At 40.8% G+C, this 57,671-nt stretch carries 37 protein-coding genes and 1 pseudogene (1 of these 38 running past the window's edge); 13 read left to right on the top strand and 25 right to left on the bottom strand.

Going from position 1 to position 57,671, the window contains the following annotated elements; genetic code table 11:
- The 5 genes from FET73_RS12875 to FET73_RS12855 form a co-directional block, all read left to right on the top strand.
- Positions 1 to 300, top strand: partial view of an SDR family oxidoreductase gene (locus FET73_RS12875; RefSeq protein WP_154224382.1) — the 3' portion only. It extends 507 nt beyond the left edge of the window; the window shows 300 of its 807 coding nt (coding positions 508-807); its start codon lies beyond the left edge, outside the window; it ends in the stop codon at positions 298 to 300.
- Positions 297 to 941, top strand: a complete 645-nt coding sequence (locus tag FET73_RS12870) for a tetratricopeptide repeat protein (RefSeq protein WP_154224381.1) — start codon at positions 297 to 299, stop codon at positions 939 to 941. The genes FET73_RS12875 and FET73_RS12870 overlap by 4 nt, the downstream gene beginning before the upstream one ends.
- A 318-nt stretch (positions 942 to 1,259) precedes the next feature.
- Positions 1,260 to 3,080 carry an LTA synthase family protein gene (locus FET73_RS12865; protein ID WP_246172753.1) on the top strand — a complete coding sequence of 607 codons (1,821 nt, stop codon included), beginning with the start codon at positions 1,260 to 1,262 and terminating at the stop codon, positions 3,078 to 3,080.
- Positions 3,081 to 3,316: 236 nt separating this feature from the next.
- A complete protein-coding gene (locus FET73_RS12860; RefSeq protein WP_179952284.1) occupies positions 3,317 to 3,850 on the top strand; it encodes a DUF4410 domain-containing protein in 534 nt (177 codons plus the stop codon).
- Between the two features lie 160 nt (positions 3,851 to 4,010).
- Complete coding sequence (locus FET73_RS12855) at positions 4,011 to 4,325, top strand: hypothetical protein (protein WP_154224378.1); 315 nt, start codon at positions 4,011 to 4,013, stop codon at positions 4,323 to 4,325.
- Positions 4,326 to 4,375: 50 nt separating this feature from the next.
- Here the strand turns inward: FET73_RS12855 and FET73_RS12850 are convergent, their stop codons facing one another.
- From FET73_RS12850 to carA, 12 genes and pseudogenes are all read right to left on the bottom strand, one after another.
- The gene (locus FET73_RS12850; RefSeq protein ID WP_154224377.1) at positions 4,376 to 5,614 is read right to left on the bottom strand and encodes a tyrosine-type recombinase/integrase; all 1,239 of its coding nucleotides are present in this window, start codon (positions 5,612 to 5,614) and stop codon (positions 4,376 to 4,378) included.
- 721 nt (positions 5,615 to 6,335) lie between these two features.
- Positions 6,336 to 6,928 (bottom strand): annotated as a pseudogene (locus FET73_RS12845) (IS3 family transposase); the annotation flags it as partial.
- Positions 6,918 to 7,430, bottom strand: a complete 513-nt coding sequence (locus FET73_RS12840) for an AlbA family DNA-binding domain-containing protein (RefSeq protein ID WP_154224375.1) — start codon at positions 7,428 to 7,430, stop codon at positions 6,918 to 6,920. The gene FET73_RS12840 and the pseudogene FET73_RS12845, both read right to left, overlap by 11 nt.
- On the bottom strand, positions 7,417 to 8,076 hold the full coding sequence (locus FET73_RS12835) for a hypothetical protein (RefSeq protein ID WP_154224374.1): 660 nt from the start codon (positions 8,074 to 8,076) through the stop codon (positions 7,417 to 7,419). Before FET73_RS12835 ends, FET73_RS12840 begins: the two co-directional genes overlap by 14 nt.
- An 11-nt stretch (positions 8,077 to 8,087) precedes the next feature.
- A complete protein-coding gene (locus tag FET73_RS12830) occupies positions 8,088 to 8,660 on the bottom strand; it encodes a recombinase family protein (protein ID WP_154224373.1) in 573 nt (190 codons plus the stop codon).
- Positions 8,661 to 8,827: 167 nt separating this feature from the next.
- Positions 8,828 to 9,655, bottom strand: a complete 828-nt coding sequence (locus tag FET73_RS12825; RefSeq protein WP_154224372.1) for a MipA/OmpV family protein — start codon at positions 9,653 to 9,655, stop codon at positions 8,828 to 8,830.
- A 268-nt stretch (positions 9,656 to 9,923) separates the two neighbouring features.
- Positions 9,924 to 11,885, bottom strand: a complete 1,962-nt coding sequence (locus tag FET73_RS12820) for a caspase family protein (RefSeq protein ID WP_179952283.1) — start codon at positions 11,883 to 11,885, stop codon at positions 9,924 to 9,926.
- A gap of 17 nt (positions 11,886 to 11,902) precedes the next feature.
- Positions 11,903 to 17,572 carry an autotransporter domain-containing protein gene (locus tag FET73_RS12815; RefSeq protein ID WP_154224370.1) on the bottom strand — a complete coding sequence of 1,890 codons (5,670 nt, stop codon included), beginning with the start codon at positions 17,570 to 17,572 and terminating at the stop codon, positions 11,903 to 11,905.
- 138 nt (positions 17,573 to 17,710) lie between these two features.
- Positions 17,711 to 19,441 carry a single-stranded-DNA-specific exonuclease RecJ gene (gene recJ / locus FET73_RS12810; protein WP_343032290.1) on the bottom strand — a complete coding sequence of 577 codons (1,731 nt, stop codon included), beginning with the start codon at positions 19,439 to 19,441 and terminating at the stop codon, positions 17,711 to 17,713.
- 5 nt (positions 19,442 to 19,446) lie between these two features.
- Positions 19,447 to 19,923, bottom strand: coding sequence for a transcription elongation factor GreA (greA, locus tag FET73_RS12805; protein ID WP_154224368.1), 477 nt, complete (start codon positions 19,921 to 19,923; stop codon positions 19,447 to 19,449).
- Between the two features lie 14 nt (positions 19,924 to 19,937).
- Entirely contained in the window at positions 19,938 to 23,144 is a 3,207-nt protein-coding gene (carB, locus tag FET73_RS12800) for a carbamoyl-phosphate synthase large subunit (protein ID WP_154224367.1), read from the bottom strand.
- 3 nt (positions 23,145 to 23,147) lie between these two features.
- Positions 23,148 to 24,329, bottom strand: coding sequence for a glutamine-hydrolyzing carbamoyl-phosphate synthase small subunit (carA, locus tag FET73_RS12795; RefSeq protein WP_179952282.1), 1,182 nt, complete (start codon positions 24,327 to 24,329; stop codon positions 23,148 to 23,150).
- 136 nt (positions 24,330 to 24,465) lie between these two features.
- Between carA and FET73_RS12790 the strand changes: the two genes are divergently transcribed.
- Positions 24,466 to 25,587: a Card1-like endonuclease domain-containing protein gene (locus FET73_RS12790; RefSeq protein ID WP_154224365.1), complete on the top strand. Its 1,122-nt coding sequence runs from the start codon at positions 24,466 to 24,468 to the stop codon at positions 25,585 to 25,587.
- A 93-nt stretch (positions 25,588 to 25,680) separates the two neighbouring features.
- Here FET73_RS12790 and FET73_RS12785 read toward each other — a convergent pair whose 3' ends face one another.
- Positions 25,681 to 31,392, bottom strand: coding sequence for an alpha-2-macroglobulin family protein (locus FET73_RS12785; RefSeq protein WP_154224364.1), 5,712 nt, complete (start codon positions 31,390 to 31,392; stop codon positions 25,681 to 25,683).
- Between the two features lie 313 nt (positions 31,393 to 31,705).
- Here FET73_RS12785 and FET73_RS12780 point away from each other — a divergent pair, with 313 nt between their 5' ends.
- From FET73_RS12780 to FET73_RS12760, 5 genes are all read left to right on the top strand, one after another.
- Positions 31,706 to 31,996, top strand: coding sequence for a hypothetical protein (locus FET73_RS12780; RefSeq protein ID WP_154224363.1), 291 nt, complete (start codon positions 31,706 to 31,708; stop codon positions 31,994 to 31,996).
- A gap of 68 nt (positions 31,997 to 32,064) precedes the next feature.
- Positions 32,065 to 33,327 carry a TolC family protein gene (locus tag FET73_RS12775; protein ID WP_154224362.1) on the top strand — a complete coding sequence of 421 codons (1,263 nt, stop codon included), beginning with the start codon at positions 32,065 to 32,067 and terminating at the stop codon, positions 33,325 to 33,327.
- A complete protein-coding gene (locus tag FET73_RS12770) occupies positions 33,320 to 34,804 on the top strand; it encodes an efflux RND transporter periplasmic adaptor subunit (RefSeq protein WP_154224361.1) in 1,485 nt (494 codons plus the stop codon). Before FET73_RS12775 ends, FET73_RS12770 begins: the two co-directional genes overlap by 8 nt.
- Complete coding sequence (locus FET73_RS12765; RefSeq protein ID WP_154224360.1) at positions 34,797 to 37,928, top strand: efflux RND transporter permease subunit; 3,132 nt, start codon at positions 34,797 to 34,799, stop codon at positions 37,926 to 37,928. The genes FET73_RS12770 and FET73_RS12765 overlap by 8 nt, the downstream gene beginning before the upstream one ends.
- Before the next feature lie 4 nt (positions 37,929 to 37,932).
- Positions 37,933 to 38,952 (top strand): threonine aldolase family protein, encoded by a 1,020-nt coding sequence (locus tag FET73_RS12760; protein ID WP_154224359.1) that lies wholly within the window; start codon positions 37,933 to 37,935, stop codon positions 38,950 to 38,952.
- On the opposite strand, the gene FET73_RS12755 is transcribed toward FET73_RS12760, so the two are convergent.
- From FET73_RS12755 to FET73_RS12700, 12 genes are all read right to left on the bottom strand, one after another.
- Complete coding sequence (locus tag FET73_RS12755; RefSeq protein ID WP_154224358.1) at positions 38,949 to 40,922, bottom strand: putative bifunctional diguanylate cyclase/phosphodiesterase; 1,974 nt, start codon at positions 40,920 to 40,922, stop codon at positions 38,949 to 38,951. The genes FET73_RS12760 and FET73_RS12755 overlap by 4 nt on opposite strands.
- A 278-nt stretch (positions 40,923 to 41,200) precedes the next feature.
- Positions 41,201 to 43,429, bottom strand: a complete 2,229-nt coding sequence (locus tag FET73_RS12750) for an EAL domain-containing protein (protein WP_154224357.1) — start codon at positions 43,427 to 43,429, stop codon at positions 41,201 to 41,203.
- Between the two features lie 65 nt (positions 43,430 to 43,494).
- Entirely contained in the window at positions 43,495 to 45,378 is a 1,884-nt protein-coding gene (gene parE, locus FET73_RS12745) for a DNA topoisomerase IV subunit B (RefSeq protein ID WP_154224356.1), read from the bottom strand.
- A 157-nt stretch (positions 45,379 to 45,535) separates the two neighbouring features.
- Positions 45,536 to 46,375, bottom strand: coding sequence for a BPSS1780 family membrane protein (locus FET73_RS12740; protein WP_154224355.1), 840 nt, complete (start codon positions 46,373 to 46,375; stop codon positions 45,536 to 45,538).
- 10 nt (positions 46,376 to 46,385) lie between these two features.
- Positions 46,386 to 46,832 carry a Fe-S cluster assembly sulfur transfer protein SufU gene (sufU, locus tag FET73_RS12735; RefSeq protein WP_154224354.1) on the bottom strand — a complete coding sequence of 149 codons (447 nt, stop codon included), beginning with the start codon at positions 46,830 to 46,832 and terminating at the stop codon, positions 46,386 to 46,388.
- Positions 46,833 to 46,880: 48 nt separating this feature from the next.
- Entirely contained in the window at positions 46,881 to 48,098 is a 1,218-nt protein-coding gene (locus FET73_RS12730; RefSeq protein ID WP_154224353.1) for an aminotransferase class V-fold PLP-dependent enzyme, read from the bottom strand.
- A complete protein-coding gene (locus FET73_RS12725; RefSeq protein WP_154224352.1) occupies positions 48,092 to 49,264 on the bottom strand; it encodes a SufD family Fe-S cluster assembly protein in 1,173 nt (390 codons plus the stop codon). The genes FET73_RS12730 and FET73_RS12725 overlap by 7 nt, the downstream gene beginning before the upstream one ends.
- On the bottom strand, positions 49,245 to 49,985 hold the full coding sequence (sufC, locus tag FET73_RS12720; RefSeq protein WP_154224351.1) for a Fe-S cluster assembly ATPase SufC: 741 nt from the start codon (positions 49,983 to 49,985) through the stop codon (positions 49,245 to 49,247). Before sufC ends, FET73_RS12725 begins: the two co-directional genes overlap by 20 nt.
- A complete protein-coding gene (gene sufB / locus FET73_RS12715; RefSeq protein WP_484502575.1) occupies positions 49,985 to 51,448 on the bottom strand; it encodes a Fe-S cluster assembly protein SufB in 1,464 nt (487 codons plus the stop codon). Before sufB ends, sufC begins: the two co-directional genes overlap by 1 nt.
- A gap of 29 nt (positions 51,449 to 51,477) precedes the next feature.
- Positions 51,478 to 51,912 (bottom strand): SUF system Fe-S cluster assembly regulator, encoded by a 435-nt coding sequence (locus FET73_RS12710; protein ID WP_154224349.1) that lies wholly within the window; start codon positions 51,910 to 51,912, stop codon positions 51,478 to 51,480.
- Positions 51,913 to 51,986: 74 nt separating this feature from the next.
- Positions 51,987 to 52,640 carry an SdpI family protein gene (locus tag FET73_RS12705; RefSeq protein WP_154224348.1) on the bottom strand — a complete coding sequence of 218 codons (654 nt, stop codon included), beginning with the start codon at positions 52,638 to 52,640 and terminating at the stop codon, positions 51,987 to 51,989.
- Between the two features lie 11 nt (positions 52,641 to 52,651).
- Complete coding sequence (locus tag FET73_RS12700) at positions 52,652 to 52,915, bottom strand: metalloregulator ArsR/SmtB family transcription factor (protein WP_154224347.1); 264 nt, start codon at positions 52,913 to 52,915, stop codon at positions 52,652 to 52,654.
- A 149-nt stretch (positions 52,916 to 53,064) separates the two neighbouring features.
- Between FET73_RS12700 and FET73_RS12695 the strand changes: the two genes are divergently transcribed.
- Positions 53,065 to 56,358, top strand: coding sequence for a beta strand repeat-containing protein (locus tag FET73_RS12695; protein ID WP_154224346.1), 3,294 nt, complete (start codon positions 53,065 to 53,067; stop codon positions 56,356 to 56,358).
- Positions 56,355 to 57,671, top strand: a 1,317-nt coding sequence (locus FET73_RS12690) for an Ig-like domain-containing protein (RefSeq protein WP_218944338.1), incomplete at its 3' end; no start/stop codon positions are given. The genes FET73_RS12695 and FET73_RS12690, both read left to right, overlap by 4 nt.

Below are 57,671 nucleotides of genomic sequence, written 5' to 3'. Positions count from 1 at the left end.
GAATTAATAAATACCACAGTCAATGCCCAGTATTTGGCTCCAAGGGCAATGGCAACTGGCATCAACACATCAGCAGTGAATGCCTTGAATGAGAAATTAGGTAATGCAGTGGACAAGCCTCAAAAAATTGCCCGGTGGATTATCAGTTCCATAGAAAAAAACCACAGTGAAAAGTTTTACGGCTGGCCTGAAAAACTGTTTGTCAAAATCAATGCACTGTTACCCAACATGGTATCCAAGGCCATAAGCAAAGACCAAAAAACCATCCAATCTTATTTAAACAAAAAGGTGAACTCATGAAAACCATTACACAACTGTTTTTATTCGGCATTTTGATTACAAATACCGCCACAGCATCATTAACTGAAGAAGTAAAGCAAATCCAATCACAATGGGCTGAAGTTAACTATTTGCCTGAAGGAGATGCCAAAGAAAAGGCATTTGAGCAGCTGGCACAAGCAGCCACCAAAGTGGCATTAAAAAAGGAAAACCAACCTGAAGCACTGATATGGGAAGGCATTGTTTATTCCAGTTATGCCGGTGCCAAAGGTGGACTGGGAGCTTTGAGCTTGGCCAAACATGCCAAAAAATCATACGAAGCGGCCATCAACATGAATGGTGATGTATTGAACGGTTCGGCTTACACCAGTTTGGGTGTGCTTTACAGCAAAGTGCCTGGTTGGCCGATTGGGTTTGGTAGCGATAAAAAAGCATTAAAAAATTTAGAAAAAGGTTTAAAAATGAATCCAAATGGCATTGATTCTAATTATTTTTATGCTGAATTCATGTTTGAAGAAGAGGACGACTATGTGAGAGCAAAAAAGCATTTGAAGAAAGCCCAAATGGCCGAACCACGGGCCGACAGACCGAAAGCTGATCAAGGCCGTCATAACGAAATTGAACAGCTAATGGCCAAAGTTGACGAAGAATTGAGTGACTAAAAATCAACCAATTTGTATTTGTTTCACTCAATCATGCGATTGAATTCTGGTTTTCTTTTTTTCCAAACTCAAATTGGTTAGAGCAATGTTAAGCAAACAAATGTCAATAATTTAAAAATAGTTCGATTGATTATTCACTTACATACGCTCTAAAGATTTGAGTCATATTAGATGGATAGTCAATTGAATTTATCACGAAAGAACAACTTGCAAAACAGGCTTGGAAATCGTATTGGAATTATAAAATTACAGCTGCCATTTAAATTTTTAATTTCTGCATTTTTTTTGCTCAGTTTTACAAGGCTAATTTTCACCACCATGTACGTTGATAGGTTGTCAGGTTTTAATGACTTAAGCCAAATCCTGTGGGGCGGTTTTCGCATAGATGTCGCTACTTTGTTTCAAATTTTAACGGTGCCTTACCTGCTGATACTTTTGTCACTGATTCTACCCAGGTTGACAAGTTTTGTTGATCGATTTACAAGGTGGTGGTGCTGGTCGTTTTTAATTATTTTGGTGTTAATGGAATGTGCCACACCTTCTTTTTTGTTTGAATACAACGCCCGGCCCAACCGTTTGTTTTTTGAATATTTGTCCAGTCCCAATGAAGTGGCTGGTATGTTGTTAAAAGGTTATTTTTTACAAATGCTTGTAGCTGTTGTGTTAGTAATCTCGAGTGCATGGCTGACCCGTTCTTGGCTTAAATCACATGACCCAATACATTCACAAAGAAGCATCAAAAACACACTTTTATTGCTGCTTTTGATCCCGGTGTTTTTTGTTGCCATACGATCAGGTTTTCAGCACAGGCCCATCAACCCAGCCATGGTCGCTTTCAGCCAAGATCGTTTGTTAAACACCTTACCGTTGAACTCAACATACAGTGTGTTATATGCCATCTACCAAATGAAAAATGAAGCTTCTGCATCTGAACTTTATGGCAACATTGATAGCGACAGAATGATAGAAATCATCAGGGCTAACATGACTAAACATGCTGTTTTTACAGATAAAAATCGACCCACTTTACACACCCAAAAAGCAAGCTTCCCTTTTAAAAAGAAGAACCTCATCATTGTTGTTGAAGAGAGCTTGGGGGCGCAGTTTGTTGGTTCATTGGGTGGCTTACCTTTGACGCCAAATATTGATAAATGGAAAGAGAAAAGTTGGTTTTTTAATAACTTATACGCCACAGGAACTCGTTCAGCCAGGGGACTTGAGGCCATCACCACAGGCTTTTTACCCTCACCAGCACGTGCAGTATTGAAACTGCCCAAAGCACAAAGTAATTTTTATACGATTGCTCAAAGTATGAGGGAAGCTGGCTATGAAAATAGTTTCATTTATGGTGGAGAAAGTCATTTTGATAACATGAAGGGATTTTTCTTAGCCAATGGCTTTGATTTTACTATTGATCAAAATGATTATAAAAACCCAGAGTTCAAAGGCAACTGGGGTGTTTCAGATGGGGACCTGTTCAACAATGCGATTGAATATCTGAATAAACCGTCAGATAAACCCAAATTCAGTTTGATTTTTTCTTCCAGTAACCACACACCATTTGAATACCCAGACAACAAGATTGAACAGTATGATAAAGAGAAGCATACCGTTAATAACGCTGTTAAGTACGCTGACTTTGCTTTGGGCAAGTTTCTGGACGAGCTAGAATCCAATGACATGCTGAAAGATTCAATTGTTTTGGTTGTTGCCGATCATGATGCCCGCGTGATGGGCGATGAGATGGTGCCCATCAACCGTTTTCATATACCTGGGTTCATCATCAGTGAAGAAGTAGGCCAGAAAGTAGATGATACCTTGGTCAGCCAAATAGACTTGGCACCGACATTATTAAGTTTATTGGGCATAGAAACCGCCACACCCATGATTGGACAAGATTTAACCCAAATTGAGGCTGATTATCAGGGCAGGGCAGTAATGCAATATGCTAACAACCAAGCTTATATGACTGAAGATCACATCGTATATTTACAACCCGAGAAAAAGCCCATCCAATATGCAATCAAAAGCGGAAACATTGACTTCTCTCAGGCCTTTATACCTGACGACACCGCATTGGCACATGCCCAATTTTCAAGCTGGGCATACAACAATGAAAAATATAGGTTGGTTGAGTAATTAAGGCTTTTATAATTATTTCAATGTAGTCACATCGCCTTTCAAAGCTACGCCAGATATGACCTTTGCCATAACAACAATAGAGGGGTGGATTTATTGGATTTAATTTTTTTGAACTCAGTATTTGTAATTTATTATTATGGTGCTAAGATTTAGAAAATTTACAAATTGTTATTCAAATACAAAAGTTTTATTTTGATTTGATGGCCTATATTAATCACACAACAAGAGAATCCATGAATACAAAAGTTTTTATATCTTCTATAGCACTGTTTGCTTCTTTTTCTTCATTTTCAAAAACTTATGACTGTATCGAAGTTAATGTATTTGAAGTTGATAGAGAAAATATTTCGTCACGTGCCTTTGCTAGAGCTGCTGAAATACCAGAAGAAACTTTAAACATAATTCAAACATACGTCCGTACTGAATTAAATATTGACAAAAATGGATTAGAAGCAAAAAAGGGAGCAGAAGATTTATGTCCTTCACAAAGTAGTGCTCTGGAATTGAAAGGCACTGTTTCTGATTACAAAAAAGGCAGCCGAGTTATGAGGTATATGGTTGGTTTTGGTGCTGGTAAACAAAAAATTCAAATTGAAGCTGAATTATATGACAAAGAAACAGGGGAATTATTAAAAAAAGACAGAGTTGTTGATAGGAAGATTGGTGGTTTAATTGGCGGAAGTGAAAACAAGGGAAAAAGAGACTTTGCTGAAAAAATGAATAACTTTGTACGTACTGCTTTAGGAATGAAAAGATCTAAACTATAACAAAAACATAGTTTAATTTAAGGTTTTGTAAATAAACGGCAAGGATGCTGTTTAAGCCCAATATTTGGATTACACCTTTTTATTAACTATATACAATCAGTTTAAGTTATAAAACAAAGTTAAACATCAAAACTCTAAAACCTATTGAGCAACAACACATATGAAATACATCATATCAACACTTGCTGTTAGCGTCCTCATTTTGTCATCAAATGCATTTGCTGGCACAGTTAAGCTAGAATCATCAGTTTTCGACAATATTTGTAAAGTCCAGGTCACTACAGGCTTAGAAAACAACCCCAAAAGTAAGCTGCTAGATACTTATGAAAATGTGGCCAAAGGATTTACTGTCTCTGGTTCTGATAGACTGTGTTACAGAAGGTCTAAAGAGCCTAATAATTGCCAATCACAATATACTGTTTGGACCTGTAAAAAGGTCAAAGGATCAGGAACTGGCACATTAAAACTGTCTTAACTGTTGTCATATTACAACCAAGATGACGTTAGCTATGAGTAGCTAATGATTTAATCAACCTTTCTGCTTTTCCCGCTTTCAGCACGCTTTTTGTTTTCGGTCTGTACATACACAGTATCGGTTGTTGCCATACTTGCATGGCCTAAATCTTCGGATAAATCTTTAAGTGCCCTGCCTCTTTCAACTTCCATACTGGCACCAGTGTGTCTTAACCAATGTGTGGTTGCTTCTTTTAACTTTCTGGCGTGAGTAGGGGAGACAGACCTGCTCATTTTTTCATAGGCATGATCAAATGATTGTTGAACCAAACGCCTTAAATGACGAGAAGTCATACCGCCCTGCCCACGGATTTTTTCTACCATCACACTGCGCTCATCGCTGATTGGTAACGATGATAATTGACGTGATTCACGGTAACGCTTCAAATAATGTAAAAAGTCTAAAGGAACAGATACATCTCTGATTTTCCTGCCTTTTCCGTAAACCCTTAACCACCAGTTATCATCGTGATCTTGCCAAAAATGACCCATTTCAGGGCTCCAGGAAGGACGTTCAGACAACTCTGAAATCCTTAAAAACAATACTTTTAATGCAGCAATAATAAACAAATTACGTTCATACAAGGGATTCTCATCAGCCATTTCTGTGGCTGTATCCAGCACAAATTGCCATTGGTCTTCAGTCAGTCGCTTAGGTTCTTTGATTTGTGATTCTGTGATGAAGTGTTTGCAGTCCTTTTTAGCAATTTGTGCTGGATTACCCAATACAAAATCTTCACCCATCAAATAATTATAAAATGAAATAACAGCTGTAAATGTCGATGTCAGTGTCTGTTGTGACGGCTTGTATTGTTTTTTCTCTATGACTTTATTGGCTTGGCTTTTGGGAGCTTGTATTTTAAAAGGACGCCAATCTTTATTTGATTCAAAATAACCATCATTAAATATAAACCTGTCGTTGTTGTGTGTCGCTATCCACTGAACTGGCGGTTTCCAGCAAAAATCTGCATAATCTAAAACGTCAGACTTTTTGTACTCATCAATTGGTTTTTCCTTGATAAAGCATGCCCACAATAAAAATCGTTCAACTTCATTCCTAAAACGTATGTATGAGTGTTCCGATTTATTTCGACCAATGTATTCAAGATATTGTTTTCCCCATTCAAAATGTTCACGTTGCCATTTATTCATTTCATTTAAGAGTGAATGTAATTGAGGATAGTCATTCAAAGCTATTTGTTTTAGTTCTGTATAAACTGGATATAAAGGAACTGGTTTAAATAAAGACATTATGTAATTGATATATAAATATTAATACCAGCTTATTATATACTGACATTTACACTATGTCCAATACTAAACGGTATCGGACATAGTGAGATTGTTTAAGCTTAGGCATCGCGATTGGTTGGAGGTACAACTAAAACACTAAACATTTCACAACTAACCCACTAAACTTACAACTAACCTACTAAACTTACAACTAACCTACTAAAATAAAACACCGGCTGTAGACGTCAAACTAAACATTTGAATTTATGACTCTGATAAGCCTTAGTTTCCAATTGACCCTTGAATTTTTTGTTCAATATAAAATCAAGTAATCATCAATGATTAAATTATTACCGAATTCGTGGTTTCTTTCGTCAGAATATCCTCTGGGGTTTCATACAACTTGTGTTTCTTTAATTTTATAGTTTGAGCTGCTATGCAAGTGACCATATATCAACGCTCGTGGATTATGTTTTACTATTTCATTTTCTAAATTAGAAGCATACGCAGCAATAATAACATTATCTCTGTAATGATCAGGCAATGATCGCAAGCAAAATGAGTAACCACAATGTTCTTTTGACCTTCTAGTTCATTCAATTTATTTGAAAGCCAGCCTAACGATTTTGTGAATAGCAAAAATATCTATGGAATATATTTTCCAAAATTTTGGAGAAAGTCTAATTTTCTTTTAGTCTGTCATTACTTGCTGACATTGGTAACCATCATTATGTAGTGGTCAAGTAATTTTGGCCACGGTTTTAGATTCAAGCCAGTATTTCGTTCTGACTCATTAGGTGTCAAACCATCATTATTTACATAAGGCCTTACGTTGCAATAGTATCCAACAATGTAGTTGATTACTGATTGTTTTGCTGCCACCAAAGAAGCATAGCCTACTAATGACATCCATTCTGTTTTATAACTCCTGAAGAACAGCTCCATTAGACTATTATCCCAACAATTACCACGCCTGCTCATGCTCTGAGTTATTTGGAAACGCCACAACAATTGTCGGTATTTGATGCTGGTGTAATGGCAACCTTGATCAGAATGAAACATAACGCTTTGAGGGGCTCCTCGTTGCTCATAGGCCATCGTGAGTGCAGCTGCTGTCAAATCAGTGTTGGGCGAATAGCTCATAGCCCATCCAATTATCTTGCGTGAGAACAAATCCATCACCACAGCCAAGTAAGCCCAGCGGCTTCCCGCCCAAACATAGGTCACATCGCCACACCAAACTTGATTGGGTGCCGATACATTGAATTGGCGGTTCAGAAGATTTGGTATGCATATGTGTTCTTTGGTTGCTTTTTTATAGTTATGCTTTGGCAGATGTATTTGTCGATACACCATCAATGTGATTTTTAATTAACTGGTAAACTTCGTTTGGTTTTGCAGGCCTTGCTTCGGAATGGCTTCTTAGATATGGAACATATGAATTTGTATAATAAACAGGCTCTGGACCTTTCTTAATTTTAATTGCCAATAGAACATGGCTACCTATTACTGCAAACTCAAATTCTGGAGTAACGCTTGGGAGAACACAGCCTGTACAAATTTTCTCTATTCTCTCAACCAAATTTTTTCTGGTTGCTTGTTGATGTGCATTTTGAATGCCTACAATCTGATCATTGTCATCAACACCAATAATAATCATTCCGTCGTTTGATGTTGCAAAAGAAGCGATTTCCTTGGCCATCCTCTCATTCCGCTCAAGAATCTCTTTGAAATCAACGAATTGATTTTCTCCTTTCGAAATTATTTCGGGTAGTTGAAGAGATAACTCTTGGTTGGCCCAATCGGGGAATTTATTATCATTACTTTTCTTCATTTGGTATCCAGGGAATTTCAAATATTTTCTTCCAATGGTATTGAAATGTGGGATTTAGGCTATCCATTGACTGTGCATAAAATAAGACGTTATATTTACAATAAATCTTGTCTAGAATTTTTAAGCAATTGTCGATATCTTCGAAAGTAGGCAATTTTTTTGAGCCACGTTTATCAGAGTGGGCAATGAATCTATCAGCATAGCTCTCAACAAGTTCAGTTGATTCTTTAAAGTCTTGAATATCTGATAACACCATATTTTTTGAAACATGTTGATCATTTGGGTTTTCACAGAAAAGGTCGAAATGTTCATCTGCCAAAAATGCTATTGAGCTATCGGAATAAAGCTCAGTATAGTTTTCTCGATACATCAAATGTGGTGCTTCTGAGATTTCGGTTAACAGACGTACTATGGATATACTTTGTTTATCATTCTTGATTTGCCGTCTTAAGCCCATAACAATTAGTGCTATATGTGAATCATTCATATAACGATAAAAATGATTGTCCTCATGTAGCTCAGCATTCTCGTTTATGATTTCAATCACATCTTTAAACATGGATCGGTACATAACTAAATTTTGGGCTTCAACTTTGATTCGTTTAAGCCAACTTTTCCATTTTTCAATAGTTTTAGCTCCATCCATATTTCCTTCCTTTATTTTTCTAGCGATATGTATCTGTAAAAGGTGGCTCTCGATATTTCTAGTGATGAACAAATTTCATTGATTGACAATGATTTGTTTTTATTCATTTCTTGGGCCATTCTAACTTTTGGGTCATTTGCTGACTTCTTAGGCCTGCCACCGAGCCTACCTCGAGCTCTTGCTGCTGCCAGACCTGCATTGGTTCTTTCTTGAATTAATCTGCGTTCAAATTGAGCCAATGCTGAGAAAATGTTAAACATCAGCTCTCCTGATGCAGTGGTGGTGTCAATGGCACCGTCTTGGACAGATTTAAAACCAATGTTGTTTTCTAAAAGAGACTCAATCAGGTTTACCAGGTGTGACATCGATCGTCCTAACCGGTCAAGTCTCCATACAATCAGTGTGTCACCAGATTTGAGCTGTTTAAGACATTGGTCCAATCCCGGCCTTGAACTTTTAGCTCCTGATATTTTGTCGGTGAAAATGAATTCTTCAGTACAGCCAGCTTTTTTTAATGAATCTATTTGCAGATTTAACTCCTGGTCATCAGTTGAAACCCTGGCATATCCGATTTTTTTACCCATTTTCTCAATAAACCATAAAAATAAGGGTATATGATACTTTAATTATTGAGATGTGTATATGAGACTTTTAAGTTACCATATTTTAGAATTTAACATCAAGGAGAGTCATGTATCAAAAAACGAACGTTAATTGATACATGACAAATCTACCTCAGTATATTCAAAAGTTAAAATACATAGATAAAGCCGAGTCCTACTTCGGCTTCGTAATCATTACGCGTGATGGGGCTGTCTTTGATCTCGCTGCTGCCATAATGTTCATACACGGCTTCAGCAAAGATTTGCCAGTTCTCACTCAGATAGTGACGGTAGTTGTAGTTAATGCCTATGGAACGGAAACCTCCATCCAATTCAGTTGCGGCCAAGCCAGAAGCTGCCGCTTGTTCGGTAGTGATACCAAATTCGCGGTTAGCATAGTCCTCATCATGGAAGGTGATACCCACGCCAAGTTCAGACCCACTGCCGTCATTTTGACTGCCAAACCGCATACCACCGCCCAGCAACAAGAAGTTTCCTTCATCGCCAGCCAATAAGCGGCCATCGAACCAATAACGCCAATCGGCATCCAACGCTTTACGTACTTCAAACACCAATTCGGTGCTCTCTTCGGTGTCGCCAAGACCATCTAAGCGACCATCATCTGAGTCATTTTCTTCACGGCCTTCTTCAAAGGCCAAAGTGGCTTGCAACAACCAAGTATCATTTCTCAAACCGCGCCAACCGATAGCTTCGCCAGCAAAGAAAAACATGTTGTTGCCCGTACGGTATTGAATTCCACCTGCCAAATCAGGTTCAACCTCAAACTCATCAGAGCCCTCATAAGCTGACTCATACTCAATACCTAAGCCCAAGCCAAACCCCCAGCCTTCACCGTCAGTGAAATCAAAGATCGATGGCAGTGGTACCATCACTTCTCGGTCTGCTTGTGCATAAGCCAATTGAGAAAAAATCATTGAGAATATAATGCAATATAAGTAGTTCTTAAATTTATTCATTTCGTGCCTCCGAAATTATATTGTTGATTTATTTATGTGAAAAATCTGTTTAAAAGCAGCATAAATATAAGCGGCTTGTAATGTAATCACTACAAAAGGCAACTACTTTTAATACTATACTCTTAAAAATCAAATTGTTACAGTTAAAACGGATTGTTGCGAATAGTTACGGTTTAAAGCAGATGAATATTAATCAAACCGTAACTTTTGGTAAGAATCCGCCCGCTGGTCCTTACAAATGAAATCTAAGGGGTGATTTAACCAAGTCTTAAATTGATTTTGGAAGAAAGTAATATTCACTGCCTTCATGCCCAGCATGTTTGATTGCTGTGTATTCAGGTACTTGAGGCACGCCTGTTAATTTAGAACGTAAACGGACTTGTTGCTCCAATGATTTAAACAAACGATACCCTTCCATCACACCTTCATTTTCATTCAACACATCTAACAATGCGGCGGCAAAAATGGAATGCCCATTCCCACCAGAATCCAGTACTGGTTGCAAACCACCAGATGTCAATACAGTTCTCGCTTTGACACGTGAGGTGAACAACAAATCATTCTCCTCAACCTCATCAGGGAATGGCCTGATAGCTGAACCTGACATGGTTCCTGAATAACATGAATCGGCGATTACCATCACATGCTTGGCATTCATACTCGACATAAATTGGGTGATTGCATCATTGCTGATCCATGTTTTTTTGTCATTCAAGTCAGCATCAGTAGGTATCCAATACCCTTTTTGGCGCTCATCAATCAAACCATGCCCAGCATAATAAACAATTAAATTATCAAATTTACCCAGTTTCTCTTGGTATTCTGCCAAAGTTTGTAAAATGTCAATGTGGCTGGCATTTTCTAAAACTTTGGTTTTATAACCATATGTCTCACGTAAAACTTGACCAATTTTTTGAGCATCATTAACAGCTGTTGATAAGTTCTCAAAGTCGCTGTAATCATTATTTCCGATGACCAAAGCATGATAAGTGCCTAAATCCTTTTTAAAGCGTTTAGTGAATAAATCACTCAGAATGCGTGGCTTAATTTGTTCTAAAACTTGACGTACTATGACAAATTGCTCAATAGACTTAGACCCATCTTTTTTAACTGCTTCAATGCTCACAGGCGTGTCATCACCAACAACCAAATCCACATCAGCACTGAAAATTCCCGTATCTGTTAAGCGGTCTATGATGTTATTTTGATTTAAACTCAAGGCAGCCACATCTTCTGGTGGGTTGACTGTTGCCATGATGGAAATTTGTTCTGCATTTTTGTTATAGACTGGGAAACTTCTTATTCCACGGGTTAACCTAACTTCAGGTGATATCACATTGATGCCAAAATCATCATTAAGAGCTAACTCTTGACCTTGCTCAGTTGCAATTTTTCTCACTAAACTGCTGGCAAGAGTTTTACTTTCTTTATTTTTCTCAGTTAAATTTTTGACTTCACTTTCTAGTTCTGCGATGCGGTTTTTGGCATCTTTACCTGCTTTATTATCGCGAAGTTCAGCCTGTAAACGTTTCATCTCGGCGTTTGCTGATTTGATATAGTCTTGTGTTTTATTGTAGTTATCACTGACCTTACTCAGCTCGCCTTTTAACGAGTTGACTTGTCTTTCTAAGAGTACCCTTTGGTGCTCTTTCTCTCTCCTGTCACGCAGCTCTTGCTCGGTTACCAATTCTAATTTTGCTTCTTTCACACCAGCCGCTTGACGATACAAGTTGATGGCCTTAATTCCGTCTTTTTCGACACCCAGACCTTGCTCATATAAATGCCCTAAGTTTAATTGTGCTTGTGAGTAACCTTGATCAGCCGCTTGCTTGTACCACAACGCAGCAGAAGCGTAATCTGGCTGCCCAGCGACACCTTTTTCAAATAATTCACCCATATAATTCTGCGCTTTGGCATCGCCTGCATCAGCCTGCTTTTTCCAAACTTTTGCCACAGTAGCAAAATTGGCTTCATCATAAGCTACATATTCACCACCACGCAATGCACATTCTTTTGCCGTCAGTTTTGCCGGTTTCCTGGGTGGAATGTAAGTATAGTTTTGTCCCAGCTGCCTGATTTGTGGCGGTAATAAGCAGTCAACAATATACAGTTGATCCGGGGTGATTTGACCCTCTTTAATTTTTTTAACTTTCTTGCTGCGTTTGGCATCAGCACTCGCAAAGACAATACTTGCAAGTATGACAACCATGGTTATTTTTTTAATGTTCATATTCATAAGTTCTCACCTTAAAACTCAAAGCGCAGACCTAAATTAATGGTCCCGCGTGTAAATCCTTCTAACCCAAAGATGCTTCTGTAATTGATATATGCTTGCTTACCATTGGCACCAATAAACACCAACCCTAAGCCCGCATTACCAAATATCCTGTCAGGCTCATCTGTTTCAATCCAAAAAATTTCATCATCCGGGGCATTGATAAATCGTGCTTCTATCAAACCACCGTCATTTTCCATTTCACGGGTCATATTAATGTCAAACTGCGGTGTAATGACGCCTTTCTCTAGGCTGAATGCACGAGACACACTCAAACCCATAGAAGCTTTAAGGCTTTTTATGTCTTGTTGTGCATATTCAAAATTAAACCCACCCGCACCAGATTCTTTAAACGCATCAATGCTTGTGTTGACATAGTTGATGCTGGCATTGGGGGTGATATTCCATGCATTTTTATAAAAATGGTACCCCATGCTCAAAGATGCAGAATATTGGTTTGCACTCGTTTCACCTTTTGCGACTCGATCAATAGTAACTTCATTCAAAGAGAAGTTTATTCGCCTGGATTGATCAAAATTAGGCTGGCCATAACTGATGCGGGTATCAACATAAAAATTGTCATTAACATAGAATGAACCATACCCAGTTAAAGTAATGCCATCAGACTGCATTTCAGCTTCGTCTTCAATCTCTGAATCAAAATTAGCATAACCTAATGCGACACCAAGTACTTTATTATTACTCAAACGGTAATCCAGTCCAGCTGTGATACCGAATGTATCAAAATCGAAACCCAGTTCTCTACCTGTTTTATCACGCTCACCCATAGAAATGGTACCGTTGATAAAGAACCCCCAGGGAGAAACAAAGTCATTAACAGCATTGTTATTTGTGTCGTCATCATCCCCAGCACTGAGGTAGGCTAACATGCCTACAGGGATAGATTCATTGCCATAGGTTGCACGTAAACCTGCCATACTGAAACCACCGCCACCGCCACGTAACTCTGACAATCTGGCGTCAATATTTGTAAATTGAGATGTGATGATTTCTGAAGCAGAATTTGACTGCCCAAGTACTTCGTTCGGTGTGATTTCACGCATCATGTCATGCATTTCATCGTGGTCTTCTTGTGAAGCTTCCCACATCAAAGCACACATGCCCTCTTCCATGGCCCAATAAAAGGACCTGGCACAATAGCTAGAAACATTCTTAATCGCTTGTTGAGTTTGGCTGTCCATACTGCCCATAACACCCTCAATATGGCTCAACAACTCTTCTTCAGTTGGCGTTGGAATCACATTGGTGGTTAAAGAAGCCATGTTATTTGATTCATTAGGGTCAATGGCATCTGAGTTCACCATTGCTGTAACCTCAATTGCTTGTGCGGTTTGAACAATTTTTTCACTGCTCACTTCAAAATTTAATTCGTATTGACTCGCAATTGGCATCCCTATTGGCAATTGACAATGAATGCTTGCTTGGCTATTTTGACACTGCCAAGGTGCGACATTGATCACATCAACTTTTTCAATCAATCCACTTATTTGCGCGCTAACCATGGTTTGCTCTGCGGTGTCAGGGCCCGCATTCTTAACCACAATGGACAAGGGGAAGGTGTCACCTTGCAGAATCTGATTTTGACTGCTACTGACTTGAATGGATACATCTGCCTCTGGAGCTTCATAAGCCAAAACATTGACCTGAGCATAAGAGAGGTTGTTGCTGTTATTGTTATCAAAAGATGAAGAGCTGACTTCAGCAAGTCCCATCATTTCACCTTCAAAACTGATATTTACTTGACCAGATAAAGTCACTTGAACAGAAGACCCTGAGGCCAATGAAGCCAGTTCACACATTAAAGAATTAGTCAGTAAGCTACAACTTAAACCATTACTCTGCGTAATAGAACCTGACACAAACCCCATTGGAATGGCATGATTTAACAACACATTTTGAGCAACACTTGGCCCGCTATTTTTAACTTCAAATGTCCAGTTGAGTTCATCACCAGCTGTCACTTCGTTTTCAGATACAGTTAATTCAACCATCAAATCAGAATTAACGGTGTCTCCTCCCAAGACATTCACAGTCACTGAGTCGGCGTTGTTGCTTGAATTTGATTCATTTAATGCATTAACCAAAACATGGTTTGTGATGGCACCAGCAGTTTGTGGCGATGTTACAGCAAACCTGAGTTCAGGTGCGCTTGCATTTGGCGCTATATCTCCAGAATATTGGCAGTTGATGGTTTGCGTACCTTGGCACAACCAATCTTGACCATTAAACCCATCATAAACCACACCTGGAGGCAAGGTATTAGTCAATGAAACGTTGGTTGCATTAAGCGTTCCTATATTATTGACATTAAAAATAAACTCAAAAGGGCTTTCAACAGCAATTTCACTCGCCGATGCGGTTTGGACAACTGTTAAATCCGGTGCATTAACTGGTGCATTTAAAATACTGTGGCCAGCCTGAACCGATTTATTAATTCCATTGGCGTTTGCATTGACTGTGTGTTGATAAGAGCCAGGTGTATTCCCTGAACGAACAGTGACCTCCCCTCTAAAGAAATCGCCAGGAGACAAAAGTGTATTATTTGAACAATTTAACTGCTGGCCTGCAGTTTGACAGGAAAAATCTGCTCCCGCATAAGATAAAATTGAAAATGCCGGATCAACAGAAAACTGTAAGTTGACGGGGTCTAAATCTACATTGCCAGTATTTCTGATGATAAAAGTTGAAACAGTAGATGCACTAGGATAGGACGAGCTGTGAGAGTTGTTAAGTGTCAATGTATAGTCAGCATTAGGTGATGCCACAATTTGCGTAGACCATTGAGCCAAAACATTCTGTCCTAAGTCAGGCGATTGAACAGTGATTTGATTGTCATAGTTGATATTTGGATCTGGATTATTAGGCGCCATTGCTGACAAAGTAATGTTTGCGATATCTGTTGTAGCCATATTGCCCAACACGCAGTTTACTGTCCCATTATTTTCGGTACAATTCCCAACATCTGTATTAACAGAACTAAAACCAATCCCCTGTGGCAATACAGAATCTAATACCACATTACTCAAATCTTGTGTGCCGTCATTATTAACAGTAACCACATAATCAAATTGACCTCCAGCAACGACTGGGTCAGGCGTTTGTGAAATATTCACTGTCATTGAAGCGTTGACTAAATTCACTGTATTTTGAGCACTTTCAACTGCGGTCAAATTTGTTGCAGTGACGTCCATTTGATTCATGATGCTTGTGACATTAATATCATTGGTTGCAGTCACATTAACTGTCACCATAGAACTTGCTGAAATTGGCAAATCTCCATTGAAAGAACACCCAATTTCAGTTTGACCACCAACAATCGCATCTGTACAAGTCCAATCTACGCCACCATCATAACTAAGTAAAGTCACGTCATTCGGCAACAAATCGACTAAATCCATACCCATCACTTTAAAAGGTCCCGTATTGGTCACATGCAACTCATAACTGAAGTCAGAGCCCAAAGGCACTTCAGTCACTGGAACACCCGAAAGCAAAGCCACCTTAGAAACATTGATGCTGGTAAATGGAGTACTGATGGTGACCGCTGGCGCTGTACTGCTGTTATTACCGGGCGTACTGTCCCCTAAGGAACTGAAACTGGCCGTATTCAAGACAGATCCGTTAGATTCAGCCTGCACATGAATGCTTAAATCTAAGGCATCTCCAAAAGTAAAGGGTGAGTTGCCAGAGTCACAAGTGACCATCCCACCTGTGGGTGAGTTATCGTGTGTACAATTGAAATTAACGCCCGTAGAGTTTTGAGTAAACCCTTGATAACTGACTTCTGATGGTAAGGTGTCTTGTATCAAAATGTCATTCACATCTGAAGCGGGTGTCGTGTTGTGGCTGATGTTAATTTGATAGTCGAATGTATCGCCTACGTTAACATTGGTCAATGACGCGGTTTTGGTAATGGCTAAATCATTAAAGCCACCAAAAACATCAAAACTGTTATTGATGCTGTTATTTGACATGTCAGGGTCAGGTGTTGTTGAACTGGATACCAAAGCATTATAGGCTGCAGAGTTACCCGTCTGAACAGCCAACACGTTTATGTCTATTGGGTGGCTGCTGTTACCCACGATTAAATTACTGCCAGATTCGCAAATGACTGTTCCACCAGGGCTGCTTCCATTGCTGCTGTGCGAACACGCCCAAATGTTAGAAACGGCGACAGATTGGTACTGAACTTCAATCGGCAAATCAAGTGTCATGGTGACAAAATCCGCATCATCTACACTGGCCAAATTATCAACAACGACTTCAATAGGGAAAATTTGCCCTGTGCTATAACTGTTTAAATTGGTAAAAGCGTCAATTTCTAAGTCCACAGGAATTACTGAACCCGTAATTGTAAATGTTGCTGAAGCAATGTTATTACCAGAGTTACTGTCTGGAAATGTACTTGATGCATTGTTAACGACTACATCATTGGGATTACCGGTTACATGGGCAAAAATTTTCACTAAATTTTGTGTGGCGCCTGCCGTCACTGTAGGTACATTACAAGTTAACGTATTACCCGTAAAGCCACAATTACCTGTCATTTCTTGGAAATATTGAGGGTTATTTCCTCCATTGAGTAAGGGATCAAATGTCACACCAGCGGGCAAAGTATCGGTTAAATTGACATTAGTCGCATCAGCGCTGCCTTCGTTATTTAAATAAATCAGGTATTCTGCGACCCCATTTTGAGGCAAATCTGTCACTGGACCAGTGGCAGCAACCCCATCCCAAACAAATTTATCTACATTTATTTCTGCTACAGCAGGACCCGCAATATCATAAGTCATAGAGGTCATGTTGTCTGAAGGGAAAGCATCACTTTCAAATGACGAAGCACTGGCATTGAGGTTGTATGTTCCTGCACTTGCTGTTTGATTAACAACACCGACTATTGTAAAAACTTGTGATTGACCTGACAGCAATGAAGAAACATTACACTCTATGCCGTTTTGACCAAACGTACATTCTGGGTCACTGGCATTCTGATTAAAATTAAATTCTTCACCGTCGAACAAAACACTCACATTTGTGGCATCACCTCCATTATTTATTACAGTAACATCAACACTGATAGGGTCTACAGGGTCAAAAGGTGAGGAAAAGCCAGGTGTAAACGCTATTGAAGTAAATAAATCAGGTGGTTGTATTCCATAGTTGGTATCAACTGAAGAGAAACTGTTGGGTGTACCACCAAAATCTTCCAACACCATATTTATGGCTGGTACAAAACTTTTAACGCCAGGACTTGTGATCACCGGAATTTCAATGTTTTCATTATTTCCTGCTGGTAAAGTGGTTAAAAAGCAGTCAAGGCTTTGAGGGGTATTTAAAGTACAAGTCCAATTACCAAAAATATAATTAGGTGGTGTACCTCCTACTATGTCAAATGCCAAATCAGAATCAGGGATTGTTAACCTTAACTCCATTCCATCAGAGGCGGGCTGATTACCTGTGTTGGAAACATTCAAAGTCACATTGTTAGACAAGCCATCATCATTAAATTGATATGGGTTAACATTGGGCGAAACGGTTAATACCGCTTGTGACCAAACATTAGACGTTAAAGTCAATGTTATAAAAATTATAAATCGATTGAATTGAATTGCCCTTTTCATATTCCCCTCGTTAGTAATTGGTTTGTTAATCAGCTGATGCCAATTATTTTGAACCTAAATCAGTGTAAAAACAATGGGATATATTGATTATTTAGACAAAATCACAAATTGGTCACACTTTTATTGCAGAACATATGTTCAATATATGATGTTTCTGACAATTAATTGTAACCGAGTACGCCCTCTGAATTCATTGATGTCCATTTGGTAGCAAATTTGAACCCGATTACCTTCTGACGGGAAATCACTGGGGTGAATGTTAAAAGCAATGGCGTCCACTTGTTTTAAATCATCCTCAACTTTTAAAGCCAATTTGGTGTGACCCTGCCCCACTTCTTTTTTGTTTTTAATTTCAAACCAGCCATCAAATAACGGTTCAGGAAAATGTTCACCCCAAGGTCCTGATTGTTTGATTGTTTGCGCTGTCTCCTGAAACATAAAATGACTGGGCAGCACACCATCTGTATCCACCACTTTAGCCAAGCCTCCACTGCCGGCCCAAACCTTAACCTTTGAATCAAACGCTTTTAAGAATGCTTTCTTTTGGCTTTGATGTATGGTTAAACCCGCTGCCATGGCATGGCCTCCAAATTTTTGTATCACTTCTGGTTGTTCACTGTCAATTTCAACCAATGCGTCTCGAATATGAAAACCAGTGATACTGCGGGCCGAACCTTTTAGCCATTCTGAACCTTCATTTTCTAAGGCGAACACTATGGTTGGCCGATTAACAGCCTCCTTCACACGTGATGCCAGCAATCCCACGACACCTTGGTGCCAATCTTTATGGTATAAACACAAACCCATTGGTAAGGCATCATCTTGCTTTAACTGCTTAACCACCGAGTCAGCTAAATTTTGCATGCTTTCTTGGATTTCACGCCGTTGTTTGTTGATGCCATCCAACTCTTGCGCCAATTGTTTGGCCATGGACCTGTCATCTGTTAACAACAAATCAATGCCCACACTCATGTCTTCTAAACGCCCTGCAGCATTCAATCGTGGTGCCAAAACAAAACCTAAGGAACTGCTGTCTGCCACTTCAGATGGCCTGTTAGCCACATCAAACAAAGCTTGTATGCCAAAACAACTGCGCCCTTTTTTCATCAAATTCAGCCCCGCATTGACCAATATTCGATTGTTCTCATCTAACTTCACCACATCTGCAACGGTGCCTAAGGCCACCAAATCCAACCATTGACCCACATTAGGTACTTTCAATGCATGCTGATTAAACCAGTCTATCTGTTGCAAGGCCGACTTCAAACGGGCCATCAGATAAAAAGCCACACCGACGCCTGCTAAATTTTTACTTGGGAAAGCATCATCATTTAAATTGGGATTGATGATGGCATCAGCATCAGGTAAGGTCTCAGCAGGTAAATGGTGATCCGTAACAATTACCTTCATTCCTAAAGATTTAGCCAAGGCCACACCCTTATGAGATGAAATGCCATTATCAACGGTAATCAGCAGGTCTGGTTTCTGACTGGCCAAATCATTGACCAACTCGGGTGACAAACCATAACCATAATCAAAACGGTTAGGCACAATAAAACCGATGTGCTTAGCGCCAAAGGCACGCATAGAACGTATGACCAAAGCGGTAGCAGTCGCTCCATCTGCATCAAAATCACCAACCACAAGAATGCGGTGCTGATTTTGAATGGCATCAATCAATAACTCAACAGCTTGATCCACTCCCAATAAACCTTCGGGCCTGTATAAATGTTTGAGTTGGTAATCCACTTGTTTGATGTGGGTCACACCACGGGATTTATAGATTTGAGCTAAAAGGGGATGCAAATGATCCCCTCCTTCGATTTCGAGGTCAGGTATGGCCCGACGCTTGATGGTGATTTGAGTCACACCATTCAGATGTATTGAATGCTTTCAATGAAAAACACCTTGCTCCCGCCTGGTGCTTGTACTTCGATTTCATCGTCTTCGCTTTTGCCAATCATGGCGCGAGCAATCGGTGAACTGATAGAGATTTTACCGCTGTCAATATCAGCTTCCGCATCTCCAACAATCTGGTAAGTCACTTTGTCACCAGACTCATCTTCTTCAAGTATAACCGTCGCACCGAATACCACTTTGTCACCGATGTTCATATTCGTCACATCAATCACTTCACAAGTTGAAATAATACCTTCCAACTCAGCAATCCGGCCTTCCATGAACGATTGTTGCTCACGGGCCGCATGGTATTCTGCATTTTCTTTCAAGTCACCGTGCGCACGGGCTTCAGCCACGGCATCGATGATTTCTGGTCTTTTAACCGTTTTTAAGGTTTTTAATTCTTCTTTCAAGCGCTCTGCGCCTGCTTTTGTAATAGGAGCTCTATTCATATATTAATTATCCTTTAATGTAACTCGTCCAGAGAATATATTTCGTGTGAGTTCAAAAACTCATAAGCTGCGATGGTGGCAGCCGCACCAGCAATGGTGGTAGTGTAGTTTATGCTCTGTTTCAATGCTTCTTTCCTGATTGAGGCAGAGTCAGCAATCGCCTGCGCACCTTCTGTGGTGTTAATGATGAAGTCAATCTCATTACTCTTGATTTTATCAACAATATGGGGACGACCTTCGGTCACTTTATTGACACTTTCACAAAACAGTCCGGCTTCACGCAATAATTTACATGTACCGTGTGTGGCCACCAATTCAAAATTCATGGCCTGTAGCTGTTTAGCTATAGGAATCAAGCGGCTTTTATCCGCCTCTCTGACAGAAACAAAGGCTTTACCTTGCAAAGGCATTGCCACCTTAGCTGCCAATTTAGATGTCGCCACAGCAGAGCCAAATGACTTGCCAATGCCCATCACTTCGCCGGTTGATCGCATCTCAGGTCCTAGGATTGGGTCAACACCCGGAAATTTCAAGAACGGAAACACAGGTTCTTTGATTGAATAATGATTTAAGTCTAAACGCTCTTTAACCCCCTGCTCTTTTAAACTGATGCCAGCCATACACAAAGCAGCAATTTTAGCCAAAGGTAAACCAGCAGCTTTAGAAACAAAAGGCACGGTGCGTGAAGCACGTGGATTAACTTCTAAAATATATATGTCATCGCCTTGAATGGCAAACTGCGTATTCATCAATCCCACAACACCTAATTCTTTGGCCATTAATTTACATTGACGTGATAATTCAGTTTGGGTTTCTTTGCTCAAAGTAAAAGGCGGAATACAGCACGCTGAATCACCTGAGTGAACACCAGCTTGTTCAATGTGCTCCATGATGCCACCGACCATCACATCAGTACCATCACAGATGATGTCTACATCGACTTCAATGGCATGGTCTAAAAATCGGTCTAACAACACGGGAGAGTCATTTGAAACCTGAACCGCTTCTTTCATGTAACGTGCCAACTCAGGTTGAGAATGCACCACTTCCATTGCACGTCCACCCAGGACATAAGATGGCCTGACCACCAAAGGAAAACCTAAGTTGTCAGCCACATCAATGGCTTGTGCTGCAGATGTTACTGTGCCATTGGGCGGTTGTTTCAAACCCAATTTATCCAACATGGCTTTGAATTGTTCACGGTCTTCTGCTTTGTCAATACATTCTGGAGATGAACCTATGATTGGCACACCTTCTTTTTCCAAAGCATTGGCCAAGTTCAATGGTGTTTGACCACCGTATTGTACAATCACACCTTTGGGTTTTTCTATGCGCACGATTTCCAACACATCTTCTAAGGTCAAAGATTCGAAGTACAAACGATCTGATGTGTCGTAATCGGTTGAAACCGTTTCTGGGTTGCAATTGACCATGATGGTTTCAAAACCATATTCTTTCAGCGCCAAAGCGGCATGGACACAACAGTAATCAAACTCAATGCCCTGCCCGATTCTGTTCGGGCCGCCGCCCAAAACCATGATTTTATCTTTGTCTGTTGGCCTGGCTTCGCAGAAAGGCTCGTAAGTAGAGTAAAAATACGCAGTTGGCGAATCAAATTCCGCAGCACATGAATCCACTCGCTTGTAAACTGGGTGAATGTCTAATTCTTGGCGCTTGGCACGAACCAAGGCTTCATCAGTTCCCATCACTTCAGCCATGCGGGCATCAGAAAAACCTTCACGTTTTAATTGAAGGATTTGCTTTTGGCACAAGTCAGCCAATTCATGGGTAGATAACGATTGCTCAATTTTGACGATGCGCTCAATGTGATGCAAAAACCAAGGATCAATCTTGGATATCTCGAACACTTCATCCACACTGTAACCTTGTCTGAAAGCATCCGCCACGTACAGCAGTCGAACTGACGATGGTTCACGAATTTCTTTGTTTAAATCAAAACCTGCTTCGATTTCTTCAGCCGAAACCATCGGATTCAAACCTGTTTTACCTGTTTCCAAGCCACGCATGGCTTTTTGCAAAGACTCATTAAAGGTACGACCCATGGCCATCACTTCGCCCACAGATTTCATCTGCGTGCTCAAACGGTCTTTACTGTGGTTGAATTTTTCAAAAGCAAAACGTGGGATCTTGGTCACCACGTAATCAATGGAAGGCTCAAAAGATGCTGGTGTGGCACCACCTGTAATTTCATTCTGTAACTCATCTAAGGTATAACCAATCGCCAATTTAGCCGCCACTTTAGCAATCGGGAAACCGGTGGCTTTAGAAGCCAAGGCCGATGATCGAGAAACCCTTGGGTTCATCTCAATGATCAACATTTCACCGTCTTCTGGGTTGATAGCAAATTGTACATTTGAGCCACCTGTTTCAACACCAATTTTACGCAAGATAGCCAAAGATGCATCACGCATCACTTGGTATTCTTTGTCAGTTAATGTTTGTGCTGGTGCCACAGTGATAGAGTCGCCAGTATGCACACCCATCGGATCCACGTTTTCAATCGAACATATGATGATGCAGTTATCCGCTTTATCACGAACTACTTCCATCTCGTATTCTTTCCAGCCCAATAAAGATTTTTCAAGCAGCACTTCATTGGTGGGAGATTGCTTCAAACCTTCGGCTGTAATGGCTTCGAACTCTTCCAAATTATAAGCAATACCACCACCTGATCCACCCATGGTGAATGAAGGTCTGAGAATTACTGGGTAGCCTATCTTTTTCTGTACTTCTCGCGCTTCCTCGATGTTGTGAACAATATATGACTCTGACACTTTCAGATTAATATCGTCCATCGCAACCCTAAACTGTTCACGGTCTTCCGCCATATCAATGGCTTCACGAGTCGCACCAATCATTTCTACGCCGTATTTTTCTAACACACCTTGACTGACCAAATCCAAGGAGCAGTTCAATGCGGTTTGTCCACCCATGGTAGGCAACAAAGCATCTGGCTTTTCACGTTCAATGATTTTTGCCACCGTTTGCCAAGTGATCGGTTGGATATAAATTTTATCCGCGGTTTCCGGGTCTGTCATGATGGTCGCTGGATTGGAATTCACCAACACCACACGATAACCTTCATCTGTCAGCGCTTTACAAGCTTGGGTCCCAGAATAGTCAAACTCACAGGCTTGTCCAATGACGATCGGCCCTGCGCCTAATACCAAAATCGTTTTAATGTCTGTACGTTTTCCCATGACTTATCCTTTTACCTGTTGCATGTTATCAATGAATGGTTGGAATAATTTTTTTGCTTCGTGTGGCCCAGGGCTCGCTTCTGGATGCCCTTGGAAACCATATGCTGGCTTGTCTGTGCGTCTGATGCCTTGTACAGAACCATCAAACAATGATTTGTGTGTTACTTCAATGTGAGCTGGCAAATTCGCCTCATCGACTGCATAGTTGTGGTTCTGACTGGTGATCAAAACCGTCTTATCAGCACAGTTTTCTACTGGGTGATTGGCACCGTGGTGTCCAAATTTCATCTTTAACGTCGGTAAGTCCGAAGCCAAAGCCATGATCTGATGCCCCAGACAGATGCCAAATAAAGGAATGTCTGTGTTCAAGAACTCGCGACATGCTTCAATCGCATAATCACAAGCCGCAGGATCTCCCGGGCCGTTTGATAAGAAAATGCCATCAGGATTCATCGCCAACACATCAGCTGCTGATGTTTGAGCTGGAACCACAGTTAACTTACAACCCAGGTCTTTCATAATGCGTAAGATGTTTTGCTTCACACCAAAGTCATAACAAACCACATGGTATTTATCACCATCTGGGTTGGTGTGTTGATTAGAATCTAAATCAAAAGTACCGCCTTGCCACTCGGTGGTTTCACTTTGTGTCACCACTTTGGCCAAGTCTTGACCGCTGGTACCACCGTGATGCTTGGCTTTTTCGATGGCCGATTCAACATCAATGGCATCTGACCCACTGTTAGCGACCATCATACAAGCATTCATAGAACCATTTTGACGCAGCTTTTGAGTCAGTTCTCGTGTATCAATACCAGAAATAGCCACCACTTTATGACGCACTAAATAATCACCTAATGTTTCAGCACTACGCCAGTTACTGGCTTGTTCTGAATAACTGCGAACGATCAAGCCTTTGGCATGTACTTGACTCGATTCATTATCACCCGGATTGGTACCTGTATTGCCAATGTGTGGGTAGGTTAATGTCACCATTTGACCCGCATATGAAGGATCAGACAAAATCTCTTGATAGCCTGTTAGTGCGGTATTGAATACCACTTCACCAACAGATTCTCCTTGAAAGCCAACGGATGTACCGTAAAAAACAGAACCATCTTCCAAAGCCAAAATGGCTTTAGGCTGGTCGCTTGAGGGGAATAAAAACTGATTTAATTGTGTCACTGTGCTCAACTCTTTAAAGGCGTAAAAAAAGCAGGCAGCCGCCTACTTATTACTGGGTTCGAATTGAAAGCGAATTTTAACGGAAAACACTGATAAACGCCAACATTTCATCAGTATTTGTTATTATAATTCACTAATGACTACCCACATTGCTATTTTTCACCCCAATCATGCAGGCATCCTCAGCGCGGCCCTGCACTTAAAAGCCACAAAGGTCATTTTACTTCACAGAAAAGAAGACAACTGTGAAGGCATCAAATGGGTACTCAGAACCCGAGGCATCAAATTTCAATGTGAAGCCGTCAGCTTTGAAACCAACACATTCAGGAATCAAATAGAACACATAATCAACCAACATAAAGATGATAAATTGATGCTGAATGCATCGAATAGCTACCACAAATGGGTGATGCTGTGCTTTGAACAATTCATTTACCATGATTTCCCTGTCTTTATGGTTGATAAGTTCACCAATCAACTGTCGTGGTTACACCAAAAATCTGACAACCAAGATGAAGACATCAGCTGTCAATTAAAAGTCCATGAGTACTTGATGGCTTTCAATACACAAGTGCTTAACTCAGGCCAAAAGCAAGCAGAGCCTGCCAAGTCTCGCGCATTAACGCATTGGTTGATTGATCACATTGGCAGTCATGATAAACAGATTGCCAAGCTTAATTACATGGCCATGATGGCAGACAGCCAACACCAATATGGGATGACTCATTCAGAATTAAAAGACCATGAATTACAAGAGTTGCTGCGCCACTTTAAAGAAGCAGACATGATTCGACTGCATGGAAAGAAAATTTCATTCATCAACAAAGACAACCGGTTTTATTGCAATGGAGGCTGGTTAGAAAATCACGTTTTTTCATTAATGTATGGCATGCGAGCCAAACGCCCCACCCTCTCTGACATCAATAAAGGCATGGAAATCGTCCGCCACCAAGGCACTGTCAAAAATGAAATCGACGTCATCGCCATGGCCAATAATAGGTTGCATGTGATTGAATGCAAAACCAAAAAATTTGGCCGCTCCAATAAATCAACAGCAGAAGCCAATTCAACCATCTATCGATTAGACACATTAAAATCTTTAACAGGCGGCTTATCGGGACGCGCAATGCTTATTAGCTACCAACCCATCAATAAATACACATACCAACGCGCTCAAGACCTCGGCATTTACATTTGCGCGCACATTCAGCTAAAACAGTTGGAACGCCACTTGTACCAATTTATAGACCAAAAATAACCAAGGTTGACAACCCAATGTGTTAATAAACGTTCCTTTATGACCACATGCGATTAATGATGTGGTCACTTTTAATTGATTAGCGAAACCAATTCACTGTGTTTTTACTGCCACTTTCTCAAGTTTAGTTTGAGCCCTGATTTTTTTGTTGTACATGGCTTCGATCACTGCAGGTAAAGCACTGAATTCACCGCCAACCAACACTTTTGAATAATAGGTGATTTTATGCACGCCACTGGGTAAAAAGTCTGCATAAAATTTACTGGTGGCTGGTTGTAACTGCCTTTCGTAAAAATAACTGCTGTCTGATTCTTTGTCCATTTGATCAATTAATCCAACAGGCACACTGGTACTGAGCATTGGGTTCACTGGCACCCATGCACCCGGATTCGGACTTGAAACCGCAATGAAACTGCGTTGAATCGGGTTGATTATAGTGACTTCAGTTTTTATCCAGTCACCTGTTTGAAATTGATCGGCACGGACATCATGCCACTTACCTTGATCAAATTTGGCATAAGTTCGGGTGATTTCAAGACCTTCACCGGCTGTGATTTCATGATTTGCGTCTTGTTGAAAATCAAGCGAAGCCGAATAATACAGCTGGGTTTCTTTAGGGTTCGCTATGTTGATATTCAAAGGCTGAGTCACGTCAACCATGATAGGCTCACTGGTTAATTGTTGCTGAATACCATTGATCACAACCTGGCGTATTGTTTCATTTTCTAGTGATTCAAATCTTTCTATGAATGTATTGAAAGCCAATAAACAAACACTGTTTTCAAGTGTAGAGCCTAAGATGCCTGACGAATCACTGCGACCTAAAATATTTAACAGGTGCCTGAACGCTGGGTCTTTGTCCTCTTCATTTTGATTAGAATCAAGTAAGGCGCTTACGGTTTCACATTGAGATTTCAGTCCGCTTTCTAAATTAAACCAATCTGATTTGGGTTCTTTGAGTAAAGCCAGCCAATTACCGTTGGTGAAATACTTTTGTGACAGCGCATTGAGGTAGGTTGTTTTGTTTTCGGTGTCATTGATTACCAATTGATTCAAACTGTTGACGCTGAGCGCGTTTGTGTCTGACGTCAATAATTCGAAAATAGCCGCAGAGTCTTCGTTTGGTTCACTTACTTTTTTCGATTCATTGATGAAATAAGCCATGAAGAACAGTTCTGCACTGTATTGATTTTGTTCAGTATCATATTCATATCTTTTGTTATCAAGAAAGCGCTGATAATCCGAAACATACAGTGTGGCAAATTCTTTTATGTGGTCTGTGACTTTTGTAGGAATGTCATAACCCATAACTTTTAATGCTTTGAACATGCTGTGGGTATGGAAGGTTAAAAACGGGCTGACGTTTTCTTTATTGGCGCCAAAGAAGGTCATACCACCGTTACTGGCTTGAAAATCTATGGCGCGGTTGATGACATCTTGGATGATGCCTTTTTCTTGTGCCATTATCATTTCATTGGCTTCTTCAGTTAAACCTAAGTTTTTATTTCGTGCATTTAAATTAAGCTTTACTGCTGCCGCTGTGGCTTTGGCCAATTGTTGCTCCCAACACTGGTGTGGGTATTTTTCCATGTAATTGAATGTGGGGTTCAATTGATTAGAGATGCTCGGATTAACCTTCAGTGTGAGCGAACCAAGTGGGTATGCTGTTCGGTGGCTTATATCGAAATTAATCAACTCAGATGCAGCGGAAAATTGTCCGATTAACTGTTCACTGCCCGATATGCTTTTGCCGCGCACAGGTATATGTTTAATCAACCCATCTTGACTTGATTCGGATCTGACAATCGCTGTGACTTGTATGTCATTAACACCATCAACAGTGATAGGCAAAGCCATGCTGTATTGTTGGTTTTGTATGGCGTTTTCTTGAATCTTTTTAGCGGTAACTGGTTTTTTACCATTATTTGATTCCGCTTGGGCAGCGATTTGTAAGGTTGATGCTTCATTGGATTTATCCACCACATTTACTTGGCCTATAAAACGGTCATCAATGGTCAGTTGTTCAGGTAAATTGGCATAAACTTCTAAATCTTTTTTGGCTTTGATGGATTGAGATTTGACATCAATTTTTCCTTTTAAATCTGCTCCAACCAAAATGACTTTCCATGAACCGATGTTGTCAGGTAATCGAATGGTCTGGCTGACTTCTTGCCCAGGTTGTACTCTCAAACCTGTCTCAAAATAGGCTGACTCTTTAAACAGCAGCCTCAGTTGGTCCAAAGGAATTTCAACACCAGCTATCACCATGTTATTTGAATCCGTTCCGGTATATTCAACGCTGTTTTTCTTATCAATCACACCACCTTTGGTGGCTGGAGGATGTGAACCCAAATCTTCTCTGCTAATTCGACTGCCTGTAACAGTAATCTTGCCTTGTTCTTCTAATTGCTCGTCTTGTTCATCAAAACTAATTTCACTGATTCCTAAACCACTGGTGTCCATCATCAAGTTTACAGGTTTCAGTGTGTGCTTGGTTAAGGTTTGCCATACTTTTGTTGCTTGATGTAGTGATGACTCATTCATGTCATAGTAGTATTTCTCATCAATCAGGCTAACAACCGCCGAATCAATCAGTGCCACAGTAAATTCTGCATCGGTGTCAAAAGATGATTTAACCGTTAATTTAATGTCCGAGCCTGGTAGGTATGCCGCTTTATCAGTAATGATTTCAAAAGTGTCATCAACGCGGTCAGAATTAACTTGGGTGTGAACCGTGGTATCGCTGTATCGCAATTTACGGTTATCAACCGCATGACCATTGATGCTGAGTAAATCGGTACTGACAGAAAAGCCCGGTGCTGCCTGCTCTGTTATGGGAAACTCCAGAACAATACTGCCATTGTCAGTGCTTTTAACCCAGTGTTTCAATATACGGTTCCTTTCAAGGTATACCGCCACCTTGGCCTTCGGGTATGGCATGTTGATGGTTATTTTTGCCACATCTCCAATGTCATACTTGGGCTTGTCTAATAAAATCTGGGGTGATTTATACTTGGTGTAATTAAAAGCATGAGAGGGCTGGTAGACATAAACATCAATTTCATGCTCATAATTCACCCCAGCTACTGCGCTTTTGGCTTTTAATTTATAACGACCCGCTTGAGAGATTGTGGTTTGACATTTGTTATTTTCTGAACATGCTATCGCTTCGTATGCTTGTACTCCACCATTTTCATTGACCTTGGCCACTTCATATTTGAAACTTGGATTGCTTTGCTCTTCGCCGGTATATTTGACCAAGATGGATTCAATATTGATCTTTTCATTGGCCAAGTACATGTACTGATCAGCCTTTATCCCTACAAAATAATCATCTTGATAATAAGGCACATTCAAGTTTTGACTGTAAGTCCATGAACTGTTTTCAGGTTCAATGCCCGCATTGAATTTAACCGTTCCATATTTGACGTCATTTGCTTTGATTTTATATTCAGTCGAAATCTGACCCTGGTCATCATAAGTCAAGGAACTGATAAAATCTGTTTCACCATAGCAGCCGTGACACTGTAAAAAACTGTAACCTGAATATTGTGGATGATCTTCAACAAAGTTCTTGGCAGACACTTCTACCGTCAACTCTCCATTTTGATTGATCACCGGTCCACCAGAATAGTAAGTGGCTTCACCTGTGATTGTAAAAGGTGAATTCGGAGTGAGCATTTTCTTATCTGTTGCTACTGACAATAAATACGGTGAGGTTTGAAAGTCAGTTACTTGGAACCTAACTTCTGAATAAATGCTTTTTTCATCTCCCCAATAGGTCGTTTCCTCTGACTCAGGATTTGTTGGATAAGCAAAGTTAAATGAAAAATCTGCATTTTTTGTTGATAAAGGAATTTTAAATTCACCTGAAACAGAACCAAACTGATCCAACTCCATGATTTCTTTTTTGAAAAAAGAATGGCATTCTAGGTAATTGGAGCAATCTATTTCATAGCCACTGATTCTGTTATACCCTTGAACATTAGCGAATATACTGGAGTCAATTTTGGGAATAACAAAACCATCTCCTTTTTTCTCCCTGAAATACAGTTTGTATTTCACTTTCTCCCCTGCACGGTACAAAGGTTTGTCAGTGATACCCCATACCAGTAATTCGCCCTCATCATAAGTATAGTAATCATCATCTGATTCCTCGCTTGATGTTTCGTAACCCAACTCATCAATGTCATTAATGCTGTATTCTTTTCCTTGATAATTGATAAGCAATGCAAGCTCATCAACTTCATTCTCATCATCAAAATCTGAAGGTAAAACTTCTATTTGTACAAAGCCAGAATCATCTGTAATTCCTTGATAAGATTGCATTTGTGTAATGACTTTTACTGCTGTTTTCTTCGCTGGTTGCATGTTTTTAGCATCATGCAACATCAATGCGACAAACCTTGGGTTCGTTTTGAGGCTGATATGAAAGGGTGCTTTGGTGACATTAAAGGGAACTGTGTCTTTTGAATCTTTTTTTATACCAATCTCGCCGGCTATGGCATGTATCTCGCCTTCAAAAGGCACCTCAATTTGAGTGGTCATGTATTTATTTTTTTGGTTATCTGTAACTTGCTGAGTAAATGACAAATCCACCTCTTGATCATTCACTTTATTAATCTGGACATGAAACGCATCCAAGTTCATGGTACTCGTAACTAAAGTAATTTCATTGGATAAAGAACCATACTGGTATGCTTTATTTTTTAAATGTAACTTTGGGCGAAAACTGTCTTCAAAAGGCACAGTTAACACTTCTGTCAAGTCACTGACTTGATCAAAAACATCTGTTACTTTTTCTAAACAGCTTTTGAATTCAGTTTGATTATCAAAAAAATCTAAAACACGAATGTGGTATTTTTTATTATAACCTTTGTCTTTTAATAAACCGCGCTTTAACAAGCGTTGACAATGAGGATTGAGGGTGTAATTAATTTCTCGATCCAACTGAAAAACAAAATAGTCATCCAAAAAGCATGTCCCTACTTTTTTTGAATGCCAAGAATAATACTTATCAGAACAATAATTGGCCATCAGTTTATTTTTCAAGCCATATGTTTTGAGTGAAAGCGACGTCACTTCTTCTTTGCTTTTTACATCGCCTTTTAATGGTTTTATATTGTCATCTATCGCCAATTGATAATGAGTGTCATAGGCCAAAGACACCTTGGGCTGAAGTAAGACCACCTGATCTTCCATTCTGGCAAGATGGTTTTGAAGTAAATAATTATTTTTGTCAAAATCTAAAACTTCTAAAGGGTATTTTTTACCTTCGTGCACCAAGTTAAAACTTTCCGGTTTAAGTGCCTGTCTGTTTATTTCGGTATTGAATTGAACAGAAAATATGGGGTCAATTTGCGAAGACCATTTAACAACATTCAAGTACCTGGCCTCCGGTCTTGAAAATACAAAATTTTCAGAATATTTATAAACTGGCAAAGCATTTACCGAAGTTAAGCCGTCAGATAAATTGATTGAGTAGCGCGTGTTTCCTTGAATGCCAATGCCATGGTCATTGTTCCTGTTGATCATACAACGCAAGATTTGATCAGATAACCACACCCACTGACAGGCCAGTTGTGGCTGGAAACTGATGGGCATGTCATCAACACTGATCTTCTGCACTTTTTCTTTGAAAGTTAATGTCAGGTCATCGGCAGACACAGCCAAAGAAAAAGGTGCAGCATCCATGTCTTTTTTTGTTGCTAAATGACACGCTGATAAAAACAGTAAAACGCTTAAAGTCCAAAATAATTTGTATCGACTGATGTGATGGATGTATTTAATTTGTGAGGTTTTCATTTCAATGTCCTTGCTATAAAGCCCTTTTATAATGTGCCATTATTCTGACGTGTATTTCTGTTCATTTTATAGCAAACAATCTTTTTATTCTTCAATCATTTACTTAAACATTAAAAATGAAATAATCATCAAAGTGACACGTCATTCGGTATGGAATTCATAGGTGAAAGCTGATTTTAAACATCAAAAGCTTTGAAAAATAATTGGCTCAAGTATAGAATAGCCGGATGCATTCATTATTTTCACAACTGCTTTTATTGTTGGCCCTGCTCTTGGGCAGCATCAATCGTGGGCTGAAAATAATTGTCAACACATGACAAATCAAGCAGCTGTGTCTGATGTTATGGACCATTCCGGCATGGACCATTCTAAGATGAACCATGCTGACATGAACCATGGCATGAATGACACCTCGACACCTGATATGGAAAACTGTTGCGATGATTGTTCCTGTGACTATAATTCTTGTCACAGCCAGTCTGTTGCCATAGTTGGCACCAAAGAATGGACATACAATGCGTCCAATGGATTAAATAAATTGTCACTCGATTGGCAATTATCTCACAACACCACTCCCCTGCTTCGCCCACCCAGCCTGACCTGAACATTGCATCAGTGCGTCTGAATTTTGATGATTCATGGCGCGTCAAAATGAAATGAACAGGTATTTCCATGAAAAAATTAATTTGGGTGACACTTATGTTGTTATCCGTAAAAGGCCAAACCTTAACTTTTGAAAACGCCATTGATTTGGCGATTAAAAACGACCAACAATTAACCGCTTTAGGAAAACAAGCCGAAGCGTGGCAAGCCAACAGTGAGGGCATTGCTTATTGGCCCAACCCCAGTGTCAACTTGGGTTTGATGAATGTTGCCGCTGACGGGTTTGATTTAGGCCAAGAAAACATGAGCATGGCACAGGTCAAAGTGACACAGCGGCTGCCCAAGAAAAAATGGGTCAACATAAAAAAACAGCAAGCCATTATTCAAAGTGAACGGCAGAATCTACTACAAAAAGACCGCGAAGCTTTACTACAACAACAGGCGGGCACTTTGTGGTTACAAATTCATTGGGCACAAACAAAGCTGCAGTTGTTACAACAACAAAAAGCATGGCTAAAACAACTGTCACAGACAGTCACAAACCATTATCAATCTGGCAGTACACAAACGCAACAAGCCGATGTATTGCAAGTTGAGTTGGCGGCTAATGGCATTGAACAACAGTTAATAGAAACCAAGCAACAACAACAACATGCCGCTTTGTCGCTAGGCGTTAAAACAAGGCAAAACATCAAGCAAGTGCTGGTTGACGAAACATTACCTGAAATTGAGCCTTCTGAAATCCAACCCAATTTTAAACTTCATCCCAAGGTACAAGTGGCAAAAAAACAAGCTGCTTATGCAGAACTGGCCATAAGCTCAGTCAACGAAAATAACAAGAGCAATTGGGTCATCAGTACAGCTTATGGCCACAGACAAGATAATAATCAGGGCCTTGAAAGGGCTGATTTGGCCAGTATTGGCATCAGTTTCGACATCCCGCTTTTCAATCGCAAACACAATAACAGCAAAGTACGTCAAGCAGCTCTGCAAGCAGATGCTCAACATGCCAAATGGCAGCAGGTGTTGCTGGACTTTAATAACCAATGGGTACAAGCCTTGAATCAGTATCGGAGCCAACGACAGTTGTATCAATTACACCAGAGCCAATTGATTCCACAAAATCAATCGGTAATTGATGCTTTGATGATTGCATACAGCAATGGCCGGAGTGATATTGATGCGGTGCTCAAAGCACACCAAGAACTGATCAATCAACAATTAAATGCCGTGTCAGCCCAACACCAATTCGCCATCAGCGGCTTGACTTTAAATTACTTACAAACGACAAATATGCCAGGCACAAAAAGCAAAGGAGCTCAAAATGAATAAAATAACATGGCTTGTATTTGGAACATTTCTGGGATTAATCTTGGCATGGTTTTGGAACAATACAGACAAAGTGATTACTCAAAAAATTGAGAAAAAACAACCTTTGTACTGGGTCGCACCCATGGATGACAATTACCGACGTGATGAACCTGGTTTATCACCGATGGGCATGGCATTGGTGCCTGTTTATGAAAATCAACCAACAGAAAACCTTAAATCCGGAGCAGGAACCATTCAAATTGATGCCGCTGTCATCAACAACATGGGCGTGCGCACAGCAGAAGTATCTTACGGACATTTACAGCAATCAAGTGTTTCACAAGGTGTGGTTCGATTTGCAGAAACTACTATGCACCACGTGCACCCCAAAACAGTGGGCTGGATACGTGAACTGGCGGTTAAAAGCAGTGATGAATGGGTTGAAAAAGGCCAGTTGTTGTACCGTATTTATGCTCCAGAATGGGTTAATGTACAACAAGAACTGCTGTTTGCCGTACAACAAAAAAACAGCAGTTTGATTCAAGCCGCTGAACAACGATTGGCCGCATTGCAGTTTCCAAGCGAAGTGATTAAACAAGTGAAGGCTGAGCAACGCATCTTTGAATCTGTGCCATTTAAAGCGCCACAATCAGGCTATGTGATTGAATTGAATGTACGAGAAGGCCATGTGGTCAAACCCGCAGATACAATGATGACCATAGCCAATAACGACACCATGTGGTTAGATACTGAATGGTTTTCAAGTCAAAACATACAACAAGGCCAAAAGGTGGCAGCCACCAGCCGTTTTTACCCACAAAAACGTTGGTCTGGCAGTATCGATTACATTTACCCATCAGCAGACGAACAGAACCGCAGCATCAAAACACGAACCTTACTCGAAAACCCAAACGGTTTACTCAAAGCCCATATGAATTTACAAGTTCAATTGGTCAATGAATTAACCTCAACTGAGTCAAACAGGTTACTGGTACCACATCAGGCTGTCATTCAAACTGCCCAACAGAATCGAGTTGTTTTGGTGTTGGGAAATGGTGTCTTTAAGTCGGTTGCTGTAGAACTTGGAGAGACTGATGGACAAGCATTTGAAGTCGTTTCTGGCCTAAAATCAGGTGATAAGGTGGTCACATCTGCTCAATTTTTACTCGACTCAGAATCCAGTAAGACTTCTGACTTTATACGCATGGGCGATGACAGTTGGCCATCTGCGGTTGTGTCAGGGCGCATCAATGACATTAACCTGAAGGCAAGAATGATAAATATCTCAAGATCTGCCATCACCAAATGGAACCGCCCTGCGGCTACTTTAGATTTTCAAGTGGAAAACACCACAGACTTATCAACACTTTCCCAAGGCGATGATGTGACATTTGAGTTTGAAATACGTGAAGATCAATTTGTCATCATTTCAATTCAAAAACAAGCTGAGAAACAAGTCGTGAAACAGCTCATAAGAAAGGTTAAAAATCATGATTAAGTCATTGATATATTCGTCAATAAAAAACAGAATCATGGTTTTATTGGCCACATTGTTTCTGGTGGCGGCTGGGTTTTATTCAATCAAGACAACACCCATAGATGCCATCCCTGATTTATCAGAGGTTCAAGTTATAGTCAAAACCAGCTACCCTGGACAAGCACCACAGGTGGTGGAAGATCAGGTGACTTATCCATTGACCAGTACCCTGCTGTCGGTGCCCAAAGCAAAAACTGTTCGGGGTTTTTCTTTTTATGGTGACTCATACGTATATATTATTTTTGAAGAAGGCACTGACCTGTATTGGGCCAGAGCGCGGGTTCAAGAATATTTAGGTCAAGTGGCATCTAAATTACCCGCCACCGCGAGCAGTCAGTTAGGACCTGATGCCACAGGTGTGGGCTGGGTGTACATTTATGCTTTGCAAGACATGACAGGACAGCATGATTTGAGCCAATTGCGTAGCATTCAGGATTGGTTTTTAAAGTATGAATTACAATCCGTTTCAGGAGTGTCTGAAATCGCTACAGTCGGAGGTATGGTGAAGCAGTACCAAATCATTCTCGACCCAGAAAAGCTCAAAACACACAACATACCACTGACCCTGATTCAAACTGCGATACAGCAAAGCAACCAAGAAGTCGGCGCTTCTGTTATCGAAATGGCAGAAGCAGAATACATGGTTCGTGCCACGGGCTATGTCACCAGTGTGTCTGATTTGTTACAAATTCCATTAGGGCTCAATAAACAGCAAGTGCCTTTGCTACTCAAAGATGTGGCCACCATTCATGTGGGGCCCCAAATGCGCCGCGGCATCGCTGAACTCAACGGTCAAGGTGAAACTGTTGGTGGTATTGTTGTGATGCGATTTGGAGAAAATGCCCAACTAACCATTGAAGCCGTTAAAAACAAATTGGAACAACTCAAGAGTAGCCTACCTGACGGTGTAGAAGTGATCACGGTATATGACCGCAGTGAGTTGATTGATAATGCGGTTGATAATTTATGGCACAAGCTGGCTGAAGAATTATTGGTTGTTGGATTGGTTTGCTTGTTGTTCCTGTTACATTTGCGCTCTTCTTTGGTTGCCATCATCAGTTTACCAGTGGGTATTTTAATGGCATTTATCGTCATGAAATACCAAGGATTGAATGCCAATATCATGTCATTGGGCGGTATTGCTATTGCAATTGGTGCCATGATTGATGGTGCCATTGTGATGATAGAAAACATGCATAAACACATGGAAAGCACTGAAATTAATAACAATAATAGATGGGAAATAGTGGCAAAATCCGCATCAGAGGTAGGACCTGCCCTGTTCTTCAGTTTGTTGATTATTACGGTCAGCTTTCTGCCCGTGTTCACATTGGAAGCCCAAGAAGGTAAATTATTCTCACCGCTGGCATACACCAAAACCTATGCCATGGCAGCTGCGGCGGCATTGGCAGTGACCTTGGTTCCGGTATTGATGGGCTACTTTGTCAGAGGTAAAATCAGAAGTGAGCACAACAACCCCATCAACCGCCTACTCACAGCGGCCTACCTGCCGATTCTCAAAGGCTTATTGAACTGGCCCAAAACCACAGTTTTAATGGCCGTTATATTGCTCAGCACAGTGGCCATTCCATTAAACCGCATGGGTTCCGAATTTATGCCACCGTTGGATGAAGGAGATTTAATGTATATGCCCACCACTTATCCAGGAATCTCTATTGGGAAAGCCCGCGAATTACTACAACAAACAGACAAATTAATCAGCACTGTACCCGAAGTAGCAAGCGTTTTCGGAAAAATTGGCCGTGCCGAAACTGCGACTGACCCAGCACCACTGACCATGATAGAAACCTTCATTCACTTCAAACCCAAATCCGAATGGCGTGCTGGCATGACTGCCAAGAAATTGAAGCAAGAATTGAGCCAATTGATTCAGTTTCCAGGCGTCAGTAACGCCTGGGTGATGCCTATCAAGACGCGAATAGACATGTTGGCTACCGGTATCAAAACACCAGTGGGCATCAAGGTATCCGGCCCTGAGCTGCCCGTGATTGAGGCCATTGGCCAACAAATTGAAACTTTAATGGGTGGCTTTCCTGGCACCACATCTGTTTATTCAGAACGTGTTGCAGGTGGGCGCTATATTACAGTGGACATCAACCGCTTACAAGCAGCGCAATATGGTTTGACTGTGGCTCAAATTCAACACGTGTTGGCCACTGCCGTAGGTGGCAAAAACTTGGCATACAGTACCGAAGGTACAGCCAGATACCCGATTCAAATGCGCTATCCACAACATTACCGCGACAGCCCAGAGCGTTTAGAACAATTGCCTGTCATTGCGCCCAATGGCTTGCAATTGACGTTGGCTGATGTGGCTGATATTACAATTGAAAACGGCCCTGCAGGCATTAAAAGCGAAAATGCTCGCCCCAATGGCTGGACCTTCATCGACATTGAAGGGGTGGATGTTGGAAATTATGTTGCGGAAGCTCAAAAATGGTTGAACCAAGAGCTCAACTTACCTGCCGGCTATGCACTGACTTGGTCGGGTCAGTTTGAGTACATGGAACGCGCCAAAGCCAAATTGGCTGTTGTACTACCTATGACAATAATGATCATAGCACTGCTTTTGTTCCTTAACTTCAAGAACATGCGTGATGTGGTCTTTATCATGGGCACCTTACCTCTGGCTTTGGTAGGTAGCTTTTGGTTACTGTTCCTGCTTGAATATGACTTCTCTGTGGCAGTGGGCGTGGGCATGATTGCCTTGGCGGGTGTGGGCGTAGAAACCGCCGTCATTATGTTGGTTTATTTGAATCAAGCATTGGCCCAAGCCTTTTCTAACTCACAATTAACCCTCAACAGCCTATATCAAGCAGTAATTGATGGTGCTGGCATGCGCTTGCGCCCTGTTCTCATGACTGCAAGTGCCACAATCATTGGTTTATTGCCAGTTATGTGGGGTGATGGCACAGGTTCAGAAGTGATGCGCCGCTTGGCCGCACCTATGGTCGGTGGTATGGTCAGTTCAGTACTGCTGACCTTATTACTCTTGCCCGTGATTTTTTACCTCTGGCACAGTCGCTCAATTGGCACTAAAATAGCTGCTTTTGACCCAGAGTGAATCCATGAATTTTCGCAGTGACAACGAAGCCCCGGTAAATGAGCACATCATGAAAGCCTTGATTGAAGCCAACCAAGGTTTTGAAGAATCATACGGCTATGACAAGTATTCTGTGCAATTCAAAGCCCAATGTCAGGATTTATTTCAATGCTGGGTTGAAGCTTTGCCATTAACTACTGGCACAGCGGCAAATTCAATCGCTATGGCTTTATCGTGCCCACCTTATGGTGCAATTTATTGCCATGAAGGCGCGCATATCAATGCCGATGAATGTGGCGCACCTGAAATGTTTACAAGTGGTGCAAAATTAATTCCAATAGCGGGTAATCACGGCAAAATTGACATTGATGTATTGCGTGCCAAATTGGCTGGATCTGGTGTACATGGTGAACATGAAGTGATGCCTGCTGTCATCAGTTTAACCCAATGCACAGAAGCTGGCACCGTTTATACATTGGAAGAACTGAACGCATTCAAAGCACTGAAAGAGGAATTTGGACTGGCTTTACATATGGATGGCGCACGTTTTGCCAATGCCCTAGTCTCTCTGGGTTGTTCCGCGGCTGAAATGACTTGGCAATCTGGTATAGACATGCTGTCTTTTGGTGCCACCAAAAATGGCGCCATGATGGCAGAATCCTTACTGGTTTTCAATCCGAAATACAAATCACAAATACTACGCCACAGAAAACGCTCAGGTCATTTAATCAGTAAAATGCGTTACGTCTCATCACAGTTGTGCGCTTACTTAACTGATGATTTGTGGCTGCAATTGGCTAACGACGCCAACCAGCAAGCGTTGTTTTTTTACGAAAACTGTGAGGGTCAAATTGAGTTCATACACCCAGTTGATGCGAATGAAGTATTTTGTCGCCTTCCTGTTAAAAAAATTGTTCAATTAAAGCAACAAGGATTTGAGTTTCATGTGTGGCCTGGCAGCAATGACATCATCCGGTTGGTTTTTTCTCATGCCACTCAACCACAAGCCGTTCAACGTTTAATTCAGTCAATCAATGAAATTTAACATTCTGAACCAATAATTTCTTTAAAAACTTCAAAGGGTGCAGGCTTGTTGAAATAATATCCCTGCACTTCATCGCAGCCCAATCGCTTCAAGATATTAAGCTGATCTTGACTTTCAATGCCTTCTGCCACCACTTTAACTTTGAGGTTTTTCCCCATACTGATTATGGCATTTATGAGCTCGTAATCGTCTTTTTGGATGGCGATATCTTTAACAAATGATTTGTCTATTTTTATCACATCAACTGGAAAGTTTTTTAAATAAGATAATGAAGAATAACCAGTGCCAAAGTCATCAATAGCTATGGTTATTCCATTTGACTTCACTTGATTCAAGATATGTTTACTGTGATTCAAATCACTGATAAGGGTTTGCTCTGTTAACTCTATTTCAAAATGACTTTTAGGAAATTGCTTTTCTTCTAAAACAGTCAGCAAATCTTCTACAAAATTTGGGCTTTCTAATTGCTTTGCCGAAACGTTATATGAAAGTTTTAATTCCGCATTGTAATCGAGTAATTGTTTGAACTTATCTAAAGCTGCATCCAATACTTGCCAACCCACATTAACTATCAAGCCGGATTCTTCAAGAATTTCTAAAAATATTTTGGGGGTCAATAAAGAACCATCTTTCTGTGACCACCTTATCAAAGCCTCTGCCCCCCAATATTTGCCTGTTTTTGCATCGACACGAAGTTGATAAACCAACTCGAATTCTTTCTTTTTTATCCCACTTTTTATTTTGTTCAATAACAGCAGTCTATCTTGTGATGACTTGGCCAAGTCCACATCATAAAATTTATAATTATTCCGACCTTGTCCTTTAACATAACGAAGCGCAGTATCAGCATGAGTAATCAACTCAGAGGCAGTATCACTTTGCTCAGGGAATTTAGCCACACCTATACTGGCATTGATTCTCACCAATTCTTCATCAAAATAAAATGGCCGTGATATGGCTTGTAACATCGTCTTTATTTTTGCAACTACAATATCTTGATTGTCTTTACCACTCAATAAAATGATAAATTCATCCCCCCCCATTCTTGCCACAAATGCTTTATTTAATATTTTTTCTAACCTGCGACTGAGTTCTATTAACAACTGATCACCCGCACCATGACCTAACGTGTCATTGACATCTTTGAATAAATCCAAGTCTAAATACAAGAGCCAAACAGACTCACCTTTACTGATTCTCTTGTCTAATTGCAAAGACATTAAATATCGATTCGGCAAATTAGTCAGTGTATCAAAGTGGGCCATATGCTCTAATTTTTTTTGGATAAACTGCTTTTGCTTAATTTCAGTAGCTAATTCTTCTGCTTTTAGTTTAGATTTTCTACGAGAAGACATGGCCCAATAGAATAAACATGAAAAAATAAGACCTGAAAAACCTATGGTTTCAGGTAGCCAAACCAAATAGGCTGCCAAAGTCTCTTCAGTTGGGTAAATGGTAAAATTTATCCCTTCTGGGTCAGAGTCTATATTGATGGAGAATACTTTATGATATGTTCCTAAAGAATCGACTGGGTCATTGGTATAAATGATTAAACCATCGGACTCTATATGCGTCCAATACCCAGAACTGATGGGGTTAATGATTACACTTTCAAAAAACTCATAGGTTTTAATCCTAGCCATTAAGAATCCAGTGAGTGTTTTCTTTTCATAAATGGATTGCACTAAATATACAACATAATCACCAAAAGCATTTTTAACTGGCTTGGATAATTCTAGCTTTTGACTGGCCTCTGCTTGATTCAAACGGTCATAGATGTCTTGAAAATCGGTCAGATTCATACCTTCACTGAAAACTGTATCTTGATTCTTTTCTAACCACCTTACAGAGTGATCAGCATTTATAAAAACCAAAGTATCCAGACCCTTTATGTCATCAATATTATTCTTGGCATCGCTTCTCCAAACAGTTTCACTCAGACCATTTTGCACTTCCCACCTGTTGACCATTCTTTTCAATATATTAAATTGAGTACTGAAGTCTGTAAAAACTTTGGAGTGGGTGCTAGAAGCTTGAATCTCTAGATTTTTTTCTAGTAAACTGATTTGAAATTGTCTGAAATTAAAAGCCAGAAAAAGCGTTGACAGAAAAATTGTCAATGAAATAATTCGAATTAAATGTATATTTGAATTCGTGATTTTAATTAAGAAACTCCTGCCACAAAATAAACTGTTTTAATTCTATCATTAAGGCGTATATGTTTTGAAGTTTCAACATTCTAACTTAATTAATATGACTGATCTGCACTGTTGTCGATGTGATTAAATAATTTATAAAAGTCTGCAAATGGCAAAGGTTTATTCAAATAAAAACCTTGGGCTTGTTGACAACCTTCATTCGCCAGTATTTGTAATTGTTTTTGTTCCTCCACTCCTTCAGCCACCACTTCCATTTTCAAACTTTTACCCATTGCTATGATAGCCTTTGCTAATTCTAAATCACTCTCGTTTTTATGAATGTCTTTGACAAAAGATTTATCAATTTTTAAAACGTTGACAGGAAAGTTTTTTAAATAAGACAACGATGAATAACCTGTACCAAAATCATCCAATGCAATCTTAACTTCTGCAGAACTCAGTGCATTAAGAGTGGCCAAACTGGACTCGTAATTTTCGATTAAAGTCTGCTCTGTCAATTCAACCTCTAACATCTCAGAAGGGAAATGGTGTGCCTCCATCATTGAAAATAAATCATTTAAAAAGTCTGGATGAGCCAATTGTTTAGCAGATACATTAATCGCCAACATAATAGGCGGATTTCCATTAAATAATTGCTGATATTGTTCAAATGCTTTATTGAAAGCGCTGTTACATATGCTGACAATCAACCCTGAATCTTCCGCCACATCCAAGAAGCTGTCTGGACTCATAAATTTACCGTCTTTTTTCCAACGCAATAAGGCTTCAGCCCCTACCATATCACCGGATTTAATTTCATATCTGGGTTGGAAAAACATTTCAAACTCATTATTATCTATACCCTTGTTGAAGGCTTGAATCAATTCCGCTTTGTATAAAGATGACGACTCTAAACTTTCATCAAAAATAGTATAAACATCTTTACCAATTTGTTTTGCCTGATTCATGGCATGCTCTGCTTTGGTTATTAACTCACCAACCACATGCCCCTGATGGGGGAAATAACAAACACCAATACTGGCTGTAATTCGGATACTTTCAGAACCTAAGCTTATTGGTTTTCTGATATTTTTTAGTAAATCTTCAGCATATATGAACATTTTCTCTTCTATCAAATTTTCTGAAAGACAAATAACAAACTCATCTCCTCCCATGTGCGCTATCATCGAATTGTGCTTTAAAACTTGATTGATTCGACCTGGAATAATTTTTAAAACCTCATCTGCTAACTGATGGGTATAGACATCATTAAGCTGTTTAAAGTCGTCAATATTTAAATACATAACAGCTATTTTCTGGCCACTAGACTCACATTCTTTGATTTTATTTTCTAGATAAATATTAAGGTAAGATCGATTGGGTAAGTGAGTTAAAGCATCATGCTTAGACATGTGCCTTATTTGTGACTCCATTTGTTGACTGCGCTTTATTTCTTTTGATAATAACTTTGCACTGGCTTTGGCCTTGATTCTGGAATTCATAGTTAAGTAGAACAAAATACCAATCAAAAAACCAGATAAAGCCATTATCAAAGGCAATGGTGATTGGAACAGTGACAACACCTCAGTCGTGGGATATACAGTAAAATCCCAACCTTCATTATCCGCATCCATGTTCATGGTAAACGTTTTTTGTGGCCCATCAATGCCGTAAAGCCCATCAGCCGTAAAAACCTTATGTTCACCCGCGGTGGCTGCTAAAACAAATCCACTGCTGTCACTGGGCTGAATCATAGATGACAACAAAACATCGATATCAAGTCTGGCTCCGATAAAGCCATCAAAAACATCAGCATTCCAAATAGGGTAAAAAACATGAATGGTGTAATTATCCCCAGGCAATTTAGTTACTTTTGAGAACTCTGGTCGTTTACTTTCTCTAGACAGAAGTAATTTTTCTTTTAAATCACCGTGTTGAAAAAAATTAAAACCGCTTTCAGGAACATTGACAGACAATCTACCTTCTGACCAACGCAAAACACCATCGGAATCAATCCACATCAAAACATCAACGCCATCAATGTCCTTCACATATTGACTGGCATCATGACGCCAAAGCTGTTCAATGGTACCATTGTTTTTTTGCCATCGCGTTCCCATGCGACCGATTGCGCCAATGATATCAAAGGTTTTTTTAGTTATGGTGTTTTCTATATTCTGCGCACTGACACCTATAGCTCGTTCTAAATAGTTTTTTTGTGCCTGATGAATAAACACACTGGCGAGAAGTACCACAACAACAAATACAGCAGATATCAGAACCGCTGCACTTCTTGAGTCTTTGAAACCACCCAACCTCTTGAAAAAGCCTTCAAACATAAATAGTCACACCAACCTCCATACTATAAAGTTAACACATTCTATGTTGACTTTAAATAACAAATTCAGACTGTGGCTAAATCACCTTTTTCTTGTAGCCATGTCTTCCTGTCTGCGGCACGTTTCTTAGCCAGTAACATATCTAAGATACCATGTGTGTTGTCACCGGCTGTAACCGAAAGCTGGAGTAAACGGCGTGTATCTGGTGCAATGGCACTTTCCCTTAATTGACCAGGGTTCATTTCTCCCAATCCTTTAAATCGGGTGACACTGACTTTGCCTTTCATTTTTTCCTGCTCAATTTTACGCAATATATGCTTACGCTCTGAATCATCCACTGCATAAAACTTTTGCTTACCTACATCAATTCGATACAGGGGTGGCATAGCGACAAACACATGCCCTGCCCTAACCAATGGCTCAAAGTGACGTAAAAACAAAGCACACAGTAGGGTTGCAATATGCAGTCCATCTGAGTCCGCATCAGCCAAGACAATCACTTTACCATAGCGTAAAGTGGCCAAATCTGTACTACCTGGGTCTACGCCAATAGCCACTGCCAAATCGTGAACCTCTTGTGAGGCCATTACATGAGCCGAATCCACTTCCCATGAATTTAATATTTTTCCTCGCAATGGCATGATGGCTTGGAACTCACGGTCTCTCGCTTGTTTTGCTGACCCACCGGCTGAATCACCTTCTACCAAAAACAACTCACCTTGCATCGGGTCATCAGAACTACAATCCGCTAACTTACCGGGTAATGCTGGACCTGTTGTTATTTTTTTACGCACCACTTTTTTGGCTTTACGCATGCGGTTTTGGGCATTGTTAATCGCAATCATGGCAATGCGTTCGGCATCATCTACATGTTGACTGAACCACAAGATCAAAGCATCTTTTAAGGTATTAGATACATAGGAAGCAATGGCTCGAGAAGACAAGCGTTCTTTGGTTTGTCCCGAAAATTGGGGGTCTTTCATTTTTGAAGACAACACATAGCAAACACGATCCCAAACATCATCAGGCGCCAACTTAACGCCACGTGGTAACAAATTATGACTGTCTGCAAAATCCCTAACAGCTTCAGTCAACCCTGTTCTGAGGCCATTGACATGCGTACCGCCTTGTGCGGTTGGAATCAAATTGACATAACTTTCAGTGACTAATTCACCCTGTGGCAACCAAGTCAAGGCCCAATCAACTGCAAATTCATCTTCTTGTTGTGCACCTACAAAGGCATTCAAAGGGATGATTTCATCAGATTGGATTTCATCTAACAGGTATTGCCTTAAACCGTCTTCAAATTGCCAGGTGATTTCTTCTTCGTTGATGTTGTCTTTAAAGTTTATGGTTAAGCCAGGACACAGAACGGCTTTGGCTTTAAGTAAATGTTTGAGTTTTCTGACACCCACTTTGGTGGTATCAAAATAAACGGGTGCGGGTGTAAATTGTACACGGGTTCCCGTGTTTTTTTGACCAACCTGACCTACGACATTCAACTCTAAAATCTTGTCACCATGTTCAAAAGCAATGTGGTGTTCCTTTCCATCTCGCTTAATCCAAACATCCAAGCGTTCACTCAGTGCATTAACCACTGAAACACCGACACCATGTAGACCGCCTGAAAACGTATAGTTTTTTCCAGAAAACTTGCCGCCAGCGTGCAATTTAGACAAGATTAATTCAACACCAGACACGCCATGTTCTTCATGTATATCTACTGGCATACCACGACCGTTGTCCGAAACTTCTATGCTGCCATCTTGGTGCAAGACCACTTGTATTTTATTGGCATGCCCTTCAAGCGCTTCATCAACGGAGTTATCAACCACCTCTTGGATTAAATGGTTTGGGCGATTTGTTTCGGTGTACATGCCCGGTCGACGTTTGACTGGATCTAATCCAGATAAGACTTCAATGTCAGAGGATTGGTAGGTTTTCGTCATATAAATCCCTTAAATACACAATATTGATTTCAAGAACAGCACTGAAACAGACTGCCTAAGCGCTTTTAAAGGATTAATTTTAGTACACTTTACCCCTGCATTAGAAGCAAAGATTTAAGGTAAAAATCATCAAGTTAAAACTTGTGCTTTTGTGTCATTAAATTTCAGTGTGAATTTGACCTTCAACATCGCTTTCATTGTCATCACCATGACCACCTTTATCCGGTGTTTCAACTATTGGGAATAAGGCATCGAAAGCAAAAAACTGACCCGTTAAATTAACTGAAAAAATTATGATCATGGCACCTGACATCAGTACAACAGCGAGAGAACCCAAAACACTAGAAAGCAACACGCCCAGGAACATGGTCACAAAAACCAAAGCTACAATCAACAGCGACAACACCAGCATGCCACGCCAAGCTTGTGAGAACCCCAAATAACTTCCAATAATGGCTTGTTTTATGGTTTGCTTGTGAAAGAATACCAGTTGAGGCGAGAAAAAGGCCACCACCAACAGCGGAATCGAAACCACCATTGATATGAATTGCCCTATCAAAATGTTTTTCATTTGCAAGGTGGGCTCCATACCTTCATCGATGACCAAACCCAATGCATTGAATATCGTCTGTGTTACCACCTCAGTAACAAACCCCATCAACAGCAAGCACACTCCTAACATTAATAAAGGTGTTGTTTGGTGTTTAAAAGCAGCAAAATAATCAGAAAGCACCACTTTAGGGCCGCCTTCACTTTGTTGCCTTGCTTTATGACAAGCATTATATATACCTGCTGTTATCAATGGGCTAAATACAGCCACAAGCAACATAAAAAGTGACTCATTGATGCTGACAATAGAAAAAGCAATCAAACCATACATGGCAATAACCATCAACCACAAGGCGCCCAATACAGGCAACAACTCTAGGCCCTGATAAAACCATTTTTGGCCATCTGCCCAGGTGTAAGATTTTTGGGGAGTGATTTGCTGAGGCATGAGAAATCCTTTATTCGGTTGTGGCTGTTGGTTGACCTTTGATGGCTGCTGCCATGGCGTGCCAACATAAAGTGGCTGACTTAATTCGAGATGGGAATTTTTTTACAGTGATTAAGTTATTGACGTCTTCCAGCGCGTCAATTCTTTGAATATCAGAACCTTTAGCCATTAATTGGCAAAACAATTCAAACTTGCTCAAAGCATCATCAACAGCACGCCCTTTGATGAATTCAGTCATCATTGAAGCTGAAGCCATTGAAATCGCACAGCTCTCACCGTCGTAATTAATGGCTGAAATGACATCACCTTCTATGGTCAAGTAAACATGTACCAAATCACCACAAATGGCGTTCAAACCTTCAGAATGGTGTGTCCAATGATCCGGTCTACCATAATTTCTTGGGTTGCGATTGTGTTCCAAGATGGTCTGTTTGTACAGTTTGCTTAAATCCGTCATGTTAATTAATCGTCAAATATTTTGGAATGGTTTGTCATTAAACCTTTCTTATTTAAACATTTCTATGGCTTTGAGCAGCGATTCTACCAGAATATCGACATCTTGCTCGGTGTTATAAAAAGCAAAAGATGCCCGACAAGAACCCGCCACCCCAAAATATTCAAAAATAGGCATGGTGCAATGGTGTCCGGTACGAACAGCAACACCATGATGATCAATAATGGTACCAATGTCATGGGCATGTATGCCCTCAATATTGAATGAAAACACAGGTGACTTGTGCTTGGCTGTACCGAGCATTCTCAACCCAGGAACTTTAGCCAATGCCTGCTCTGCATAAACCCGCAACTCGGCATCACGCTGCTCAATATTTTCCATTCCAATTGACATCATAAATTCGGCAGCTGCACCCAAACCAATACCGCCGGCAATGTTTGGTGTACCCGCTTCAAACTTAGCAGGAACCGCATTATAAACCGTTGATTCAAAGGTCACTTTGCTGATCATTTCACCGCCACCGTGATAAGGTGGCATGGCATTTAAATGTTCAGCTTTGCCAAACAAAACGCCAGAACCTGTTGGCCCATACATTTTGTGGCCAGATACAGTATAAAAATCACAATCAAGATCTTGAACATCAACTTTTAAATGTGGTGTGGCTTGTGCACCATCAAGCATCACTGGCACGCCTTTGGCATGTGCTTTAGTAACCACTTCTTTTACAGGATTGATGGTTCCTAACGCATTAGATACATGTACCACAGACATAAACTTGGTTTTTTCGGTTAACAAATCATCTAATTGATCGACACACAATTCTCCTGCATCATTCATTGGTATGACTTTTAAAACAGCGCCAGTCTGTTCGCATAATAATTGCCAAGGCACAATATTAGAATGGTGTTCCAAGTGAGAGATTAAAATTTCATCTCCTTTTGAAACACGTGAACGTACAAAAGTCTGCGCAACCAAATTAACCGCTTCGGTACAACCACGAACAAAGATCAAATCTTTTTCACTCGGTGCATTCAACAACTTTGCCAACGATTTTCTGGCATTCTCATACAAATCAGTCGCAGATTCACTCAGGCTGTGTACGCCTCGGTGAATGTTGGCATTGTGGTTGATGTAGTAATCATTGATGGCATCTAAAACCATTTGTGGTCTTTGTGCTGTAGCCGCATTGTCTAAATAGACCAAGGGCTTGCCATTAACTTCTTGGTGTAATCCAGGAAATTGATCTCGATGAAATTGCTTATTTAACATACCTCAGCCTCAGCTACAAATGACTCGATCATGATGTCCTTGGCTTGCTTGGCATCAATCCCGCGTGATTGTAGATAGAACAATGAAGATTCATCTAATGCACCGATGGTTGAGCCATGAGCTGCTATCACTTCATCTGTGCTCACTTCTAATTCAGGCTTAGAGAAAATCTTGGCATCATCAGTCAACAAGATATTCTTTAAATCTTGTGAAATTTCAGAATGGTCAGCACCGTGAGCCACCACGGCTTTGGCGTTGTTAAATATCTGAGACCTGTCATCCGCAATAGATCGATGTATCACTTCGGATGCGTTGTATTTTTTATCATGAAATACATTAACTATATCAGCTATATGACTGTCATTATTCGCTTTATTTATTGAGCCAGAAATATATTTTGCACGTTCAGCTACAAATTCAACCTGCTGATTATGGTGTTGCAACAACCCACTGAACCGGTAATTCATGGCTTTCATTTCAGCATTTTGTAGCATAATGATTTGATTAAAGCCAACCAAAACAGCTTCAGATTCAAATTGTGACCATGTGGTTTTATTGACCTTGGCATCACGACCAATTTGCCAGGCAGCCGTTTGATTGGTTCTGCCACCTGCATAGATTTCATTGATGGTTATTTGACTGTTATCGCCAATAACAAATTGATTGCGTATAAATTGCCAGTCGTTGTTGTCTGACTCAATGACTACCGCAATCACAAAATCAGGGTGTTGCTGATTGTTATCCACTTTAATTTGAACACCAGTATGGTACAAAGCCTTATTCAGTTGTAACAATGACTGTTCATCTACATGGGTTTTCGCTTCAGTTGAAATCAACTCATCAGCTGACAAGGTTTCAATACCAGCAACGCTTAACCATTCAGGCATCTCACCCACAAGCTCATGACCTTGGGCGGAAATCACAACACACACATCGGCGTCAATTTCTTCCAGTTCAATTGAATCAATATCTTTAACATCAGATTCAGCAAGCAATTTAGCACTGTCACTGTAACGCCACGTTTCCATTTTGCGATTCGGTTCAGCCATGTTTTCTAGCTGAGTCAAGGCCTCGGTTTTTTGTGCCAATATCCACTCAGGCCAGTTAGCTGTTATTTTGTTGGCTTGGGCAATTTCGCCCTGCCATTTATTGATTAAGCCAGCCATAACCCTGCTCTTCTAATTCCAATGCCAAATTCTTATCGCCTGATCTGACGATTTTACCGTCTGCCAATACATGAACATAGTCAGGTTCAATGTAATCCAATAAACGCTGATAATGTGTGATGATAACGAATGAGCGGTCTGGAGAACGCAGTTTATTCACACCATCGGCAACAATTTTCAATGCATCAATATCCAAACCAGAGTCGGTTTCATCCAAAATAGCCAGCTTAGGTTCTAAGATGCCCATTTGAAACACTTCGTTGCGTTTTTTCTCGCCGCCAGAGAAACCAACATTCACAGGTCGTTTCAACAAATCATCGCGCATGTTCATGTCTTTGATTTTTTGTTTCACCATGCGCAAAAAACTGGCCGAATCCATTTCAGGCTCGCCACGGTATTTGCGTTGTGCATTCAATGCGGTGCGTAAGAAATACATGTTGTTCACACCCGGAATTTCTACTGGATACTGAAAGGCTAAGAACACGCCTTCAGCCGCACGCTCTTCAGGGGCCATGTCCAATAAATCTTTACCCATCATGTCAACAGAACCTGCAGTCACTTCCACATGAGGCATGCCTGCCAACACATTACCCAAAGTGCTTTTACCAGCACCATTAGGGCCCATAATGGCATGAACTTCACCGGGCTTAACGTCTAAGCTCAATCCTTTTAAAATGTCTTTATCACCGGCTTTGGCGAATATGTCTTTGATGTTTAACATTAACCTATGGCTCCTTCTAATGAGATGTCCAACAATGCTTTGGCTTCCACAGCAAATTCCATGGGCAGCTCTTTAAATACTTGTTTACAAAATCCGTCAACAATCAAGGAAATGGCATCTTCTTCACCAATGCCGCGTTGTAGACAGTAGTTCAATTGATCTTCTGAAATCTTTGAAGTCGTTGCTTCATGTTCAATTTTGGCCGTTGAATTGGCCGACTCCGTATAGGGGAATGTATGTGCGCCACAATCTTTGCCTATTAACAAGGAATCACATTGGGTGAAATTTCGGGCATGATCTGCTTTTTTTGCCACACGAACCAAGCCTCGATAGGCATTCGAACTTTTACCCACTGAAATGCCTTTAGAAATGATTGTGGATTTGGTGTTTTTACCCAAATGAATCATTTTGGTGCCGGTGTCAGCTTGTTGGTAATTGTTAGTCAATGCCACAGAATAAAACTCCCCGCTTGAATGATCTCCACGCAAAATACAACTTGGGTATTTCCAAGTAATCGCTGAACCTGTTTCTACTTGTGTCCATGATATTTTGCTGTTGGCTCCTTCGCATAAGCCACGTTTGGTGACAAAGTTGTATATACCACCTTTGCCGTTTTCATCACCGGGATACCAGTTCTGTACCGTTGAATACTTGATTTTAGAATCTTTCATCGCCACCAATTCAACAACGGCAGCATGCAATTGATTTTCATCACGCATCGGTGCGGTACAACCTTCTAAATAGCTGACTGAGGCACCTTCTTCTGCAACAATTAATGTGCGCTCAAATTGGCCTGTGTTGATGGCATTGATTCGAAAGTATGTCGACAATTCCATTGGACATCGGACGCCTTTAGGAATGTAAACGAATGAACCATCAGAAAATACCGCCGCATTCAAGGCAGCAAAATAATTATCACGTGAAGGTACAACTGAACCCAGATGTTTTTTGACCAACTCAGGGTGGTCTTTAACCGCTTCTGAGAATGACGAAAAGATGACACCTACTTTCTCGAGTTCCGCTTTGAATGTCGTACCAACTGACACGGAATCAAACACCGCATCAACAGCCACTCCAGCCAATCGCTCACGCTCATGCAAAGGCACACCCAGCTTGTCATATGTTTCGAGTAACTTAGGATCCACTTCATCTAAAGACTTTGGTGCATCCTTATTTGACTTAGGCGCCGAAAAATATGAAATGGCTTGAAAGTCAATTTCTGGCACATTCAATTTGGCCCAGTCTGGATTTGGCATAGACTGCCATTGTTTGAAAGCATTCAAACGGTATTCAAGCAACCACTCAGGCTCCTCTTTCTTGGCTGAAATCTGCCTGATGACCGATTCATTCAATCCAGGTGGTAAAGTATCAGACTCAATGTCAGTGACGAAACCGTCTTTATACGACTGATTCGCCCTTTCTTTGACTGCCCTATTTTCAACTGCTGACTCATCATTATTTATGATTTCAGCTTCTTGATTATCAATATTACTCATGGTTTTATTTCTAAAGCAATGGATTTCTTGCTGTCCGCCGGCATCAATTCACTGACGGTCACATTTTCCAATGCTTGGGTAATCACTTGGCTGACTTTCTTTAATCCCAAGCTCATGTCACAGTCAGCACTTAAGTGACAGGCCGAATCATCTATTACACAATCAGTCAATGCCATCGCCCCTTCGATTGCCTCAATGACTTCGTGCAGTGAAATGTCACGTTTCCGCTTAACCAAAACGTAGCCACCGTTGGCACCTCGCTTTGATTCAAGTAAACCCGCATTTTTCAGCAGTTTAAGTATTTTGCTAACAGTCGGCGTTTCCAAACCAATCTTCTTGGCCAATGAATCAGCAGACGCCGGTGAGTCTGACTTTTTTAAAGCCATAATCACCATAAATGCGTATTCTGTTAGGCGTGACATTTTTAACATGGCGGCATGGTAACATAAAAAGGACTCAATCAGTACTGATTAAGTCCTTTATTGACTTGCTATATTGACTTGAATCAACTTTCTTTTTTATTGAATCCTTCTAACTTGTGGTATGCGTACAGAGAATAAAACACTGGAAGCAGTGATCCGAACATTAATGAACCAATTACCCAAGCCACTGGCGCTTTAAATATGGTCAATATGACCACCGCAAGTCCCGCCAGAACAAAACACCATGATCCCATTCGGTGTGTCGCATACCAAACCTTGTCACTCGATAAAGTCCATGGCGTCCTGATTCCTAAGAAAAAATTCTTTGGCACTTTAGAAATATAATTACCCAACACAATAAACAAACCACCGATTCCAAACATGATCCAGTTATTCATCTCCAGGTCTTTATTCAATGCAGACTCAAAACTTAAAACCATCACTCCTGTAATAAACAAGCTCATGATCAATATGATCAAATCGTAAATTCGTTTGGCCTCATCCAATTTAAAACCTTTCGGAGAAATTTTAGGCAATAAAGCCAACAGCATCACCATGCCAGTAACAACCATAGGCATCATATACACACCCCATGGTTTAGCTGTATAACCATCAATTTCACCACTGGCATTCCAGTGTGTTGGTACCATTTCTGGCAAAAAAGGCTCATACCAATACGCCACAACCCAAGAAATTAAAGCCACAACCGCGCTTGCAATGATTGATTTATTTTTCATTTTTATACCCTTTAATAAAACAGCTGCTTCACCAACAACAACATTTCTTCTACCACGCTCATATTTAATGTATAGATCCGCTTCTGCTTGTCTTTTCTGACTCGAACCAATTCCGCCGACTTAAGTACATTTAAATGATGAGACAAAGTGGCACCGGAAAAGTCGAAATGATCAGACAACTCGGACACCGATTTTTCACCTTCTTTTAACAGGTTAATTATGGTGCGCCTGTGCGGATCAGCCAACGCAGAGAATATAGATTGTTGTTCACTCATGCTATTTAGAATATCATCTAAATACACTGATTTCAACTCATATGACATAAATTGTCAGAATCACTCTAAATCTTTTAAGCACATGTAGTAAACCAATATGAATGTGAAATAATGTTTCATAAAGGACTGATATATGAAGTTTTGGCCAGATGGCAGTACATACAGTACATTTTTGTGATATAAATCGCGTTTTTAAAAACAATCCTATGCGTGTGAGGAAAAAAATGAAACTAAAGTTAATTTTAGTAAGCTTTGCGTGTCTGATAACATCCGTTGTCAATGCACAAGAAGTCAGGACTTTTGAAACTCGGTCGAGCTTTAATATCAATGGTAACATTATGGCAGTTGGCAATACACTGCTAACCTGTGACGGGACCGGAAATTGCAGCGACGTTCAAAACGGCAGCACTTCAAGCAGCAACGGCAGGAACATGGTTTTAGTCAATGATGATCCTGGAGCTGGATTCACCAACTCATCTACAGCCACACTGACTTTACCTGCCGGTTCCAATGTACTCTATGCAGGTCTTTATTGGGGCGGTCGTGCATCAAATAATGACAGCAACCGCAACACAGTTCAATTTAAAGCAGCAGGATCAGGTTCATACAACACCGTTACAGCCTCTGTTATAGACACATACGGCGCAGATGGCGAAGACGACCAAAGACCCTATCAAGGTTTTGCCGATATTACTACATTAGTTTCTAATGCTGGCAGCGGTTCATACACTGTTGGAGATGTCACTTTATCTACAGGTAACGACAATCTGGGCTTTTATGGCGGTTGGTCAATTGCTGTTATTTACCAAGACAACAATGAACCATACAGAAGATTGATGTTAATGGACGGCGCCGTTCGCGTTATTGATAGCAACACTGAAACCATTACCATTCCAAATATCGTTACCCCTCAAGTAGGCAGTTTTGATACCTTTTTAGGCGCTTTAGTTTGGGAAGGAGATCAAAGCATTTCAGGTGATGCCTTAGAATTTCAAGGAACCCCATTCAATAACAACCTAAATTCCAGCAACAACTTCTGGAACAGCACCATTACACGTTATGACAGTCATGTTGCTACCAAGTCTCCTAACTATGTTAACCAACTAGGAATGGATTTAGATATGGTTGATGTTTCTGGTGAGTTACCCAATGGTTTGACCACTGCAGACATTGATTTTGTAACTGACGGTGATTGGTATTACGCACACATGTTGATGTTTGCTACCGATTTACATGTTCCAGACTTTGGTGCAAACATCAGTAAAACAGCCAATGATATCAATGGCGGTGACATACAGGCTGGTGATGTTATTGAATACACCATAAGCTTCGAAAACACAGGTCAAGATGGTGCAACCAACACGGTACTGACAGACCCTATTCCGGCTAATACAAATTATGTAGCTGACTCGTTAATAATTGTTTCAGCAGACAGTGGCCCAACAGGTACTTTAACTGACAACACAGGAGATGATGCAGGCGAATTTGACAGCAATAATAATGAAGTAATTTTCAGATTAGGATCGGGCGCGAATCAAACCAATGGTGGTACCATTTTGGTAAATGAAGGCGCAACTGTTAGGTTTCAAGTGACTGTTGATACATTCATACAAGATGGCGATATCGTCAATATTGCAGAAGTGTTATCCAACTCAACCTCCTTACCAAATGACGATTTCCAAGCGTTTGCACAGAATACAATAACAATGACAGACAACACAGCACCTGATGCGCCAGTTTGTACTGTTACACCAAATCCTGCCAACAACGGCACAGCTTTGACTGCGTCTTGTACCAATGTTGAATCAGGTGCAACAGTAACCATTCCAGGTTATGTCTGTTCCGCCGAGAACAACAATGCCGTCACTTGTACAGCAACTGCTGGCCAAGTTGGTGTTGATGGTGATGAGACTGCGACAGTGACTGACCCTGCTGGTAACTCAAACACAGCACCTGCAACATTCGTTTTAGATAATGATGCACCAGCTGCGCCAGTTTGTAGTGTGACACCAAACCCTGCCAACAACGGCACTGCATTAACAGCAACTTGTACCAATGTGGAATCAGGTGCAAGCGTATCTATTCCAGGTTATGTATGTTCTGCCGAGAACAACAATGCCGTCACTTGTACAGCAACCGCTGGCCAAGGTGGCGTTGATGGTGATGAAACTGCGACAGTAACAGATCCTGCTGGTAACTCGAATACAGCTCCTGCTACATTCGTGTTAGATAACTCAGCACCTGATGCACCTGTTTGTACTGTGACACCAAACCCTGCAAACAATGGCACGGCTTTGACTGCCTCGTGTACCAATGTGGAATCAGGTGCTAGTGTATCTATTCCTGGTTATGTTTGTTCTGCCGAGAACAACAATGCCGTCACTTGTACAGCAACCGCTGGCCAAGGTGGTGTTGATGGTGATGAAACTGCGACAGTAACAGATCCTGCCGGTAACTCAAACACAGCACCTGCTACATTTGTGTTAGATAACTCAGCACCAGCTGCACCAGTGTGTACTGTGACACCAAACCCTGCCAACAACGGTACTGCATTAACAGCAACTTGTACCAATGTGGAATCAGGTGCAAGCATATCTATTCCAGGTTATGTTTGTTCTGCTGAAAACAACAATGCCGTCACTTGTACAGCAACCGCTGGTCAAAGTGGTGTTGATGGTGATGAAACTGCCACAGTAACAGATCCTGCCGGTAACTCAAACACAGCACCTGCTACTTTCGTACTCGATAACTCAGCACCAGCTGCACCAGTGTGTACTGTGACACCAAACCCTGCCAACAACGGTACTGCATTAACAGCAACTTGTACCAATGTTGAATCAGGTGCAATCGTATCTATTCCAGGTTATGTTTGTTCTGCTGAAAACAACAATGCCGTCACTTGTACAGCAACCGCTGGTCAAAGTGGTGTTGATGGTGATGAAACTGCCACAGTAACAGATCCTGCCGGTAACTCAAACACAGCACCTGCTACATTTGTGTTAGATAACTCAGCACCAGCTGCACCTGTTTGTACTGTGACACCAAACCCTGCAAACAACGGTACTGCATTAACAGCAACTTGTACCAATGTGGAATCAGGTGCAACAGTAACCATTCCAGGTTATGTTTGTTCTGCTGAAAATAACAATGCCGTAACTTGTACAGCAACCGCTGGTCAAGGTGGTGTTGATGGTGATGAAACTGCGACAGTAACAGATCCTGCCGGTAACTCAAACACAGCACCTGCGACATTCGTACTAGATAACACAGCACCAGCTGCACCAGTGTGTACTGTGACACCAAACCCTGCCAACAACGGTACTGCATTAACAGCAACTTGTACCAATGTGGAATCAGGTGCAAGCATATCTATTCCAGGTTATGTTTGTTCTGCTGAAAACAACAATGCCGTNCAGCACCAGCTGCACCAGTGTGTACTGTGACACCAAACCCTGCCAACAACGGTACTGCATTAACAGCAACTTGTACCAATGTTGAATCAGGTGCAATCGTATCTATTCCAGGTTATGTTTGTTCTGCTGAAAACAACAATGCCGTAACTTGTACAGCAACCGCTGGTCAAGGTGGTGTTGATGGTGATGAAACTGCGACAGTGACTGACCCTGCTGGTAACTCAAACACAGCACCTGCGACATTCGTACTAGACAACACAGCGCCTGATGCGCCCGTGTGTACTGTGACACCAAACCCTGCCAACAATGGCACGGCATTGACAGCCTCGTGTACCAATGTTGAATCAGGTGCAAGCATATCTATTCCAGGTTATGTTTGTTCTGCTGAAAACAACAATGCCGTCACTTGTACAGCAACCGCTGGTCAAAGTGGTGTTGATGGTGATGAAACTGCCACAGTAACAGATCCTGCAGGTAACTCAAACACAGCACCTGCTACTTTCGTACTCGATAACTCAGCACCAGCTGCACCAGTGTGTACTGTGACACCAAACCCTGCCAACAACGGTACTGCATTAACAGCAACTTGTACCAATGTTGAATCAGGTGCAATCGTATCTATTCCAGGTTATGTTTGTTCTGCTGAAAACAACAATGCCGTAACTTGTACAGCAACCGCTGGTCAAGGTGGTGTTGATGGTGATGAAACTGCGACAGTGACAGATCCTGCCGGTAACTCAAACACAGCACCTGCTACTTTCGTACTCGATAACTCAGCACCTGACTCACCAACTATTACTTCACCAACAGATGGCAGTATAATAAATATAGGAATACCAACTGTCACTGGTACTGCAGAGCCTTTTGCTGACATTGTTGTAACTGGTCCAAATGGTGAAACTTGTACAACACAAGCTGATCAAAACGGTGATTGGTCTTGCGTGATAGCACCCGCTTTAACTGACGGTTCTAATGTCATCAGTGTCGTGGCTACAGATGCAGCGAACAACGAATCTGCACCTGCCACTGTAACCATAACTGTAGATACTGTAACACCTGATGCACCTGTCATCATCACACCGACCAATGGCGCGCCTGTTACGGGTACCGGCGAACCTGGTGCCACTGTAACGGTTACCACACCGGGTGGTTCTACTTGTACAACTGAAGTTCAACCTGATGGCACATGGTCTTGTACTTTGGTCGGCCCTCCTGCTGACGGTGAAGATGTAACCGCTGTTCAAGAAGATGAAGCAGGCAACACCTCTCCTCCAGTCACAGTTCCAGGTGGCATTGATACACAATCACCTGATGCCCCAGTGATTACCTCACCTACTGATGGT

It is taken from the genome of Marinicella rhabdoformis, from assembly GCF_009671245.1.
Classification (GTDB): Bacteria; Pseudomonadota; Gammaproteobacteria; order Xanthomonadales; family Marinicellaceae; genus Marinicella; species Marinicella rhabdoformis.
Note: the sequence above shows the minus strand (reverse complement) of the source record. Positions and strands in the feature narration are given on the sequence as shown.

Excerpts from the sequence above, each read along its gene's own strand:
- FET73_RS12835 (WP_154224374.1), bottom strand. The coding sequence starts at position 8,076 with ATGGATGGAGCTAAAACTATTGAAAAATGGAAAAGTTGGCTTAAACGA.
- parE (WP_154224356.1), bottom strand. The coding sequence starts at position 45,378 with ATGACGAAAACCTACCAATCCTCTGACATTGAAGTCTTATCTGGATTA.
- FET73_RS12830 (WP_154224373.1), bottom strand. The coding sequence starts at position 8,660 with ATGGGTAAAAAAATCGGATATGCCAGGGTTTCAACTGATGACCAGGAG.
- FET73_RS12755 (WP_154224358.1), bottom strand. The coding sequence starts at position 40,922 with ATGGTCAACAGGTGGGAAGTGCAAAATGGTCTGAGTGAAACTGTTTGG.
- FET73_RS12780 (WP_154224363.1), top strand. The coding sequence starts at position 31,706 with ATGACAAATCAAGCAGCTGTGTCTGATGTTATGGACCATTCCGGCATG.
- FET73_RS12860 (WP_179952284.1), top strand. The coding sequence starts at position 3,317 with ATGAATACAAAAGTTTTTATATCTTCTATAGCACTGTTTGCTTCTTTT.
- FET73_RS12700 (WP_154224347.1), bottom strand. The coding sequence starts at position 52,915 with ATGAGTGAACAACAATCTATATTCTCTGCGTTGGCTGATCCGCACAGG.
- FET73_RS12820 (WP_179952283.1), bottom strand. The coding sequence starts at position 11,885 with ATGAACATTAAAAAAATAACCATGGTTGTCATACTTGCAAGTATTGTC.
- FET73_RS12775 (WP_154224362.1), top strand. The coding sequence starts at position 32,065 with ATGAAAAAATTAATTTGGGTGACACTTATGTTGTTATCCGTAAAAGGC.
- FET73_RS12865 (WP_246172753.1), top strand. The coding sequence starts at position 1,260 with ATGTACGTTGATAGGTTGTCAGGTTTTAATGACTTAAGCCAAATCCTG.
- sufU (WP_154224354.1), bottom strand. The coding sequence starts at position 46,832 with ATGACGGATTTAAGCAAACTGTACAAACAGACCATCTTGGAACACAAT.
- FET73_RS12785 (WP_154224364.1), bottom strand. The coding sequence starts at position 31,392 with ATGAAAACCTCACAAATTAAATACATCCATCACATCAGTCGATACAAA.
- FET73_RS12730 (WP_154224353.1), bottom strand. The coding sequence starts at position 48,098 with ATGTTAAATAAGCAATTTCATCGAGATCAATTTCCTGGATTACACCAA.
- FET73_RS12705 (WP_154224348.1), bottom strand. The coding sequence starts at position 52,640 with ATGAAAAATAAATCAATCATTGCAAGCGCGGTTGTGGCTTTAATTTCT.
- FET73_RS12840 (WP_154224375.1), bottom strand. The coding sequence starts at position 7,430 with ATGAAGAAAAGTAATGATAATAAATTCCCCGATTGGGCCAACCAAGAG.
- FET73_RS12765 (WP_154224360.1), top strand. The coding sequence starts at position 34,797 with ATGATTAAGTCATTGATATATTCGTCAATAAAAAACAGAATCATGGTT.
- FET73_RS12790 (WP_154224365.1), top strand. The coding sequence starts at position 24,466 with ATGACTACCCACATTGCTATTTTTCACCCCAATCATGCAGGCATCCTC.
- FET73_RS12855 (WP_154224378.1), top strand. The coding sequence starts at position 4,011 with ATGAAATACATCATATCAACACTTGCTGTTAGCGTCCTCATTTTGTCA.
- carB (WP_154224367.1), bottom strand. The coding sequence starts at position 23,144 with ATGGGAAAACGTACAGACATTAAAACGATTTTGGTATTAGGCGCAGGG.
- FET73_RS12870 (WP_154224381.1), top strand. The coding sequence starts at position 297 with ATGAAAACCATTACACAACTGTTTTTATTCGGCATTTTGATTACAAAT.
- sufC (WP_154224351.1), bottom strand. The coding sequence starts at position 49,985 with ATGTTAAACATCAAAGACATATTCGCCAAAGCCGGTGATAAAGACATT.
- FET73_RS12750 (WP_154224357.1), bottom strand. The coding sequence starts at position 43,429 with ATGTTTGAAGGCTTTTTCAAGAGGTTGGGTGGTTTCAAAGACTCAAGA.
- FET73_RS12725 (WP_154224352.1), bottom strand. The coding sequence starts at position 49,264 with ATGGCTGGCTTAATCAATAAATGGCAGGGCGAAATTGCCCAAGCCAAC.
- FET73_RS12760 (WP_154224359.1), top strand. The coding sequence starts at position 37,933 with ATGAATTTTCGCAGTGACAACGAAGCCCCGGTAAATGAGCACATCATG.
- FET73_RS12825 (WP_154224372.1), bottom strand. The coding sequence starts at position 9,655 with ATGAATAAATTTAAGAACTACTTATATTGCATTATATTCTCAATGATT.
- FET73_RS12850 (WP_154224377.1), bottom strand. The coding sequence starts at position 5,614 with ATGTCTTTATTTAAACCAGTTCCTTTATATCCAGTTTATACAGAACTA.
- FET73_RS12815 (WP_154224370.1), bottom strand. The coding sequence starts at position 17,572 with ATGAAAAGGGCAATTCAATTCAATCGATTTATAATTTTTATAACATTG.
- FET73_RS12710 (WP_154224349.1), bottom strand. The coding sequence starts at position 51,912 with ATGTTAAAAATGTCACGCCTAACAGAATACGCATTTATGGTGATTATG.
- FET73_RS12770 (WP_154224361.1), top strand. The coding sequence starts at position 33,320 with ATGAATAAAATAACATGGCTTGTATTTGGAACATTTCTGGGATTAATC.
- greA (WP_154224368.1), bottom strand. The coding sequence starts at position 19,923 with ATGAATAGAGCTCCTATTACAAAAGCAGGCGCAGAGCGCTTGAAAGAA.
- FET73_RS12740 (WP_154224355.1), bottom strand. The coding sequence starts at position 46,375 with ATGCCTCAGCAAATCACTCCCCAAAAATCTTACACCTGGGCAGATGGC.